General features: G+C 66.5%; 52 protein-coding genes, 2 tRNA genes and 1 riboswitch (2 of these 55 running past the window's edge). Of the genes, 35 read left to right on the top strand and 19 right to left on the bottom strand.

Annotated features, from left to right (window positions below; translation table 11 throughout):
• Window positions 1-907 carry the 3' portion of an ABC transporter ATP-binding protein gene (locus tag DQP56_RS02560; protein ID WP_234825473.1) on the top strand. Its footprint begins 854 nt before the window's first position, so only the last 907 of its 1,761 coding nucleotides appear in the window; its start codon lies off the left edge, out of view; it ends in the stop codon at window positions 905-907.
• A 127-nt stretch (window positions 908-1,034) separates the two neighbouring features.
• Window positions 1,035-1,889 (top strand): EamA family transporter, encoded by an 855-nt coding sequence (locus DQP56_RS02555; protein ID WP_205868781.1) that lies wholly within the window; start codon window positions 1,035-1,037, stop codon window positions 1,887-1,889.
• 5 nt (window positions 1,890-1,894) lie between these two features.
• On the opposite strand, the gene DQP56_RS02550 is transcribed toward DQP56_RS02555, so the two are convergent.
• Entirely contained in the window at window positions 1,895-3,373 is a 1,479-nt protein-coding gene (locus DQP56_RS02550; RefSeq protein WP_112683433.1) for an acetyl-coenzyme A carboxylase carboxyl transferase subunits beta/alpha, read from the bottom strand.
• A 28-nt stretch (window positions 3,374-3,401) separates the two neighbouring features.
• On the opposite strand from DQP56_RS02550, the gene DQP56_RS02545 reads away from it, so the two are divergent.
• The 5 genes from DQP56_RS02545 (at window position 3,402) to DQP56_RS02525 (ending at window position 8,825) form a co-directional block, all read left to right on the top strand.
• Window positions 3,402-4,133: an enoyl-CoA hydratase gene (locus tag DQP56_RS02545; protein WP_112683432.1), complete on the top strand. Its 732-nt coding sequence runs from the start codon at window positions 3,402-3,404 to the stop codon at window positions 4,131-4,133.
• A gap of 69 nt (window positions 4,134-4,202) precedes the next feature.
• Window positions 4,203-5,420 carry an MBL fold metallo-hydrolase gene (locus DQP56_RS02540; protein WP_112683431.1) on the top strand — a complete coding sequence of 406 codons (1,218 nt, stop codon included), beginning with the start codon at window positions 4,203-4,205 and terminating at the stop codon, window positions 5,418-5,420.
• Window positions 5,405-7,840, top strand: coding sequence for an HAD-IC family P-type ATPase (locus DQP56_RS02535; protein ID WP_205868780.1), 2,436 nt, complete (start codon window positions 5,405-5,407; stop codon window positions 7,838-7,840). The genes DQP56_RS02540 and DQP56_RS02535 overlap by 16 nt, the downstream gene beginning before the upstream one ends.
• A gap of 48 nt (window positions 7,841-7,888) precedes the next feature.
• Window positions 7,889-8,326, top strand: a complete 438-nt coding sequence (locus DQP56_RS02530; RefSeq protein WP_112683430.1) for a type II toxin-antitoxin system Rv0910 family toxin — start codon at window positions 7,889-7,891, stop codon at window positions 8,324-8,326.
• 79 nt (window positions 8,327-8,405) lie between these two features.
• Window positions 8,406-8,825 carry a hypothetical protein gene (locus DQP56_RS02525; protein WP_112683429.1) on the top strand — a complete coding sequence of 140 codons (420 nt, stop codon included), beginning with the start codon at window positions 8,406-8,408 and terminating at the stop codon, window positions 8,823-8,825.
• A 16-nt stretch (window positions 8,826-8,841) separates the two neighbouring features.
• Here DQP56_RS02525 and DQP56_RS02520 read toward each other — a convergent pair whose 3' ends face one another.
• Window positions 8,842-9,591: a 3-oxoacyl-ACP reductase family protein gene (locus DQP56_RS02520; protein WP_112683428.1), complete on the bottom strand. Its 750-nt coding sequence runs from the start codon at window positions 9,589-9,591 to the stop codon at window positions 8,842-8,844.
• Window positions 9,592-9,706: 115 nt separating this feature from the next.
• Between DQP56_RS02520 and DQP56_RS02515 the strand changes: the two genes are divergently transcribed.
• Window positions 9,707-10,258 carry a TetR/AcrR family transcriptional regulator gene (locus DQP56_RS02515; RefSeq protein ID WP_112683427.1) on the top strand — a complete coding sequence of 184 codons (552 nt, stop codon included), beginning with the start codon at window positions 9,707-9,709 and terminating at the stop codon, window positions 10,256-10,258.
• A gap of 31 nt (window positions 10,259-10,289) precedes the next feature.
• Here the strand turns inward: DQP56_RS02515 and DQP56_RS02510 are convergent, their stop codons facing one another.
• From DQP56_RS02510 to DQP56_RS02500, 3 genes are all read right to left on the bottom strand, one after another.
• Entirely contained in the window at window positions 10,290-11,114 is an 825-nt protein-coding gene (locus tag DQP56_RS02510; RefSeq protein ID WP_205868779.1) for a TIGR03621 family F420-dependent LLM class oxidoreductase, read from the bottom strand.
• A gap of 10 nt (window positions 11,115-11,124) precedes the next feature.
• Window positions 11,125-12,186 (bottom strand): poly-gamma-glutamate hydrolase family protein, encoded by a 1,062-nt coding sequence (locus DQP56_RS02505; RefSeq protein ID WP_112683426.1) that lies wholly within the window; start codon window positions 12,184-12,186, stop codon window positions 11,125-11,127.
• Window positions 12,187-12,260: 74 nt separating this feature from the next.
• On the bottom strand, window positions 12,261-13,268 hold the full coding sequence (locus DQP56_RS02500; RefSeq protein ID WP_234825478.1) for a DUF1214 domain-containing protein: 1,008 nt from the start codon (window positions 13,266-13,268) through the stop codon (window positions 12,261-12,263).
• Window positions 13,269-13,592: 324 nt separating this feature from the next.
• Here DQP56_RS02500 and DQP56_RS02495 point away from each other — a divergent pair, with 324 nt between their 5' ends.
• Complete coding sequence (locus tag DQP56_RS02495; RefSeq protein WP_234825472.1) at window positions 13,593-15,551, top strand: hypothetical protein; 1,959 nt, start codon at window positions 13,593-13,595, stop codon at window positions 15,549-15,551.
• Between the two features lie 19 nt (window positions 15,552-15,570).
• Here the strand turns inward: DQP56_RS02495 and DQP56_RS24605 are convergent.
• Window positions 15,571-15,664: transfer RNA gene (locus tag DQP56_RS24605), tRNA-Arg, on the bottom strand.
• A 231-nt stretch (window positions 15,665-15,895) separates the two neighbouring features.
• Between DQP56_RS24605 and DQP56_RS24400 the strand changes: the two genes are divergently transcribed.
• The 4 genes from DQP56_RS24400 to DQP56_RS24395 all read left to right on the top strand — a co-directional run bounded on the left by DQP56_RS24400 (window position 15,896) and on the right by DQP56_RS24395 (window position 19,141).
• On the top strand, window positions 15,896-16,429 hold the full coding sequence (locus DQP56_RS24400) for a hypothetical protein (RefSeq protein WP_133258882.1): 534 nt from the start codon (window positions 15,896-15,898) through the stop codon (window positions 16,427-16,429).
• On the top strand, window positions 16,426-17,091 hold the full coding sequence (locus tag DQP56_RS02490; RefSeq protein WP_112683424.1) for a hypothetical protein: 666 nt from the start codon (window positions 16,426-16,428) through the stop codon (window positions 17,089-17,091). Before DQP56_RS24400 ends, DQP56_RS02490 begins: the two co-directional genes overlap by 4 nt.
• Complete coding sequence (locus DQP56_RS02485) at window positions 17,088-17,552, top strand: hypothetical protein (protein WP_112683423.1); 465 nt, start codon at window positions 17,088-17,090, stop codon at window positions 17,550-17,552. The genes DQP56_RS02490 and DQP56_RS02485 overlap by 4 nt, the downstream gene beginning before the upstream one ends.
• Window positions 17,553-18,196: 644 nt before the next feature.
• Complete coding sequence (locus DQP56_RS24395; protein WP_205868778.1) at window positions 18,197-19,141, top strand: hypothetical protein; 945 nt, start codon at window positions 18,197-18,199, stop codon at window positions 19,139-19,141.
• On the opposite strand, the gene DQP56_RS02475 is transcribed toward DQP56_RS24395, so the two are convergent.
• The gene (locus tag DQP56_RS02475) at window positions 19,127-19,627 is read right to left on the bottom strand and encodes a hypothetical protein (RefSeq protein WP_112683421.1); all 501 of its coding nucleotides are present in this window, start codon (window positions 19,625-19,627) and stop codon (window positions 19,127-19,129) included. The two genes, DQP56_RS24395 and DQP56_RS02475, sit on opposite strands and share 15 nt — an antisense overlap.
• Before the next feature lie 225 nt (window positions 19,628-19,852).
• Here DQP56_RS02475 and DQP56_RS24390 point away from each other — a divergent pair, with 225 nt between their 5' ends.
• The 3 genes from DQP56_RS24390 to DQP56_RS02460 all read left to right on the top strand — a co-directional run bounded on the left by DQP56_RS24390 (window position 19,853) and on the right by DQP56_RS02460 (window position 25,946).
• The gene (locus DQP56_RS24390) at window positions 19,853-20,821 is read left to right on the top strand and encodes a hypothetical protein (protein ID WP_133258880.1); all 969 of its coding nucleotides are present in this window, start codon (window positions 19,853-19,855) and stop codon (window positions 20,819-20,821) included.
• A gap of 919 nt (window positions 20,822-21,740) precedes the next feature.
• Window positions 21,741-24,500, top strand: a complete 2,760-nt coding sequence (locus DQP56_RS02465; protein ID WP_112683419.1) for a DNA methyltransferase — start codon at window positions 21,741-21,743, stop codon at window positions 24,498-24,500.
• Between the two features lie 33 nt (window positions 24,501-24,533).
• Complete coding sequence (locus tag DQP56_RS02460) at window positions 24,534-25,946, top strand: hypothetical protein (RefSeq protein WP_112683418.1); 1,413 nt, start codon at window positions 24,534-24,536, stop codon at window positions 25,944-25,946.
• Window positions 25,947-26,657: 711 nt separating this feature from the next.
• Here the strand turns inward: DQP56_RS02460 and DQP56_RS24385 are convergent.
• Window positions 26,658-27,554, bottom strand: coding sequence for a hypothetical protein (locus DQP56_RS24385; protein WP_133258879.1), 897 nt, complete (start codon window positions 27,552-27,554; stop codon window positions 26,658-26,660).
• Between the two features lie 365 nt (window positions 27,555-27,919).
• Between DQP56_RS24385 and DQP56_RS02450 the strand changes: the two genes are divergently transcribed.
• From DQP56_RS02450 to DQP56_RS25800, 4 genes are read left to right on the top strand one after another with little or no spacing between them, the layout of a single operon-like run.
• A complete protein-coding gene (locus DQP56_RS02450; RefSeq protein ID WP_112683416.1) occupies window positions 27,920-28,345 on the top strand; it encodes a hypothetical protein in 426 nt (141 codons plus the stop codon).
• 24 nt (window positions 28,346-28,369) lie between these two features.
• Entirely contained in the window at window positions 28,370-29,617 is a 1,248-nt protein-coding gene (locus DQP56_RS02445) for an FtsK/SpoIIIE domain-containing protein (protein WP_234825471.1), read from the top strand.
• A gap of 25 nt (window positions 29,618-29,642) precedes the next feature.
• On the top strand, window positions 29,643-30,032 hold the full coding sequence (locus tag DQP56_RS25725; protein WP_112683414.1) for a helix-turn-helix transcriptional regulator: 390 nt from the start codon (window positions 29,643-29,645) through the stop codon (window positions 30,030-30,032).
• Window positions 30,029-31,171, top strand: a complete 1,143-nt coding sequence (locus tag DQP56_RS25800) for a tyrosine-type recombinase/integrase (RefSeq protein ID WP_435673809.1) — start codon at window positions 30,029-30,031, stop codon at window positions 31,169-31,171. The genes DQP56_RS25725 and DQP56_RS25800 overlap by 4 nt, the downstream gene beginning before the upstream one ends.
• Before the next feature lie 43 nt (window positions 31,172-31,214).
• Here DQP56_RS25800 and DQP56_RS02430 read toward each other — a convergent pair.
• Window positions 31,215-31,287: transfer RNA gene (locus DQP56_RS02430), tRNA-Arg, on the bottom strand.
• A 140-nt stretch (window positions 31,288-31,427) separates the two neighbouring features.
• The gene (locus DQP56_RS02425; protein WP_112683413.1) at window positions 31,428-31,952 is read right to left on the bottom strand and encodes a CGNR zinc finger domain-containing protein; all 525 of its coding nucleotides are present in this window, start codon (window positions 31,950-31,952) and stop codon (window positions 31,428-31,430) included.
• Window positions 31,953-32,033: 81 nt separating this feature from the next.
• Between DQP56_RS02425 and DQP56_RS02420 the strand changes: the two genes are divergently transcribed.
• Window positions 32,034-32,906, top strand: coding sequence for an alpha/beta fold hydrolase (locus DQP56_RS02420; protein WP_112683412.1), 873 nt, complete (start codon window positions 32,034-32,036; stop codon window positions 32,904-32,906).
• A gap of 170 nt (window positions 32,907-33,076) precedes the next feature.
• Here DQP56_RS02420 and DQP56_RS02410 read toward each other — a convergent pair whose 3' ends face one another.
• Window positions 33,077-33,637, bottom strand: coding sequence for an ester cyclase (locus DQP56_RS02410; RefSeq protein ID WP_112683411.1), 561 nt, complete (start codon window positions 33,635-33,637; stop codon window positions 33,077-33,079).
• A gap of 162 nt (window positions 33,638-33,799) precedes the next feature.
• Here DQP56_RS02410 and DQP56_RS02405 point away from each other — a divergent pair, with 162 nt between their 5' ends.
• The 4 genes from DQP56_RS02405 to DQP56_RS02390 all read left to right on the top strand — a co-directional run bounded on the left by DQP56_RS02405 (window position 33,800) and on the right by DQP56_RS02390 (window position 37,166).
• On the top strand, window positions 33,800-34,552 hold the full coding sequence (locus tag DQP56_RS02405; RefSeq protein WP_112683410.1) for an SDR family oxidoreductase: 753 nt from the start codon (window positions 33,800-33,802) through the stop codon (window positions 34,550-34,552).
• The gene (locus DQP56_RS02400; protein WP_112683409.1) at window positions 34,549-34,965 is read left to right on the top strand and encodes a hypothetical protein; all 417 of its coding nucleotides are present in this window, start codon (window positions 34,549-34,551) and stop codon (window positions 34,963-34,965) included. The genes DQP56_RS02405 and DQP56_RS02400 overlap by 4 nt, the downstream gene beginning before the upstream one ends.
• A 101-nt stretch (window positions 34,966-35,066) precedes the next feature.
• Complete coding sequence (locus DQP56_RS02395) at window positions 35,067-36,749, top strand: GMC oxidoreductase (protein ID WP_112683408.1); 1,683 nt, start codon at window positions 35,067-35,069, stop codon at window positions 36,747-36,749.
• A gap of 24 nt (window positions 36,750-36,773) precedes the next feature.
• Window positions 36,774-37,166, top strand: coding sequence for a PPOX class F420-dependent oxidoreductase (locus DQP56_RS02390; protein ID WP_112683407.1), 393 nt, complete (start codon window positions 36,774-36,776; stop codon window positions 37,164-37,166).
• Here DQP56_RS02390 and DQP56_RS02385 read toward each other — a convergent pair.
• Genes DQP56_RS02385 through DQP56_RS02365 form a run of 5 tightly spaced genes read right to left on the bottom strand, consistent with a single transcriptional unit; the run spans window position 37,163 to window position 43,235 of the window.
• The gene (locus DQP56_RS02385; protein ID WP_112683406.1) at window positions 37,163-38,518 is read right to left on the bottom strand and encodes a TIGR01777 family oxidoreductase; all 1,356 of its coding nucleotides are present in this window, start codon (window positions 38,516-38,518) and stop codon (window positions 37,163-37,165) included. The two genes, DQP56_RS02390 and DQP56_RS02385, sit on opposite strands and share 4 nt — an antisense overlap.
• A 30-nt stretch (window positions 38,519-38,548) precedes the next feature.
• Window positions 38,549-39,688 (bottom strand): acyl-CoA dehydrogenase family protein, encoded by a 1,140-nt coding sequence (locus tag DQP56_RS02380; protein ID WP_112683405.1) that lies wholly within the window; start codon window positions 39,686-39,688, stop codon window positions 38,549-38,551.
• Window positions 39,689-40,918 (bottom strand): acyl-CoA dehydrogenase family protein, encoded by a 1,230-nt coding sequence (locus DQP56_RS02375; RefSeq protein ID WP_112683462.1) that lies wholly within the window; start codon window positions 40,916-40,918, stop codon window positions 39,689-39,691.
• Between the two features lie 8 nt (window positions 40,919-40,926).
• Window positions 40,927-42,465, bottom strand: coding sequence for a fatty-acid--CoA ligase FadD5 (gene fadD5, locus DQP56_RS02370; RefSeq protein WP_112683404.1), 1,539 nt, complete (start codon window positions 42,463-42,465; stop codon window positions 40,927-40,929).
• On the bottom strand, window positions 42,462-43,235 hold the full coding sequence (locus DQP56_RS02365; protein WP_112683403.1) for an enoyl-CoA hydratase: 774 nt from the start codon (window positions 43,233-43,235) through the stop codon (window positions 42,462-42,464). Before DQP56_RS02365 ends, fadD5 begins: the two co-directional genes overlap by 4 nt.
• 82 nt (window positions 43,236-43,317) lie before the next feature.
• On the opposite strand from DQP56_RS02365, the gene DQP56_RS02360 reads away from it, so the two are divergent.
• A complete protein-coding gene (locus DQP56_RS02360; protein WP_112683402.1) occupies window positions 43,318-44,550 on the top strand; it encodes a TetR/AcrR family transcriptional regulator in 1,233 nt (410 codons plus the stop codon).
• A 20-nt stretch (window positions 44,551-44,570) separates the two neighbouring features.
• Here DQP56_RS02360 and DQP56_RS02355 read toward each other — a convergent pair whose 3' ends face one another.
• Window positions 44,571-44,960, bottom strand: a complete 390-nt coding sequence (locus DQP56_RS02355; protein ID WP_112683461.1) for an ArsR/SmtB family transcription factor — start codon at window positions 44,958-44,960, stop codon at window positions 44,571-44,573.
• Between the two features lie 171 nt (window positions 44,961-45,131).
• Here DQP56_RS02355 and DQP56_RS02350 point away from each other — a divergent pair, with 171 nt between their 5' ends.
• The 6 genes from DQP56_RS02350 to DQP56_RS02325 all read left to right on the top strand — a co-directional run bounded on the left by DQP56_RS02350 (window position 45,132) and on the right by DQP56_RS02325 (window position 52,382).
• Window positions 45,132-49,412, top strand: coding sequence for a cation-translocating P-type ATPase (locus tag DQP56_RS02350; RefSeq protein WP_435673811.1), 4,281 nt, complete (start codon window positions 45,132-45,134; stop codon window positions 49,410-49,412).
• A gap of 19 nt (window positions 49,413-49,431) precedes the next feature.
• Window positions 49,432-49,830, top strand: coding sequence for a nuclear transport factor 2 family protein (locus tag DQP56_RS02345; RefSeq protein ID WP_112683401.1), 399 nt, complete (start codon window positions 49,432-49,434; stop codon window positions 49,828-49,830).
• A 39-nt stretch (window positions 49,831-49,869) separates the two neighbouring features.
• Window positions 49,870-49,930, top strand: a riboswitch (Fluoride riboswitch).
• Between the two features lie 93 nt (window positions 49,931-50,023).
• Window positions 50,024-50,407, top strand: a complete 384-nt coding sequence (locus tag DQP56_RS02340) for a fluoride efflux transporter FluC (RefSeq protein WP_234825469.1) — start codon at window positions 50,024-50,026, stop codon at window positions 50,405-50,407.
• On the top strand, window positions 50,404-50,754 hold the full coding sequence (locus DQP56_RS02335; protein WP_112683399.1) for a putative PII-like signaling protein: 351 nt from the start codon (window positions 50,404-50,406) through the stop codon (window positions 50,752-50,754). Before DQP56_RS02340 ends, DQP56_RS02335 begins: the two co-directional genes overlap by 4 nt.
• On the top strand, window positions 50,751-51,101 hold the full coding sequence (gene crcB, locus DQP56_RS02330) for a fluoride efflux transporter CrcB (protein WP_112683398.1): 351 nt from the start codon (window positions 50,751-50,753) through the stop codon (window positions 51,099-51,101). Before DQP56_RS02335 ends, crcB begins: the two co-directional genes overlap by 4 nt.
• A gap of 69 nt (window positions 51,102-51,170) precedes the next feature.
• Window positions 51,171-52,382 (top strand): acyl-CoA dehydrogenase family protein, encoded by a 1,212-nt coding sequence (locus DQP56_RS02325; protein WP_112683397.1) that lies wholly within the window; start codon window positions 51,171-51,173, stop codon window positions 52,380-52,382.
• 5 nt (window positions 52,383-52,387) lie between these two features.
• On the opposite strand, the gene DQP56_RS02320 is transcribed toward DQP56_RS02325, so the two are convergent.
• A complete protein-coding gene (locus tag DQP56_RS02320; RefSeq protein ID WP_112683396.1) occupies window positions 52,388-53,128 on the bottom strand; it encodes an SDR family NAD(P)-dependent oxidoreductase in 741 nt (246 codons plus the stop codon).
• A gap of 60 nt (window positions 53,129-53,188) precedes the next feature.
• Between DQP56_RS02320 and DQP56_RS02315 the strand changes: the two genes are divergently transcribed.
• The 3 genes from DQP56_RS02315 to DQP56_RS02305 all read left to right on the top strand — a co-directional run bounded on the left by DQP56_RS02315 (window position 53,189) and on the right by DQP56_RS02305 (window position 55,639).
• On the top strand, window positions 53,189-54,028 hold the full coding sequence (locus DQP56_RS02315; RefSeq protein WP_112683395.1) for an SDR family oxidoreductase: 840 nt from the start codon (window positions 53,189-53,191) through the stop codon (window positions 54,026-54,028).
• Window positions 54,029-54,114: 86 nt separating this feature from the next.
• Window positions 54,115-54,543, top strand: coding sequence for an SRPBCC family protein (locus tag DQP56_RS02310; protein WP_112683394.1), 429 nt, complete (start codon window positions 54,115-54,117; stop codon window positions 54,541-54,543).
• A 178-nt stretch (window positions 54,544-54,721) separates the two neighbouring features.
• Entirely contained in the window at window positions 54,722-55,639 is a 918-nt protein-coding gene (locus tag DQP56_RS02305) for an acyl-ACP desaturase (RefSeq protein ID WP_112683393.1), read from the top strand.
• A gap of 3 nt (window positions 55,640-55,642) precedes the next feature.
• Here the strand turns inward: DQP56_RS02305 and DQP56_RS02300 are convergent, their stop codons facing one another.
• Window positions 55,643-56,592, bottom strand: partial view of an Nramp family divalent metal transporter gene (locus tag DQP56_RS02300; RefSeq protein WP_112683392.1) — the 3' portion only. It continues 286 nt past the right edge of the window; 950 of the gene's 1,236 nt are visible here — the last part of the coding sequence; the start codon falls outside the window, past its right edge; the stop codon is at window positions 55,643-55,645.

Here is a 56,592-nt window from a genome sequence, read left to right as displayed (position 1 = left end):
GTTCACCGCGTTCCTGCTCTACCTGCGGATGTTCTTCGACCCGATGCAGGAGATCACCCAATTCCTCAACACCTTCCAGTCGGCGACCTCGGCGCTGCAGAAGCTGGCCGCGGTGCTCGCCGAGAAACCCGGAGTAGCCGACCCCGACACTCCGGTCACCCTCGCCGAGGTGCGCGGTGAGATCGCCTTGCGCGGCGTGTGTTTCGGCTACCGGTCCGATGCGCCGGTGCTGGACGGACTGTCGTTGAGCATCCCGGCCGGCCAGACGGTGGCGCTGGTCGGCAGCACCGGTGCGGGCAAGACGACCATCGCCAAGCTGATCGCCCGGTTCCACGACCCGGCATCGGGCTCGGTGACGCTCGACGGTGTCGACCTGCGTGATCTCACGCAGGCGGAGCTGCGCCGGCACGTGGTGATGGTGACTCAGGAGAACTTCCTGTTCTCCGGGACGCTCGCCGACAACATCCGGTTCGGCCGTCCCGAGGCGACCGACGCCGAGGTGGTCGCCGCCGTGGCCGGCGTGGGCGCCGAGGCGTTCATCGCCGCCTTGCCGGACGGCTATGACACCGACGTGGCCAAGCGCGGCGGACGGCTGTCGGCGGGCCAGCGTCAGCTGGTCGCATTCGCGCGGGCGTTCCTCGCCGACCCGGCGGTGCTGATTCTGGACGAGGCGACCTCGGCGCTGGACATTCCGGGCGAGCGGATGGTGCAACAGGCGCTGCGCACGGTGTTGGCCCGGCGGACCGCGCTGGTGATCGCCCACCGGCTCTCCACCGTCGAGATCGCCGACCGGGTGCTGGTGATCGAGGACGGCACCGTCGTCGAAGACGGGCCGCCGGCCGATTTGATCCGCGCCGGGGGGCATTACGCCGCCTTGCATGACGCCTGGCGGCGCTCGTTGGCTTAAGCGCAGCCGAATTCTAATGAAACTGCGTGCAAACGCCCTGTTGGCGGCGGTCAGGGCCGCGGGTCGGACACCGCTGCGCGCTTACACTTCTCGCCGTGATGGACACATCTGACGCCAAGGTTGCGGGGTGATCGGCTCGCCGGCCGCCCAAGGGCTGGCGTTGGCGTCAGCCACCAGTTTCGGGATCAGCGACTTCGTCGGCGGCGTCGCGTCGCGCCGGGTTGCCGCACTGCGGGTGGTGCTGGTGTCCACCCCGGTCTCGATGGTGATGCTGGGAGCGCTCGCGATGATCGGCGGCGGCCACATCACGCTGGGCGCCGTCATGCTCGGCGCGCTCGGCGGGCTCAGCCAGGCCCTGGGTATCTGGTGGTTCTACGCGGCGATGGCGGCCGGCCCGATCTCGGTGGTCTCGCCGCTGGCGGCGGTGGTGGATGCCAGTGTGCCGGTGTGCGTCGGACGGGTGCTGGGGGAGCGGCCCGGCATGCTCGCCAGTGCGGGCATCGCGGTGGCGTTGGGCGCGGTGGTGTTGATCAGCTGGCACTCCGGGGACGACGGCGTCCACCGTCCGGGCCTTACCCGCGCCGTGCTCTGGTTGACGGTCGCCTCGGGGGTGGCCCTGGGTCTGAACTTCGTCTTCTTGGATCGCACTCCGTCGGATTCCGGGCTGTGGCCGTTGTTGTTCGCACGTGGCGCGGCCACCATCTTGGTGATCGTGGTCGCGGCGACCAGCCGCAATCTGCGGGTGCCGACGGGGACACCGCTGCGGCTGGCGTTCCTGATCGCGCTGCTCGACACTGCCGCCAACGTCACCATGCTGTTCGCCTTGAAGCACGCACTGTTGTCATTGGCCAGCGTGCTGATTTCGCTGTACCCGGCTGCCACCGTGATCCTGGCGGTCCTCCTACTGGGGGAGCGGGTGCGGCTCCGACAGGTGATGGGAATGGCGCTGGCGGGAATCGCCGTGGCGATGATCACCGGCTAGTGCCCTCAGCCCGGCAGCCCGATCCGGCGGTAACGCTGCAAGCGGGCTGCCATCCGCTGCTCGGCCGGCACTCGCCGCAACGCGTCGAGCTCCACGGCGATGGCCCGCGACATCCGTTTGGCGAAGTCGATCGGCTCGTCGGCGGCATCTGGGCGCTCGGCCACGATCACGTCGACGATCCCGTGCGCTTTCAGATCCGCCGAGCGGATGCCCTGTGCGGCCGAGAGCTCCGGGGCGTGCTCGGTGTCGCGGAAGACGATGGCGCTGGCGCCCTCCGGGGGTAGCGGTGCCAGCCAGCCGTGCGTCGCCGCCAGCACCCGATCCGCCGGCACCATCGCCAACGCGGGCCCGCCGCTGCCCTGACCGAGCAGCACCGACACCGTCGGCACCCGCAGCGTGACCAGCTCTGCCAGGCACGCCGCGATCTGGCCTGCCAGCCCGCCCTGCTCGGCCTCTACCGACAACGCGGGCCCCGGGGTGTCGATGGCCAGCACCAGCGGCAGTTGCAAGTCCTCGGCCAACGCCATGCCGCGCCGGGCGTCGCGCAGTGCGATCGGGTCGGTGAGCCGGTCCGGGCCCCGCCACTGCCCCAGCACCACGGCGGGCTGACCGCCGAAACGGGCCAGCGCCAGCAGCATGGTGGCGCCCCGCTCGGCGCTTCCCGTGCCCGACAACAACACCTGTTCGGTGGCGCCGTGTCGCAGCAGAAAACCCACGCCGGGCCGATCCGGGCGGCGCGACGCGCACACCGATTCCCAGGCCGGCAGATCGGGTATCGGCTCGCAGGCCGGGCTCGCCGGTGGCGCCGGGGGTTCGTCGAGCATCACCTTCAACGCCCGGGCGCAGGTGCGCCGCAGCCACTTCACCGGGATCACGCCGTCGATCACACCGTGGGCCTGAAGGTTCTCGGCGGTCTGGATGCCAGGCGGGAACGGTGCGCCGTAGAGCTGTTCGTAGACCCGCGGGCCCAGGAAACCCACCAGCGCCCCCGGCTCCGCGAGCGTGATGTGCCCGAGTGATCCCCAGGAGGCGAACACCCCACCGGTGGTGGGGTGGCGCAGGTAGACCAGGTAGGGCAGGTGGGCGCGCTTGTGCAGCTCGATGGCGGCGGCGATCTTGACCATCTGCAGGAAGGCGACGGTGCCCTCCTGCATCCGGGTGCCGCCCGAGCTCGGAGAGGCCAGCAGCGGCAGCCGCTGGGCGGTGGCCCGCTCGATCGCGGTGGTGATCCGCTCGGCGGCCGCCACCCCGATCGAGCCGGCCAGGAAGTCGAAGTCGCTGGCGATCACCGCGACCCGGCGCCCGCCCACCCGGCCCTCGCCGGTGATGACCGCCTCGTCGCGGCCGGTGGCGGCCCGGGCGGCGGCCAGTTCGGCGGCGTAATCGTCGCTGACCGGCAAGGCCAGCGGCTCGTCATCCCAGCTGATGAACGAGCCGTGGTCCAATACCGCGTCCCGCAGTTCATCGGCCCCGATCCTGCTCACACCACGAGCCTAATTAGGCTGGTGCGTCATGATCGGAGTTACCCGCGACGAAGCCGTCACCACCATCGAGCTGCAACGTCCCGAACGGCGCAACGCGCTGAACTCCCAGCTTGTCACCGAACTGCGGGAGGCGATCGTCGACGCCGCCAGCCACGACGTCCGGGCGATCGTGCTGACCGGGCAGGGCAGCGTGTTCTGTGCCGGCGCGGATCTGTCCGGCGATGCGTTCGCCGCCGACTACCCCGACAAGCTGCGCGCCCTGCACCAGAGCATCGGCGACGTCCCGCTGCCGGTGATCGGCGCGATCAACGGCGCCGCGATCGGTGCCGGTCTGCAACTGGCGATGGTCTGCGACCTGCGGGTGGTGGCCCCCGAGGCGTTCTTCCAGTTCCCGGTCGCCAAGTACGGCCTGGCACTGGACAACTGGAGTATCCGTCGGCTGACCTCGTTGGTCGGCTACGGGCGGGCCCGGGCGATGATGCTCACCGCGGAGAAGCTGCCCGCCGACGTGGCGCTGCTGACCGGCATGGCCAACCGGCTGGGCACCGTTGCCGACGCGCAGGCCTGGGCGCAGGAGATCGCCGGGCTGGCGCCGCTCGCCCTGCAGCACGCCAAGCGGGTGCTCAACGATGACGGCGCCTACCAGGAACAGACGCCGGAGCACAAGGAGCTGTTCGACCGGGCCTGGGCCAGCCAGGACGTGATCGAGGCGCAGCTGGCCCGCATCGAGAAGCGGCCGCCGAAGTTCCAGGGCGCCTGACCGGAGCCCGCGGTGAGCGCAAACGCCACGGATCCGGAAACCGCCGGTCACCGCCTTAGACTCGGCAACATGTTGCGCGGTGCGCTTCGGCTGGCCGCCGCCACCGCGTCCTTGGCCGCCGGCGGATGGACGGTTCGTGCGCTGCGCGGCACGCCCGGGGCCCTCGGTGCCGCACCGCACGCCATCGACGCGGTGGCCGCCCGCTCCAGGCATTACCGCGACGGGGTCTTCCACAACATCGAGCGGGCCTCGATGGTCAACATGGATCGCGAACAACAGCGGCTGATGCTGCGGGAGCTGTTCGCCGACCGCGGCGCGAGCCGGCCGGTGGCGCCGGTCCCGCTGGTGGTCCCCGACTTCGCCGGCGCCGCCGAACCACTGACGGTCACCTGGCTGGGCCACGCCACCGCGCTGATCGAGGTCGACGGCTACCGGGTGCTGACCGATCCGGTGTGGAGTGAGCGTTGTTCGCCGTCGGATGCCGTCGGCCCCAAGCGGTTGCATCCGCCGCCGGTGGAGTTGTCGGCGCTGCCCGCGGTCGATGCGATCGTCATCAGCCATGACCACTATGACCATCTCGACATCGACACCGTCACCGCGCTGGCCCGCAGCCAGCGGGCGCCGTTCGTGGTTCCACTGGGCGTCGGTGCGCACCTGCGGGCGTGGGGCATTCCCGCTGACCGGGTTGTCGAACTCGATTGGGATGAGCAGGTTTCGTTGGGCGAACTCACGTTGGTGTGCACGCCGGCCCGCCACTTCTCCGGCCGGTTCTTGACCCGCAACATGACGCTGTGGGCCTCCTGGGTGATCGCCGGGCCCGATCATCGGGTCTACTTCGGCGGCGACTCCGGCTACACCGGGAGCTTCGGGCAGATCGGCGCCGACCACGGTCCGTTCGACATGACCCTGTTGCCGATCGGCGCCTACAACACCGCCTGGCCGGACGTGCACATGAACCCCGAGGAGGCCGTCCGGGCGCACTTGGACGTCGACGGTGCGACGCTGGTGCCGATCCACTGGTGCACGTTCCGGCTTGCGCCGCATCGCTGGGATGAGCCGGTGGAACGGTTGCTGGCCGCTGCCGAGCCGGCCGGGGTGGCGGTGGCCGTCCCGCGTCCCGGCGGTTCAGTGAGGCTCGACGGAGGAGAGGCGAAGCTGGGACCGCCGCATGAACACCGCGGTTCAGTGAGGCTCGACGGAGGAGAGGCGAAGCTGGGACCGCCGCATGGGCCCGGCGAGCGGATCCGGCCGGCGGCCGGCGACATCGAGCCGTGGTGGCGGTCTTGACCGTCGCGCGGGCCGCCGCGGGGCTCAGCGACGACGACGTCGCCCAGCGGGTCGCCGACGGCCAGACCAACGACATTCCGGTGCGTGCCGCGCGCAGTCTGCACGAGATCGTCCGGGCCAACGTCTTCACCCGGATCAATGCGATCCTGGGCGTGCTGTTCGCCATCGTGCTCACCACCGGTTCGCTGATCAACGGGCTGTTCGGACTGCTGATCGTCTTCAACAGTGTCATCGGCATGGTCCAGGAGATCCGCGCCAAGCAGACGCTGGACAAGCTGGCCATTGTCGGGCAGGCGAAACCGGTGGTGCGCAGGCAATCCGGGACGGCAGAGCTGCCGCCAAGGGAGGTGGTGCTCGACGACGTCATCGAACTCGGTCCCGGTGACCAGATCGTCGTCGACGGCGATGTCGTCGAGGCGTCCGATCTGGAGGTCGACGAATCGCTGCTGACCGGTGAAGCCGAGCCGATCGCCAAGAGCATCGGTGCCCACGTGATGTCGGGCAGTTTCGTGATCTCCGGCAGCGGCGCCTACCGGGCTACCCGGGTCGGCGGCGAGGCTTACGCCGCCAAGCTGGCCGAGGAGGCCACCAAGTTCACCCTGGTGAAATCCGAACTGCGCAACGGCATCGACCAGATTCTGAAGTTCATCACCTATCTGCTCATCCCGGCCGGGCTGCTGATCATCTACACGCAGTTGTTCACCACGGACGTGGGCTGGCGGGCCTCGGTGCTGGCGATGGTCGGGGCGCTGGTGCCGATGGTTCCCGAGGGCTTGGTGCTGATGACGTCGCTGGCATTCGCGGTCGGGGTGATCCGGCTGGGACGGCGGCAGTGCCTGGTGCAGGAACTGCCGGCGATCGAGGGGCTGGCCCGCGTCGACGTCGTCTGCACGGACAAAACCGGCACGCTGACCGAGAACGGCATGCAGATCTCGGAGGTCATCGAATTCGACGGTGGCGCAGGTCTTCCAGTGCATCGTGCGCTGGCGGCGCTGGCCGCCGACGACGCCAGGCCCAACGCCAGCATGCAGGCCATTGCCGCGGCGTTCCCGACGTCGCCGGGTTGGGTGGCGAACGCCTTCGAACCGTTCAAGTCGTCTGCCAAGTGGAGCGGTGTCTCATACGGCGAACACGGTAACTGGATCATCGGGGCTCCGGACGTGCTGCTCGAGCCGTCGTCGGCGCCGGCCGAACAGGCCGAGCGGATCGGGGCGAGGGGTTTGCGGGTGCTGTTGCTGGGGGTCGGCGACCTGCCCGTCGATCACCCGGACGCACCGGGGCAGGTCACTCCGGCCGCGCTGGTGGTGCTGGAGCAGAAGATCCGGCCGGATGCCCGGCCCACGTTGGAATATTTTGCCGAGCAGGGGGTCTCGGTGAAGGTGATCTCCGGTGACAACGCCGTCTCGGTAGCCGCGGTGGCCGGCGAGCTGGGATTGAACGGGGATGCGGTGGACGCTCGCAAGCTGCCGCCCGAGCCGGACCGGTTGGCCGACGCGCTGGACGAGCACACCGTGTTCGGCAGGGTTCGCCCGGATCAGAAGCGCGCCATGGTGCGCGCCCTGCAGGCCCATGGCCACACCGTGGCCATGACCGGTGACGGCGTCAACGATGTGCTCGCGCTCAAAGACGCCGATATCGGTGTCGCGATGGGAGCGGGGAGCTCGGCGGCACGCTCGGTGGCGCAGATCGTATTGCTGGACAACAAGTTCGCCACCTTGCCTTACGTGGTGGGCGAGGGCCGCCGAGTGATCGGCAACATCGAACGGGTGGCGAACCTGTTCTTGACCAAGACGGTGTATTCGGTTCTGCTCGCTCTGCTGGTCGGCCTGGTCGGGTTGGCTTCGGCGCTGTTCGGCACCGAGCCGCTGCTGTACCCGTTTCAGCCGATCCACGTCACCGTCGCCGCCTGGTTCACCATCGGCATCCCGGCGTTCATCCTGTCGCTGGCGCCCAACAACGAACGGGCGAACCCCGGATTCGTACAGCGAGTGATGAGCGGGGCGCTGCCGGCCGGCCTGGTGGTCGGCATCGCCACGTTCACCTCATACCTATTGGCCTACCGCGGCAGTGAAGCCACATCGGTGCAACAGATCCAGGCCTCCACCACGGCCCTGATCACCCTGCTGACCACCGCCGGGTGGGTGCTGGCCGTCGTGGCGAGGCCGTATCAGTGGTGGCGGCTGACGCTGGTGATCTGCTGTGGCCTGGCCTATGTGGGCATCTTCGCGATCCCGCTGGCCCGGGAGAAGTTCCTGCTGGATCCCTCCAATGTGGCACTGACGTCGCTGGCACTCGGTGTCGGGGCAGTCGGTGCGGTCGCCATCGAGGCGGTGTGGTGGGCGCGCGGCGCCATGCTCGGCGAGCGACCCAAGTTGTGGCGAGAGTCGGCAACGAACACAATGACCCAGCGATCACACTGACCCAGCGATGAACACGCGATAACCGGGACAAGAAGGGAACAGAATCACATGGCCAAGCTCTCCGGCTCCATCGACGTCCCACTTCCTCCCGAGGAGGCCTGGGGGCACGCCTCGGATTTGTCGCGCTACAAGGAGTGGCTGACCATCCACCGGGTGTGGCGCAGCGTGCTGCCCGAAACCCTGGAGAAGGGCACGACACTCGAGTCGATCGTCGAGGTCAAAGGCATGCCCAACCGGATCAAGTGGACGATCGTGAACTACAAACCGCCGACGGGGATGACCCTCAACGGCGACGGCAAGGGCGGGGTCAAGATCAAGCTGCTCGCCAAGGTCACCCCGGCCGGCGACGGCTCCAAGGTCAGCTTCGATGTCCACCTGGGCGGACCGGCGCTGTTCGGGCCGATCGGCATGCTGGTGGCCGCCGCGCTGAAGAGCGACATCAACGAGTCGCTGCAGAAGTTCGTCACGGTGTTCGCGCCGGCTTGAGCGGTTGGGCGCCATGCCATCCCGTTACCGGGGCAGTCGCGGCCACGGCGAGCGCGTCGATGCGGGCTAGTGTCACAACATGACTCGCGTACACCCGGGCTGGCTCGTCGCACTGTTTGCTGCGATCCTGTCGGTCAGTGCGTGGCTGCCCTGGCTGACCACCTCGGCCCACGGGGGAGGGCGTGCCAGCGCGATCGGCGGCACCGCCGGCAGTATCGCCTTGCCGCCCCGCTTCGGCGTCGGCCAGTTGATCGTGCTGCTGGCCGCCGTGCTGCTGGTGGCCGGTGCGATGATCGGCCGTGGGCTGTTCAGCAGACTGGCATCGGTTGCCGCACTGGTGGTCTCACTGGCCATCGTCGCGTTGGGCGTGGCGTTCTACCGGCTCAACGTCGTCGCGCCGATCACCGCGGGCTACGGGCTGTACATCGGCGCGGTCAGCGTGGTCGGCGCACTGGGCTGCTCGGTGTGGGCGCTGGTGTCGGCGGGGCGTCGAGGCTGAGCTCCGGCCCCGGCGGCTACACGGTGAAACCGCCGTCGACGTTCCAGTTCGCGCCGGTGACGAATCCGGACTCGGGGCCGGCGAGAAAGCTCACGATGGCGGCGACATCGTTGACGTGCCCGTAGCGGCCGAGCGGCATGAGCTTCTTCAAGCCCTCGGGGAAGGCGCCGCCGTTGTCGGGGTTGGCGTCGGTGTCGATCGGGCCCGGTTGCACGTTGTTGACGGTGATGCCGCGTGGTCCGAGTTCGCGTGCCAGGCCCCTGGTGAACGACGCCACCGCGCCCTTGGTCATGCCGTATACCGAGAACCCGGCGGTCGGAATCCGATCGGCGTTGATGCTGCCGATGTTGATGATCCGCGAGCCCTCACCCAGGTGCTTCACCGCGGTGCGTGTCGCCCAGAACATTCCGCCGATGTTGACCGCCACGAGGCGGTCGAACTGCTCGGCCGGAAAGTCATCGACCAGCGCCCCGTGCGCGACGGCGGCGTTGTTCACCAGCACGTCCAGCCCGCCGAGTTCGGTGGCGGCTTGCTCGACCGCGGCCACCACCTGGGCGGGATCGCCGGAGTCGGCCTGGATGGCGACCGTCTTTCCGCCGTTGGCGGTGACCTCGGCGACGACCTTGTCGGCCTCGGCCGCCGATGCCGAATACGTGAACGCCACCGCGGCGCCGTCGGCGGTCAATCGCCGTACGGTCTCCGCACCGATGCCGCGGGAACCTCCGGTGACCAGTGCCCGCCGTCCCGTCAGGGGTGCTGTGCTCATGTCGTGGCCTTTCAGCTAATTACGAACCGACGTGTTACTTAGTACTATGAGCTCAAGGCCGTTCCGAAGCGAATGCATTCCCGGTGTGGTCGGAGTCACAGAGAGGCGGGGCGCGATGGCGGTGGGCCGGCCACGCGAGTTCGACCCCGATCAAGTCGAGCACGAGGCGATGAAGCTGTTCTGGGCCCACGGCTTCGACGGCGTCTCGATCTCCGACATCAGCGCCGCGACCGGGGTCAACCGCCGCAGCATCTACGCGGAGTTCGGCTGCAAGGAGCAGCTGTACGAGCGAGCGATGCAGCGGTACGTCGCGGGGCCGGGCGGCTACCTGGTCGAGGCGCTCGCGCTGCCGACCGCCCGCAGCGTCGCCGCAGCGGTGGTCCACGGGGCGGCCGACGCCGTCAGCGGCAACCCGCGCGGCTGTTTCACCGTCGACGACGGCCCGGGAGTGGCCGAAATGCGGGAGGCGTCGGTGCGCCGGCTCGCGCAGCGATTCGACGCGGCGGTGGCCGACGGCGAGCTGTCCGGCGTCGACACCCTGCTGCTTGCCCGCTGGATCGCCACGGTGTGTCAGGGCATCGCAATCCAGGCACGAGGCGGAGTCAGTCGTGCCGATCTGCACGCGCTGGCCGACGTGGCGTTGGCGGGCTGGCCGGGCTCCTGCTGACGCCGCGGGATCGCTCGGCGGCGACTCCGGGTCACCGCAGCGCGGCGATGACCTTCGCGAAGGCTTCGGCGTGGTGCTGCTGCACGGTGAAGTAGCTCACCCCGTAGCGCCGGCGGTATTCCCGTAGCGTGTCGGCCATCTCGTGCGGTGACCCCGACAGCACGGCGGGCATGGCCAGCAGTTCCTGATCCGACAGGGTCGGGGCGAATCGGCGAGTCAGCGACAGGTCGGGCATCCCGGAGGCATCGGTGGGCACAGCCGTGATGGCGAGATTCAGTTCCAGCGTGTCGAACCGATCGCCGGCGGCGGCGCGGACGAAGGCCACGCGCTCCGCCAGTGCGTCATCCGCGCCGGCCACCCGTGCCCCGGTCAGTCCGATGATGCCGGCGTGCCGTGCCGCCACGGTGAGCAGTCGGTCGCCGCTGCCGGCGATGAGGATGGGCACGTCCGGCTGGTGAGTCGCCACATACGTCGTGAGGTGTTCCAGGTAGGCGATGCGGCGTGCGGCCGTCGGGAACGGTAGTTCGGCGGCTTCGAACTCCGCCCGGACATACCCGGCGCCCAGGCCGACCTCCAGCCGACCGCCGGACAGCAGGTCGGTGTCGGCGATGTCGCGGGTCAACAGGGCCGGCTTGTAAAAACAGGCGTTGAGCACATACGTGCCCAGCCGGATGCTGGTGGTGGCCGCGGCGGCCGCCACCAACGCGGGGAAGGGGGCCGGGGCGCCAAGGTGATCGGGCACGTGGAGAACATCGAACCCGAACCCCTCCAGCCGCCGCGCGGTCTCGGCCAGCGCGGTCGCGGACCTGATCGCGTGCACGCCGACACCGAAGCGAAACCGCCTGTCCACCACCACCACCTACCTCCTAATCCCAGGACTGGGCCGCCAGCACCAAGCCTCGCACCAGCGCCGACGTGACCGGCGACAGGCCGTCCGGGCCGGGCGGTTGGCTGCGCGGACTGATCCCCCGGACCCGCGGCGACAGTTCCAGTTGGGCCCCGCCGCCGCGGACCTGATTGACCGGGTTCGCCGGATGCAGGCCGCGCAACCCCACCGGGATCGCCTCGAGGTCGGTGATCACCTGATAACCGGGCAGCACCAGGCAGCGGGCGAGGTGCTCGGCCAGGCGGCGGTTACGGCCACCGGCCAGCAGCTGGGTACTGCGTGCGATCCGGCCGTAGCCGTGCAGCGACACCACGACGTCGACATGGTCGAGAAATTCGGTGAGCCGCGGGGACTCCGCGGCGAGATAACGCGTCGACGGCAGGTGCCGCCGATACCCGTCGGGGTGCCGCACCAGATACACCGATGCCCCGGCCGCGTCGGCGGCGCGTTCGGCGATCACGTCGGTCATCTGCTCCAAGCCCCCGCCGTGAATGGCCAGGAAGCCGAACCGCGACCGCAGCCGACTGTCCTCGATGACGTCGGGTTCGGCCAGCAACGCCGAAAGCGACTGCGGTCCGGCTTCTTCGGCGGCCGGAAGGCGCAGCGGCCATTGGATCGGATCCCAGCGCCGCAGAAACTCGATCCATGCCGGCGGAAGCCCATGCTGGACGGCCGCGCCGATGATGCGCTCCAGATAACCGTCGCGCGGCGCACCGGTCTGCACCCGATGATCGATATAGACCCACGCCGGCGACGAACCGTCGCTGGTGTCGATGGTCAGCCGGTCGCGGCGGTAGCGCACCGGGACACCTTCGGCGCTGTCCAGCGCGGCCAAGTCGCGATCGGACACCCGCCACACCACCCCGTGCACCCGCGATCCGGGAAACGGCTCGACGGTGGCCACACCGCGCTGATTGATCAGCCAGTCATGGTCGGCCAGCGTCGCCGGCCGGGGATCCGACGCTTCGGGGCAGCGGCGCGCCATCTGCTGTGCGCACAGGTTGGACCCGTACGCGAAGTAGGCGTGCTGTGTCGCCGTCACCTAGCCCGGCGACTGCCTGATGATCACCACAATCTGCAGACTAACGGTGGCGGCGCCGGGCCGCCGCCATGCCGTCAGCGTGGCGGACGCGCCGGCGGTGCGGGGGCGGATGCCGTGGGCGTCGGGGTGGTCCGGTCGCCGGCCGTCTCCGTCGGCTGCGCCTCGGGGAACGCCCACTTCCCGGACAGCATCTCCTGCTCGGGCTGATAGAGCCGGACCAGGTAGTTCCATCCCGGCGTGACCGGCAGGCAGTTGACGACATCAGCCGAGCAGCCGCCGAACTGTATGGTCACCGATCCGTCATCGGCCTTCGTCGCGGTGACGTCGTTGACCGAGTAGGCCTGCTGCGGATTCTCGGTGAAATAGCCGTTCTTGTTGTAGACACTGACCGACCAGAAGGCACTCACCGGGACGTCCTTGACGGTCAGCCGATACACCGTGTTGCCGTCGTTGCGGGCCGGGGTGACGTTCAGGTACAGCGCCTCAGTCTCCGGGCTGCCGCCCCAGGCCGCTGCGGCGCCGATCAAGTGCCGCACCGGGTCGGTGTCGGCCAAGCTGCCGAACATGCCGCGGGTGTCGGGGATGGTCTCGGCCAGCACCAGCAGCGCGTCGCTGACCTTCTTCTGGCTGACCGGATCCCACCGGGGGACCTCGAAGGTTCCGGACTCCTGCTGGGCCACGGTGATCTGGTCCTGCAAGCGGTGTGCTGCCCGCAGGTCATCGGGGTCCTTGGGGTTGGCCAGGATGCGGACGGTGATCATCACGTAGCGGGTGCCGACGTGGTCTTGGTCGAGGGTGTGCTCGCCGCTGCCGTAGAACATGTCGGTGACGTATTCGTCCTGGTTGATCACCTGCGCCGACATGTACCGCTCACCGGGGTCGGGCAGGGTGATCGTCACCGGAGCCGCCTGCAGGTCGAACACCGCCGCCGAATACAGGGTGTCCCGGTTGGATCGCACCACCAGCTGCCGGTCGATCGGGGTGAGCTCACGCATGTGGAAGAACCGACCGAAACCGTTCTCATTGACGACGTTGGTGAACTCCTGGTCGGTGATGGCCCGCACGAAGTTATCCGGCGACACCAACACCATGCCGTTGGGGGTGCTGCGCGGCGCCAGGTGTGCCAGCGGGTCCGGGCCGGCCTTGGTCACGGTCAGCCCGCATCCCGTCAATGTCAGAGCGGTCGTCACCGCGCCGAACGCAGAAACCCATCGCTTGAACATGCAGCGCAACCTACCCGGCGCCACCGGCCGATGGCATATCAAAGGGTTTCGCGACACCAGTAGCGGAATTCGGGTGTGAGCTGTTGCACGCCTTGGGATACCGACGTAGGGTCCCGAATGAGAGTTCGCCATTAATTGGATGTGCAAATAATGAGAGCTCAATCCGAAGGAGTGGCCGTGCAGATGACCGGGAGCACCGAAGGCGACCGTTGCGGCCTAATCCGGCGGTACGGGTTCGCCACAGCAGCAGTGGGCACCGCGCTGTCGATGGTGGTGGGCACCCCGGCGGTCACCGCCCGGACCACGCCGGCGGTGGCGTTGACGTCGACGGCTGGGTTTCAGCCGGCAATCGATGAGCTGATCGCGGAGATGCAGCGGCTCGTCGGCGTCAATATGGAACTCGACTACGCGGTGCCCGGCAGCGAAGACAACCTGATGACGATGCTGCAGAACACCAACTACCAGTTGCTCAGCGCCGGACTGTCCCGCGTCACCCAGTTGTTCAACGGGGTGTTCTTCCAATCACCCGAGGCGATCGCGGGCAATGCCGCCGACCCCCGCCAGTACTTCGATTTCTTCACGCCCGACATCTACTACCGGGTGACCGCCGGTTTGGCACCCGGTGCGACATATGTGCTGAACGGGACCCTGGGCGGGGGGACCGAGCACTTCGTGATCAGCACCCAGGCCATCACCGGCGGGTCGGCGCAGGCCATCGAGAATCTGGAGATGGGTCACGGGCTGGTGGTCAACCCCGACGGCACCTTCACGGTTTACATCGGTCCGGAGGCGCCGGAGGGCGCCGTCAACTTCATGGATTCCACCGACGCCACCGTTGGCGGCGCCGCATCGCTGCTGATCCGGGACATGCTCGGCGACTGGGGCAAGGGCCCCGGTCACGTCACCCTGCAATGTGTGGCCGATTGCCCACCGTTCTTCGCCATCCCCGAGGGCGGGTTCTTCCCCAGCGACGACCCGGTCGGAGCCACGCTGGAGCAACCGGGCGGCATCACCTCGATCGACTCGATGCTCACCACGCTGTTCAGTGCCTTCGCTCAGGTCATCGGCCCGTTCAACACCCGTGCCATCGAGGGCGGGGCGTCGGTGGGGATGAACGTTCCAGCCAACACCATGTTCGACTTGAGTCCGCAGACCAGTTACGGCGCCGGGCTGGAGAGCGCGGTCGTCACCGGCGGCAACTTCGAATTGGATCCCGGTGAGGCACTGGTCGTGAAGGTGCCCACGGTGGATGCGGCCTACAGCGGTATCGAGTTGATGAACGTCTACGGCGGCGCGTTGCCCTACGTGATGGCGCAGACCACGCTCAACCACACCACCACCTACCACGCCGAGGACGGCTACACCTACTACGTCATCAGCGGCACCAACCCGGGTGTGGCCAACTGGCTGGACACCGGCGGCATCAACACCGGGGAGATCTTCGCCCGGTTCGAGAACGTCACCGACCCCGGCAATGCGCTCGGCCTGAGCGTGGAGACGCAGGTGGTGCAGCTCAGCGATCTGGCCGGCGTCCTGCCGGACGACACCCCCACCGTCAGCCCGGAGGAATTCGCCGCCGACATGGCGCAGCGGGTGCTGTCCTACGGCTACGGCCTGGATGTGTCGCGGATGCACGCCCAGCCCGACTGGGTGTTGCAGAACCTGCTGATGAACGGGTTGCAGGGCCTGATGGGTGACGAGAACTACGAGGCCGTGTTCGGCCATGAGCCCTTCACGCCGATCGCGCTGCGGTTCACCGAGGCGCTCAGCCCGAACTGGGATGCGGTGTGGAACAGCATCATGGACCACCCGATGGAAAGCCTGACGGCGGTGTGGAACAACCTGCCGCTGCTGGCCAGCGACATCAACCTGCCGATCACGCTGGCGCTGGCCCAGACCGCGCTGTCGGTGGTGATGCCGCAGCTGCTGATCCCGGCCATCAACGACGCGCTGTTCGATCCCAACACCAGCATCCTGGCCGGGCTGCTCAACGCCCGGGACGACTTCGCGACGGCGATCCTGACCGCCACCGACGCCTGGCCGACTGAACTGGGTGAGCAGGCGACTCAGCAGTGGGCGAACATGGCGGACCTGATCGCGAGCACCCCGAGCTTTGATCTGTCGGATCTGTTCGGGGCCTGATCGGCGCGAGTTCGGAACGTGGTGCCCCCGGGCGGATTCGAACCGCCGACACCGGCTTTAGGAGAGCCTGCAAGCTCTCGTAGTCCAGGTCGCGAAAGCTCTTCGGAGCTGGCGATATAGCACTATTCGGTGCTAACTGAAACCACGGCGTGTCGTAGATTCACCGACCAAGCACCGACCGCAGATCAGCGTTCAACTCCGGGCTTAGTAACGAGCGAAGCCCCCCGGCTGCAACCAGGGGGCCTCACGGAGGCGAATATGGAAACCACCGTTCTTGCGCGCGTGACGAGTGTATCGCGGGCGCTCGATGACAGCACCGTTCTGGCGATCCGGGGTGGTGTGCGATGACCCAACTACCAACGGACTGGGTTGTGGAGGCCTTAGGATCCTGGGTCTATCTTGAACACATCGACCGCAACCAGCCGTTGCTGGAATTTGAGCTGTCTGATGTCGACGCATTTGCGATCGGCATGGCTCTGATTCGTTCATCGGAGCAGGCACGGGCTGTCCGAGCGGCAACTGACGTCGCCGAAGAACGCGTTGGCTCGAACGTCACTCGTGATAGCGGGGTCGACCAACACGGCAAGGGCGTCTCCGTGGAGGGTGCTGGTCGCAAAGAATCGACTGTCGTGATCCGCGAACTGAGCGAAGATCATTCGGTATCGGCAGTAGAGGCGTGGCTGCCCGGTTGGCGATGGCCGGCTGTGCGGGCGGTGCAGCGCGGCACTAGATGGCTCGTGTCCTTGGATCCCGTCGTCAGTACCGCGGCCGGCGTAGAGGACGCCGCTCATAGTGCTTTTGATGCGATCAATGCGGACGATGCCCGAATCTGGGTCAAACTGCTTGCTGCCCTCTACGTGAAGGCGTCGGCGAAATGAGTCCGATGCCGGAGGGATGGTCGGTCGACGTCGACGGTGCCAATATCGTGGTTTCGTTCCCGGAGGGCGATCAGGACGGGCGACGCGTGCTCAGCAGACATGACGCACGCGTGCTGCGGGTCCAACTATATCTCGCGCATCTGTTAGCTGGGCGGAACCGATGGTCCACGGGCGCCGAGCCGGGCGCTACATCCGAGGAAGTTGCGGCCCTTCGAGCTGTCATGCAGGACCACCCCGATCTGCGCGGTGCTGACATCACGTACCAGGTAGCGGCAGAATTGCTCGAACGCTTCAACGCGTACGTCGGTCGCAACCTTGAACGAATTCCGCTCAGCTCAATGAGCGCAGAACCCGTTAGCACTGCTCCGGTAACGGAACCCGAAGGGGCAACGGCGACCGGTGGGCTTCCCCGCGGATGGAGCATCCGTGCCAAAGGGCATGAGGTTGAATTTATCGTGCCGGCGAGCGCCGCGGACGGCTACTTTGACCTCCGAATAGAGGAGGCGCTAGCGGTAGGTGTCGCAGTAACTCAGCAGGCCGAGCGGGCGCGACTGGCCTGGCTGGAAGCGCGTCAAAGAGCCATCGAGGAAACCAGCGGCTCTCTCAGTAGCGCCTTTGAACCGGACGAGCTCCGAGATCTACGGAAGGACTGGTCAGAATGACCGAGCCGTTACCGGACGGATGGTCTGTCGAGGACGCCGACGGCCTCGTTGTCGTCCGAATGCCACACGACTGTGCAACCTTAGCTCATGGATTGTCGCGCAACGAGTTACGGAGCCTGATCGCGGTTTTGGTCGGCGCTGTCCAATCTATTGAGCCACTTGCGAACGAGACGCTGCTCCACGGTTTTGGCTCCGTAGGAGTTGTGCAGTCCCTGGAAGGGTGGGCTGTCTACGTTTTATCGGATCTGCGTATCCACATTGACGTCGATCCGCCAGGGCCGAGCGGCTACTACACGTTGAGTGCTGCGGAAGCGGCCGCGCTCTGGCGGAGCCTGATGTCGGCGTATTGGCTTGCTGACGAGGATATCTCGCGGGCAATCAAAGAAGGCACCTGGCTTCGGAACGACCTTCCGGAAAATGGAGATGAACGGGACGACATAGACGGGGAGACCCCACAGTGACGTCAATGGCGGCACCCGGCGACGACTACGCAGTCGGCGACGCGTCGGCCCGGAGCGCTTGCGCGGAGGGCCAGAGCGTCGACCGCGCGAGCGCAGCGAGCGCCCTTGGTAGTACTCAGAGTTATTGCTTCACACCGGAGTCGGCGGCTGACGGCACCATGTTGAGGGGGGCTGATCCTGCTGAACGCCGCCGGGTCCGGTGGGCCGGTCGTGCGCTGCTTTGGCAAGCATCATCGCTGAAATCCGTGCGATGCTGCGGTCGGATGCTCCATAACGATGCGGTAGGAGATCCCGACGATGGCCAAGGGGTTGTGATCCAACGGCGAAAGGTTGACGGCCGCATGGTCGCGAGCTACCGCGGCCTGATGACGTGCGGATCGGTGTGGGCGTGTCCGAGGTGCTCGGCCGTAATTGCTCACACTCGGGCGGAGGAAGTCGCGGCAGGGGTTCGCGAGTGCTACCGCCGCGGTGGAAAGGTTTACCTGCTCACGCTGACGATGCGCCACTCCAGTCGCGACCAATTGGTGGATTTGTGGGACGCGTTGAGTTCGGGCTGGAGATCGGCTTTCGGCCAGCGGTCTTGGACAGGGCAGAGATCCCGTACCGAGCAGCGCCGCGGCGGCCTTGTAAAGATTGCCAACATCATGGGTGACGCTGAAAGATTCGATGTCGCCGGCTTGACGCGGGTGGTGGAAGCCACCTACGGGGCACCGAAGGATGGCGGTCATGGTTGGCATCTACATATTCACGCGCTGGTGTTTTCGGCGTCGTCTATGGCCGGTGGATTGGCTACCGAGCTTCCTGTTTGGGTTGGTGGTGCTGTCGACCGAGACTGGTTGGCACGCAATGTATTTGCTTCTCGTGTTCATTCACGATGGGCGACAGGGTTGTGCCGTGCGGGGTATCGATTGCCTGGATCGGTGGCGGTGGATGTCCGTGAGGTAGCCGACGAGGGCGCGGAGTACATCGGTCAATACTTGGCAAAGGCGACGTATGACGCTGCTGCAAAGATGGGCGCCGAGATAGCTACAGGGCAAATATCGAAAACTGGCCGTGCCGAACGGAACCGGACGCCATTTGAAGTTTTGGCAGATCTCTCGGTCTCAGTCGATGCTCGTGGGTTCGGGGTCAGGACACCACGTCACTGGTCGGTTATGCCGGCTGCAGATGGGGACTGGGCCGTGATCGATACCGATACAGGCGAGGTGCTATCTGTCACGCCTCCTGGTGAGTGGCGTGTCTGGCATGAATGGGAGCAGGCTTCCAAGGGGCGTCGTCAGATCATGTGGTCAAAAAAACGCCGGAACCCAACGAGCGAGCGTGAGCACATCTGGAACGCTGTGCTGACTGTTCGCGGGCTGACGGCTGACGAGTCAGACGAGGTGGTGGCCGCAGTAGACACGCATGGCGACTGTCTGGGTGAGATCAGTCGGAGTGATTGGTATCGGATTGTCGCCTGGCGACCGGCGCTGATTGTGGAGGTCTTGGAGGCTGCCGAATCTCTAGGGGTGCAAGGGGTCACTCGCGTCCTTGCCGGTTGCGGTGTCGATTTCTTGGAGCATCCCCCACCCAGGTCACGGGCTGCCTAGCATCGGCAGACTCGCTGGCAAGGGCACTGTCTTGGCGCGCCGACTCATAGTTTGCGCTGCGCTGTTGCGGGCCATAACCAGAACGCGCTGCGGATCTCCACCTTTGCGCAGCCCATCGCTGGGGCGGTGCCCGTCGAGCAGATCTGAGCGTGCCTGCATCCAGAGAGCGATCATCCAGGCGTCGTCAGTACCAGCGGTGAGAGTGGATAGGACATCGGCGAGCGCTGGGATGGTCGCGCCGTCGGGGAGAAATTGCCAGGTCGGGTAGACGGTGACACCGTCGGTCGTCGGGCACGCAAGTACCGCGTGCTTGGCCGCCATCTCATGCACGGCTTTGTGCGAGACCCCGAGTCGGGTCTGCGCCCCGCCACTGTCAAAAAATGGGCCAACCAGTGTGTCCCATGGTGACTCCGCGGCTGCGGTGGCGTCCGGGGTCCGTTGGGCATCGAGGCGGTCAGCTTCGGGTTGGTTGGCGTTCGAAGCCATGGGAAAAGGATGTCACATTTCTCTCCCGCCGTGTATCCCTGCGGCGACAGCTATTGGTACGGCTGTAGCTTCGCTGAGTGCCAGAAGCGAAGTCGGGGAGGTATTTCTACTGTCATGCGGCGCTGATCTACGGCGCTCTCGAAGAACTGCTCGACATGATGATGTGTATGGAACCCTGCCATGGATTTTCCCCGTTCTGTCAGTAGGCCTGGGTACGTTCGTGCTATGCCAGCGATACCGGGAACTTTGACTGGAGAGCTTGTACGGCGTCGAACGCCACTTCGCGAATGGCTTGCGACAGAGCTGCCGCACTGCGACGCGGTCTACGAAAGCTTTCGCAAGACGGTGACGCAAGAATGCATTGAACCGCCGAGGGGTGTGCCTGCCGGAACGCTCGGTTCAGCCCTTGACTATCTAATTCGTTACACTGTGGAACCGAATTACGATGCGCCACTCGCTGCGCTTGGAGCTTGTTTTGCTCAACTGGAGAGCCGACCTCATCCCGAAGCGGCTAGAGTCGACTGGCAATCGGCCGTGGTCGACGCGATCGAGTTTTTACAGGCTGCGTCGCGTGGGCTTTCACATGCTCGCTGCTCCGATTCGGATTTATTGACCGCACTAATGCAAAAATGTTGGATACTGGCGCTATTCACTGAGCTCGTGCGTGGTGTGTCCCTCGATCGTTCGCCGCTCGGGCAGATGGGTGACGAATTACGTCCGCGGCGGATGGCCGATTTCGATGAACTTATGCCCGATGAGATAAACGCGGATATCTACTCTCTGTACCGACATGTACAGGGAGTTCTGATGCCATTTATCGAAGTGCGAATGAGTGCTGGCACTAGGGTGATGAGTCCGGATCTAGGATGCCAAGGGCTGGCCGCTGATGCAGATCTTATGGTTGGGACGACTCTCATTGAGATCAAGGCAGTCGTCGGCCGACGAACCCGCGCCGGTGTACCGCGTTACGGCCTCGATGCGCGAATGCTGTATCAGCTAGTTAGTTATGCGCTGTTGGCGAACTGCGCGGGCTACGAAGTTGACGAGATTGCCATCTTCAACGCCCGTTACGCACATCTAGAAAGTTGGCATCTCGCAACGCTCCTTTCGGAGCTTGCCGGCCATTCGGTGACGACTAAAGACATCGCGGCAAAATTCCGCGCATTTATCGGAACTAAGTACGGGAAAGTGTGACGGATCAAGGAAGCCTTACTGCCAAAGGAAATCCGACTCGAGGACTGATAGATGATGTTTAGTGGTCGACGCTTAGCTGAACCATTTCGGCTTTCACCATTTGCTCGTGTACGTGTCACGTGGTCGTGGTTCCAAGGCCCAGTCATACTGCGTCGTTGGATGATACCTGCGTTCGCTGTTCTGCTGACTTTTGCTTGTGCGGCTGGTGCAACAGCAGTGATGGTCTTTGACCGTTCCGCCACCACCATCCCTGGCTCGTCGGAGGGAATTCAGCGAACGACCGTGCCTGGTGTCGCGGCGCCGATTGATTTCCCCGGAGCCGAATGTCACGCCATGCAGCAGATTACCCGAGGGGGGCCGGCTTCGTCCGCTCCGATCGTTGTCGTCATGGATCCGTCCGGAATCCCCTACGGTCCGGCGTGTTTGGTCTCGGGCGGCACAACTGGCAGGTCGTGATTTGGGTGGCGACTCGCTTGTTATGTCGACTGACTCCGAATCCGTCGTGTCCAGATGCTTCAAGGTCGCGCCCCGGACTCGGTCTTGATCAGGATGGCCGGTCTGTTCGACGACGAATAGTTAGCAAAGCTCCGGCCACTCGCCATCACCTTCATGGGTCGACAACCCGCGAACGTCACTCCGGCCCAAGCCACTCCACCGCTGCCCGTTCCGCCGGCGTCGGCGGGTACGCCCGGAGATGCGCCCCGCCGAATCAGCAGGCCAGCACTGCGGCGCTGCCGGCTGCCAGCTGGGCGTCGAACGCCGCAGCTGCGACGGGTGTGAGGACGAGGAACCGTTAGGGCGATGGCGGCGTCTAACCCGGGCATGGATGACTACGCAGAAAGACTGCTGGCTTTGTGCCGACTACGGCATGTCGGGGGAATACCGGAGACCGTTGTGGCTGGGCGCTATGGTTCAGCCCATGCCGAAGGCTCTTTCTCTGAACGAGATACGCCACCGCTGCGCACAGTTCGCCTCGGAATGGCAGAACAGCGAGGGTTACGAACGCGGAGAAGGTCAGCAGTTCGTTCAGCAGTTGTTGCAGGCCTACGGCATGCCCAGAACTCGTACTGCCCTTTACGAGAAGCGAGCGCAACGCAGCAGCACCGGAGGCCGCGGCTTCATCGACGCGCTGATCCCCGGCCTTGCGGTGGTCGAGATGAAGTCCGCGGGGGAAGACCTCGTCGCTGCCGAGCGACAGGCACTCGATTACCTCGACAGTCTCAGCGAGGCCGAGTACCCGCGCTACGTGATCACCAGCGACTTCACCAAGTTCCGGGTTCTGGATCTGGAGCTTTCCGCTGATGGCGCCGTCGACGACGTCACTGAATTCGCGCTCGGCGACTTGCCAGCGAACGCCGAGGTGATGGGATTCCTCGCGGGATACGAGGTCCGCGGCTTCGGCTCTCGCCAGCAGGAGACGGCGTCAATCAAAGCTGCGCAACTGATGGCTGCCCTCTATGAGGAAGCCGAATCTGCGGGGCTGCACGGCCAGCAGGTATCAGTGTTCCTGACGCGCACCTTGTTCTGCCTGTACGCCGACGACGCCGCCATCTGGGAACGCGACCTATTCTACGAATTCATCGAATCGCGCACCAGTGAAGACGGAAGCGACCTCGGGGCGCAGCTCAGCGTGCTGTTCCAGGCGATGAACACGGAAGTGGTCAACCGGTCGCCATCGCTCGATGAACTGGTAGCGCGATTCCCGTACGTCAATGGCGGGGTTTTCGCCGATCCGCTGCCGATCCCGGCCTTTCGCAAGGAAGTTCGAGATGCCCTGCTGGTGTGCTGCGCCTTCAATTGGGACGCCATCTCGCCGGCGATCTTCGGATCACTTTTCCAGGCCGTCAAGGACAAGGAAGCCCGCGATAAACTCGGTGAGCACTACACGACCGAGACGAACATCCTCAAGGTAATCCACCCGCTGTTCCTGGACGAACTTACCCAGCGGTTCACCGACGGCTACCACAACAAGGTGTCCCTACGGCGGCTGCTCACCACCCTAGGAAAGCTCCGCATCTTCGACCCCGCTTGCGGGTGCGGAAACTTCTTGGTCGTCACTCTGCGCGAGCTGCGGGCTCTGGAATTACGCATCTTGATCCGCCTACAGGAACTAGGCGAGGATTACCAGCACGAGTTGTACGCCGAGAACCTCATCCGCGTCAAAATCGACCATTTTTTCGGCATTGAGATCGACGACTGGCCGGCGCGCATCGCCGGACTGGCGCTGCATCTGGTAAATCATCAGGCGAACAAAGCGATGGAGTTGGCGATCGCACTGGCCCCTGAGCCGCTGCCGCTGATCGAATCCGGACACATCACGGTCGACAACGCATTGAAGTTGCCGTGGGAGGAAGTCATCGCTCCAAGCAGCGATGTGTACACGCTCGGCAATCCGCCATTTCTGGGCGACCACTCCCGGGACGCTGAGCAGCTCGCCGAGCTACAGGCGGTCTGGGGAACCAGCCAAACCAGCCGCATGGACTACGTGACCGGTTGGTACAAGAAGGCGATCGACTACTACGGCCAAATCGCAGGTAGGTTCGCGTTCGTCTCGACCAACTCGATCGCGCAGGGCGATCAGACGCATCGCGTGTTCGGCCCGATCTTCGAAGCTGGCTGGCGCATCCGTTTCGCCCATCGCACCTTCGCGTGGACGTCAGAAGCGCCCAACGCCGCTGTCGTTCACTGCATCATCATCGGTTTCGACCGCGGCGGACGTAACACCCCTGCCCCTGTGATCTATACCTACAAAGATCTCAGGGGCGCCCCGGAAGCGATGCCCGCCAAGAACATCAACGGCTACCTGCTTGACGGTCCAGACTTCCTCGTCGGGAAATCGACACAGCCGATTTCGCCGTCGCTCCCCGAGGTTTGTTACGGTTCAAAACCCACCGACGGCGGCTTCCTCATCGTTACGGCGGAGGACTATCCGGCTGCGGTCGCGGACGAAAACATGAGCCCGTACCTACGGCCCTACCCGGGCACCACTGAGATGCTCTATGACAAGCCGCGCTGGTGTTTGTGGTTGGTCGACATGAAGCCCATGCACCTGAAAGCATCAGCGGAGCTTCGCCGTCGGCTCAGAGGAGTCCGACAGTCACGGCTGGAGTCGAAGGCTGCTACTACCCGCGACTGGGCCGACAGGCCACGGCTGTTTCGCCAGATCGGTTTCCAATCCGACAAGCAGTTCGTCGGTATCCCCGAAGTCTCCTCGGGCACACGCCACTACCTGCCCGTCGGCTTGCTGCAACCTGACACGATCGTGTCGAACAAGATCTACGCGGCCGATGACCCGGACGGATTCCTATTCGCCGTCGCGAGCTCAGCAATGCTTATTACCTGGATGAAAGCCGTGGGCGGCCGGATGAAATCCGATCCGTCGTTCTCCAGCACCATCATGTGGAACAACTTCCCGCTACCTAAGGTCACCGCAGCACAACGGGTCGCGATCTGCGCCGGCGGCAAGGCCGTGTTGGCAGCACGTGCACTGCACCCGGACCGGACCCTCGCTGAAGCGTACGACCCGCAGAACATGACTAGCGAGTTGCTGAAGGCGCACGCCCAGCTCGATCGTGCTGTGGATGCCGTATTTGGCCTCAAGGGCCACGTCGACGAAGATGCCCGGCTCAAAGCTCTCTACGCGGCGTTCAAGGCGCTAACTTCCGCGAAGAAGAAGTAGCCGCCATGGGAGCTGAGACGACAGGATGGAGCGGTGGCCAAGGACGATAGCGCGCTTCCGTCGGGGGCAGTGGAGTCGGGTGAGTACAACTGCATCTGGAAACTTGACGGGCAGGACGTCCTGGGGACGATCGAGCTCGCTGGCGGCAAATTCCCGCGTGGTACTGCGGCGTACACGCTGCCGGCGTGCGCGAGACCGTTTGGAGGGGCGTTCCCTGCGAGCGAAAGGCGAGATCGGGTCACCGGATACATAGACGCGGTGGGCCGGACCGCAGTTCTGATCGATGTGAAGGTATCGACGCAGTGGCGGAATCGGACCTACCTGGATGCCGCCTATGCACTCGTCGGTCGCGGACTCGGCGGGGAGGACACTCCGACGTTCCATGAGGTCCGATTCCAGACGACGGGTCTGGAGTTGCTCTGCGGATTCGTTCCGTTGACGCACACCGCATATCCGCCGTCGCTCGACGGAACTCCGCAGTGGTCGGCGAGGAGCGAGGGCGGAATATTCCGCGAGTGGAGCGACGAAGATGCCTCGGTGAAGTTGGACTTTGCGTCGTCAGCAACGATCGCTGATCCCTATCGTTTCAGGGTCAGGTTTGCCCCCTGGGCGACCATCAAGTCGCGTGAAGCGCTCGGTGGGAGGGCGTGGTTCCGGGGATGGTGTACAGACCTGCTCACGCTGGTGAGTGCCGCCACCGGGCGGGCAGAGACCTTGACGCACATGCAGTTTGAGACAGGTCAAGGCACAGTCACCGTGTTCACAGCGCGCGTGTCCCAGACCCCGTACTACGCGGCCCAAGACTTCCGCACACACGTCAGCTACAGAGTCGGCGGTGAAGACGGTGAGTCACTACTCGATGTGCTGCGCAGTGTGCAGGCGAGGCGGGTGGTGCGACACCCCCTGATCGAAGGGTATGACCCGGCGATCCTCGATCGTGCTCAGCACCCGCGCTCGCGAGTTCTGCAACTGGTGCAGTGGATCGAGGCCGCTTACGGTTTCGAGACCCGTGACAGTTGGGAACGTCGCGTCACTGATCACACCACGAAGCGCGAGGACCTGGTCGAGGCGTTGACAAGAGCTCGCGACAATGGGGCGCTAACCACCCAGCAGCTCAGCTTCGCCAAGCGGGCGCTGAGCAAGAAGCCGTACGCGTCGTTGGACGAAGCGCTGCGGGCGGTATTCGATCGCCATCCGGGACTGGACATCCGGCGGAGGCTCGGCGATCTTCCAATCGTGCAAGACCAGCTTGCAGTTGATGATTGCGACACCGTCGAAAGCTCCATTCGCGAGATCCGCAACGGGTTATCTCACGGGAGTGCCGACTACGATGCCTGGAAACTGGATGCCCTCGCCGAGGTACTCCGCCAGTTGGTCCGCGCCGACTATTTGCAGTTGCTCGGATGTGCTTATGACCCCGAGGCGATCTTCCCGCTGGGGGAGTGAGCTGGGGCAACCTGCGTTTCCACAGCGCGCGCGAGGTGAAGCACCACCAGCGCGCCCCTCCGTCAATCGGTGGCCCTGCCTAGGCTTTCCGGTTGCAGGTGATGATCTGAGCAATTGTGTTGAGTGATACAGGTGCCAGATCCCAAGCGTCCAAACCCACATGGACGGTTCGGCCCGGGCCGCGGCGCTGTGTGCTGTGAATGTGGCCGTGCAGCAACCATGCGCCGAGGTCGGGCAATCGCCACTGCTCATGACGGGCACCTCGATCCTCGGGACTCGGGCTGCCTAGATACGGAAAGTGCGACAACAACAGATCGTGGCCGGCCAATGTCCTCCGCGCTGACTGCTGCACTGATGCAAACACCTCCAGATACTGCGGAAATAACTTGTGGGCGTCGGGGTGGCGCGGGTGCACTCCGTCGTGATTTCCGGCGATCAAGTGCTTGATCCCGGGGCGTTGCGCAACCCACTGTAGGGCCCGCTGCTGGCTGGAGCGTCCGCCCCCTGAAATGTCGCCTAGGACCCAAACGACATCGGTCTCAGCGATCAGAGCATCCCATCGTCGACTTAGTTCCAAGTCATGGTCAGTTGTCTCATCGAAACCGCGGAGGCTCGCCACCAGGTCATGGCCGACGTGGAGGTCTGCTGTGTACCAAGTTTCAGTGCGGCCGGCCCGCCGGTTGAAGGTATCCACGGGCTCGATTTCTGGATTTACTGTGCCGTGCAATGGATGGAACTGTCGGGCAGGAGGTTTAGCCAGTACGGGGCAGGCCACGAGTACGCTGCGGCAGAGTCTGGTGCTGGGAGGGTTGTCTGGCCTGGCGGTCGCTGAAGGGTTTCAAGGTCACGCCTTATTGAATGGCGAAGGACGGCTGTCCGTTCTTCGTAATGCGATACTCGTTCTAGTAACGCTTTGCAGTCGGTTAGTATTTGGTCGGTTTTTTTGTGTGGCTGACTATGGCTGAGGCGGGCCGTTCTCTTGTATATTGCGCGAAGTGTTCTCGATGTGCCGCCGGCTGAATGTATCTCTGATACGTCGCATCCAGCCAGAAAAAGGAATCGGTCGACAATTTCGGTTACCTGAATGAGAATTCGACTCCGGAGTTTTGTTAGGGCGAGAAGATCAAGAAAAGCGGTCCGCATATCTTGGATTAGATCGTTGTGTGCGCGGCTTAGTGATTTCAATGGTGCAGTGCCCAGCATCTTCGATGAGGTTGCTCGGTTCAGGCGCTGGTTGGTTTCTGCTAGATGGATGCGCATGGTGGACTGCTGGCGGCAAAGTAAGCCAATTTCGCGCTTGTTGTCGGCAAGGCCGATGCGAAGCGAGCGGAGGCGGGTGCCCTCTGCTTCGGAGAATCGCGTGGAAGGTGACATGGCGAGAATTGCCAGGGCCTGACTGCGCAGATCGTCGTGAGGCTGGTGCAACTGGCTGATTACGGCCTGCCGCAATCGGGGCAGATACGTCTTGGCGCGCGCTTGCGCTTGGCCTGAAAGTGACGCTGCCAGCAGGAGATCACGTGATGACGCCCCCATTTGAATGGCCCTGATGACCACCCGCGGCGGTAGGCCAGGGAGGGTTTTCGCGATCTGCGTTTCCAGATCCGTCATGCGGCGAGTGTAGAGCTAGGCGCTGACAACGCTAGCGGTTTCGTGCATCTATCTGCGGCTTTGAACTTTGCGTTGCTATGTGGTGCTGAGTCGTGCTGGGCGGCGAGCATGGATACATGACCGGACCCGCACACCGCCGCGCAGCTACCGGGGCACGCCGCTTCTGCAGCGAGCCGCTTGCTGTGGAGCTGAGGCTGCTTGCGTCGGTGTCGCCGTCGGCTGACTTGCGGCACCACCGCCGCGTGGCCGCTGACTTTGGCCGGTTTTCGTAAGGGAGAGGCAGGGGCTGCGATCGGTATCGAATCAATTCAGATGGTCATGAACGAGCGGTTTTGATGAATCACAGCAGATGAAAGGAAATAGATATGTCTGACATGTCGCGATTGGTGCTGAATGTTGACCCAGGATCGGTCCTGCTGATTGGTACCGGGGGAACGTCACGGACCAGAGCAGCATACGAGAACGGAGTCAAGACTGATGCGAATATTCAGCGTGCCGGAGTGGACGTGCACCGCCTGACCGGCGTAGCGGTCTCGGTCAACGGCATGGGCCTGGATGGCGCGGTCGTCGAGACTGCTACGCCCCTTGAGAACGTTCCGGCCGGCGGTATTTTCCGTGCGGAAGGAATTGCGGAGGTTGCGGTGCGGGCTGAGGGGCGTCAGGGATTTGGCGGTGGTAGTCCTCGCGGTGTTCTTTCGGTGACGGTGTTTGTTGAACGGCTGGTTCCTGCCGGTAATGCGACCGATGTGCTTCGGGCACCGGCGGCAAAGCGCGCTGCGTCGGGGGACTAGACGATGTACGTGCAAACTGGGTACATGCCAGCGGTCGCCACGGCAGTCGGCCGGCTGGTAGACAGCAAATGGACGGTTGCCACGCTCGAGCTCGTCGGCCTCAATAGAGTTCTTCCTGTCCGACGACCCATGTGGTCTATGTTGGCTGAGGGCGCGGTTAGTAAGCGCGTGCCGACACGTCGCACGTATGCCAAATCGTTTGTGCCGGAATTGATATCGGTGATTCCTGCTCCGTATGGCGCCTGCGCGAGATTCGCTGGGCTGCCCGGCCAGGATCTCAGGCAGTGGCAGTCCACCTCCGGGAAGCTGGCCTCGGCGATTGGGGTACCCGTCGTGGTCGTGGAGGAGCCGGAGCCTGGGGTATTCGAGCTACAGCTGAGAGCAGTTGATCCGCTGCGGCAGCCATACAAGCTGCCGTCCGTGCCGAGTGCCAGGAGTTGGGCGGTGGGCTTGGGGGTTGATGAGATCGGCGTCCACCGCGCGCTCGCGCTGAGCAATGTTTCGGGCGTCGTGGTGGGTGGCGTCCCGGGATCTGGAAAGTCCGCGTGGCTCACGAGCACGTTGGCCACGTTCAGCGCTTCACCGGCTGTTCAGTTTGTTGTCATCGATGGGAAGGGCGGACATGACCTAGGTTGTCTGCGGCATCGGAGTTGTCGGTTCCTGAATGATGACCTTGATTTGGAGGGTATCGCAGCGATTCTCAAGGGCACGACATGTCTTGTGCGTGAGCGGATTCGACATGCCCACGAGTTGTTCGGGTCGTCGAATTTCTGGGACAGAGGCCCGACGCCCTGGGCGCCGTTGGTGTTCGTCGTTGTGGATGAGTGTCAGACGTTCCTCGATCCCCGTCAACTGGTGACCAAGGAAAAGAAGGCTATCGGGGCGGAGATACATGCCGCAGTCAGCTATCTGGTTCGGAAGGGTCGCTCGGCCGGCGTCGTGACGATTCTGTCGACACAGAAGCCCACGGCCGAATCGTTGCCTACCGATATCAGGGACAACGCATCGCTAAGGGTGTGCTTCGGGGTTCAGTCGACCTACGCGGCGACGGCGGTGTTGGGTGACGATTGGCGGGGCGATACCGATGCTTCGCCCCTGGGAGCAACGTCTGGCTTGGGCGTCGCGTATGTCGACGGGCAGTTTCGACGGTTCCGTGCTCCATTCGTTACTGAGTCCGTGGTGGCCGCCTACACGCATCACTATTCAGGGCTGGTGAGTGACCCATGGCAGCTGCTCCCGGCGCTGCCGGCGCCGAGCGTCCCTACGAGTTGACGGGGCGCCACGGTGATGACTTTGGATGCGCAGCCGGCAGAACGTCCTCCGGTGGGCCGGGCCGAGGTGGATGTGCACAAAGAGCGGCTCGGTGCTGAGGTACGAACGCATCAGCAACCACAACAGTCGGCCACAAGCCGCCGGATGGCGGCGCGTGAGATCGTTGGCGGCTCAGGAGATGTCCCCGATGGCTACTGAGGTCCGGGCAGGGGCGAGCGTTCATCGGCCAGCTGGGCTGTTGACGATTGATGAGCTGGCCGAGCGCTTGACGGTAAGTGTTGGCTGTATCCGGTCGTGGCGGCTGAGGGGCGAGGGGCCGCCGGCGATCCGTATTGGTAGTGCGCTCCGGTGGGACGTTGCGGAAGTGGATGACTGGCTAGATCGGCGACGCGAATCACGGTTGGAAGCAATGTGATTGAGGCTAGAAGCGGCCCGAAAGGCGCGCGTGTATACCGTGCTCGCGTCTACTATCGGGGCCGCTACGTTGCCTCGCGGACATTCGATCGCAAGCGTGACGCGCAGGAATGGGAACGGCGCCAGGTTGAGACTCTGAAGACGGGGTCCTGGGCGGACCCCAAAGCTGGCGAGCGGCCGGTCCGTGAGTGGTGTGAAACGTGGATGCGGGCGCAGCCGGCCAGGCAACCGGCGACAGAACGGAAGATCCGCGGTGTTATCGGGAGGCAGATTGCGAGCACCTTTGGCCGGCGTCCACTGGTGTCAGTGAGGCCGTCAGAAGTTCAGGCGTGGGCGGCTGATATTTCCCGCAAGCAATCGCCGGCGACCGCTCGGCATTCGCTTGGTGTCCTGAGGCGGGTGTTCGACTACGCGGTTCGCGACGGGGCAATTCACCGCAACCCTGCTGCTGGGATCCGCCTGCCCAGGGTCCGCGGGAACGATCCGCGGCCCCTGAGCCATGAGGACCTGTGGCGGCTGGCCGACCATCTGAAAGTACCTCGAGATCGGCTGCTGGTACTGGTTGCGGGCTACTGCGGTCTCCGGTGGGGCGAGCTCGCTGCGCTGCGTTGGGCTGACGTTGATTTGGCGGCTAAGACGTTGCGCGTCGCACGTGCGTACTCGGAGGAAGCGCCGAAGGGTGAGAGCTCGCCGGTGAAGGACCATCAGGCCCGCACGGTGCCAATCCCGGCTGTGGTGTCAGAGGAGCTCAGTAAGTTTGGGGCAGATCACAGACAAGACTGCCTCGTGTTTCCCTCAGCAAACGAGACACCATTACGTAACCGGAACTTCCGCCGTGATGTCTTCGATGATGCTGTTGATGCGCTGGACTTGAACATCACGCCGCACAACTTGCGGGACACGGCTGCATCGCTGGCCATTCAAGCCGGGGCCTCAGTGGTTGCCGTGGCTCGCCTACTTGGCCATGAGTCGGCTGCGACCACCCTTAACCACTACGCGGGCCTCTTCCCGAGTGATCTCGACGATGTTGCTGAGCGCCTCGATACCGCGGCGCGGCGCGCAATCGCGAACCAGGCGGTGCCGCCTGATACCGAACAATCACCGACCAAACACCGACCAGAAGGGAGTGAAGGGACGTAGGGCAATGTCTCGGAAAGGTTCGCTGACGTGCAGATATGGTGAGTGCCCCCGGGCAGATTCGAACTGCCGACACCGGCTTTAGGAGAGCCGTGCTCTATCCCCTGAGCTACGGGGGCGCGGGGCTTGTCGAAGCCTCTTGGCAACAGGCCCAATGGGACAGCTCATGGTAGTCGGCCATCCGGTGCTCGCGGTACCCGGGCTTGCGGTGATTCGCGGGCGGGCCAGGAGGCGGCACGGGTCATCGGCGTGCCGGGCCTCAGTCGGTGGCTGTCGCCTTACGCCGCTGGTAGTGCCGGCGTGCCTTCATGCGATTGCCGCAGATCGCCATCGAACACCAGCGCGCGGTGTTGGGTTTGCTGCGATCGATCAGGAACAGCTGGCAGTCGGCATTAGCGCATGCCCGCAGCCGTCCCGGGCTGGAGATCCGTAACGCATCCCAGGCCAGGATCGCCCGGGCGGCGACCTCGGAGGCCTCGGCGGTGGACAGCGCCCAGGAGATGCCGTCGTCAGATACAGCCGGGCGCAACGCGACTCCGGTGAGGAAGGGCGCCAACGCCGCAGGATCGTCGTCTCCGCGGACCACCGCTTGCAGCGCCGTGCGTACCTCGATCAATTCCTCCAGCTGCGCCTGGGTGAGGGCGGCGCCGTGTGCGCTCAGCCAGGCCTGCGCCGTGGCGGGGTCCTCGAGTTCGTCGTGAGCCGCACCGTCGATGACGGGGGTGGTGTTGAGCAAGTCCAGGAGCAGCAGCTCGTCGTCGGGGCCCGCCGCCACGATATCCATATAACCTCCAAAAATCTATTGACAGGTTACACCCTCGGGTGTTTGACTTCTAACTATCAAAAACTACTTAAGGAGTTAGTCATGGTTGCTTCGGTACGGCACCAGTACGCCGACGTCGACGGGCGACGATTGTTCTACCGGCAGGCCGGAAGCGCCGATGCGCCTGCGATCGTGCTGCTACACGGCTTCCCGACCAGCTCTTTCATGTTCCGGGAGCTGATCACCCGGTTGTCCGGCGAGTACCACGTCATCGCCCCCGATCACCTCGGCTTCGGCTACTCCGACGCACCGTCGGCGGCCGAGTTCGACTACACCTTCGACGCCCTCGCCGAACTCACCGAGGGGCTGCTCGACCAGCTCGGACTGACCCGGTATGCGATCTACGTCCAGGACTACGGCGCGCCGATCGGCTGGCGGCTGGCGCTGTCCCGGCCCGAATCCATCAGCGCGATCGTCACGCAGAACGGCAACGGCTATGACGATGGCTTCATCGAGAGCTTTTGGACCACCGTCTGGGACTACCAGCGTGAGCAGACCGCCGAGACCGAAGCGGCCATCCGCACCGCGCTCGATGCCGAGTCGGTCAAATGGCAGTATCTGACCGGCGTGCCGGATGAGTCACTGGTCAGCCCCGACACCTGGACTCTGGACAACGCACTGCTGTCGCGGCCGGGCAACGACGAGATTCAGCTCCGGCTGTTCCGGGACTACGCGACCAACGCGCCGATGTACCCCGCGCTGCACGAGTATCTGCGCACCAGCGGGGTCCCGGTGCTGGCAGTCTGGGGGAAGTCGGACCCGATCTTCGGCCCCGACGGCGCCCGGGCATTCGGCCGGGACGCACGCGACGCGGAGATCCATCTGCTCGACGGCGGTCACTTCCTGCTCGAGACCGCTGTCGACGAAGTAGCCGACCTGATCAAGGACTTCTTGGGCCGGGTGAGCGGGCGGTGACTCCGGCGAGTGAATTCGCGAAAAATAGCACGCCCCAACGATATTCAGGCTACGGCGAAACTGGCCGTGGAAGCCGGCGCCCGGGTGATCGTGACGACGCGCATCGGGTCATGGAGGCTGGAGAGGCGACCGGCAAGATGGTCGTCGTGGTCGCCGACTGAGGCCCGTGATCAGTCGGTCAAATCGGCCGCCACGGTGTTGACCAGCAGCGGGTCCGGCTCGGCCGCCATCGCCAGCAGCCCGCGCACCCCGCGGAACACCAACGGCCAGTTGCGCGGGTCGCGCAGCTTGAGTCCGCCGATGAGTTGCTTGAGCATCGACAGCGTGTCGAAGTAGATCCGTTCGGCGACCAGCGTCTCGTGCTCGTCGAAGACGAAGTAGGCCGTCATCCGGGTGCGGTGCCGCGACCCGGTGGCCGGTATCGCTCCCAGCGGACCCAGATGCGTTCCCAGCAGCCAGAATTCGACGATCACCGCGTCGGCGCTGTGGCGCAGCGCGATGATCTCGTGGTCCTGGTCGGGGAAGGCGATGCGGGTGTCGCGGTAGTAGTCGCGGACCTCGGCATCGCCGTCGTGCACGGTCAGCGTGGGAATGATCTCGTAGTGCGGGTGGGGAAACGTGGCCAGCACCTCGTCCCAGTCCTGGCGCACCTCGTCGTGGAAGTGGTCGAGGACAAGTTTCTCCCGCGCCCGCAACACCTCGGCGGGCGGGATGGTGAAGCGATCAGCCATGAAACCTCCAGACAGATGCACCCTGCTGTGCACAGATCCTGCCGGTGCGCGCCGCCGTTGTCGGCGAGAATGGGCTGATCGCCGCGCCAGCAGGCTCACCGCGTCACATTCGGCCGGGCTACCTCGTCAGTACTCGTAGCCCGACCGGGAAGGAGACCATTCATGAAGATCGCGGTTGCCGGCGGAACCGGCAAGACCGGACGCCACGTCGTCGACCAACTTCGCGGCCAGGGGCACCAACCGGTGATTCTCGCCCGCGCGCACGGCGTCGACCTGATCGCGAACACCGGCATTGACGCCGCGCTCGACGGCGTCGACGCCGTCATCGATGTCACGGACTTCGCGACCATGAACGCCAGAAAAGCGCAGGCCTCCTTCGGCAGCGCCACGGCCAACCTGCTGGCCGCTGCGCAACGCAACGGAGTTCGCCACCACGTCGCCTTGTCGATCATCGGCATCGACCGAGCGCCCACCGGCTACTACCAGGGCAAGCTGCGTCAAGAGGAGGTGGTGCAGGCCGGAGCCGTGCCGTGGACGATCCTGCGGGCCGCCCAATTCCATGAATTCGCGGCCCAAGTCCTCGCACAGCTGCCCGGCCCGATCGCGCCGGTCCCGAAGATGCGCTCGCAACCCATCGCCGTCCGCGAAGTCGCCGCCCACCTGGTGGACCTCGCCACCGGGGAACCCCGGCAGATGGCGCCGGAGCTGGCCGGCCCGCGGGTGGAATCGGTGGTCGACATGGCCCGGCAGTTGATCCGGCGGCGTGGTGAGCACCGGCTCGTCCTTCCGCTTCGGGTGCCCGGCGCGGCCGGAAAGGCGATGGCCACCGGCGCCCTGCTGCCCACCGGGCCCGGGCCACGCGGCCGCCAGACCTATGCCGAGTGGCTGGCCGCGCTCACCGAGGAGGAGAAGTGAAACGCATCGTGCATCGCCTGTGCCTGATCGTCTTGACCATCATGGGGCTCGGTGTCGGGGGGTGGGCATATGTCGCTCCGCTGCATTGGTATGACACCTTTCCCGGTCTCGGGATGAGGTGGCTGCCGGTGCTCGGCCCCTATAACGAGCATTTCGCCAAAGACGTCGGTGGCATGTATCTGGCGCTGGCGGTGCTGAGCGCCCTGGCGCTGTACCACCTGGGCAACCGCGCCGTCATCGTGATCACGGCGGTCAGCTGGTCGGTGTTCAACCTGCTGCACCTGATCTACCACCTCGGCATGCTGCACCTGTACGGCCCGCGTGATGCCACACTCAACGCCGTGGCCCTCAGCCTGGCCTTGGTGGTGTCGCTGCTGCTGCTCGTCCCCGTCCGCGGCCGCGCAACGGGGTAACCGGACAGCGCGGCACCATCAAAGCGTCATCACCCCGGTCGGCATCGTGATTCACTACCGGCATACGACCGTGCCCGCGCGAACGCAGCAAGGATCCTGCAATGGCATACGACTACGACGTGGTGGTGATCGGCTCGGGTTTCGGCGGCAGTGTGGCGGCACTGCGCCTTACCGAGAAGGGTTACCGCGTCGCGGTGTTGGACATGGGCCGGCGCTGGGCCCCCACCGACTTCCCGCCCAACAACTGGCACGTCCGCAAGGCCATGTGGGCGCCGAAACTGGGCTGCTTCGGCCCGCAACGGCTGACCGTGCTGGGCAAGACGTTCATCGCCAGCGCGGTCGGGGTCGGCGGGGGATCGTTGATCTACGGCAACACCCTCTACGAGCCGTTGGAGCGGTTCTACTCCGATCCGCAGTGGGCGCACATCACCGACTGGAAAGCCGAACTCGCGCCGTACTACGAGCAGGCCCGGCGCATGCTCGGGGTGACGCCCACCCCGCACACCACCCCCGCCGATGAAGTGTTGCTGGCGGTGGCCCGTGAGCTCGGGGTCGAAGACACCTACCACCCCACCAACGTCGGGGTGTTCTTCGGTGACGTACCCGGAAAGACGGTCGCGGACCCGTACTTCGGCGGCGCCGGACCGGAGCGCGCCGGCTGCATCGGCTGCGCACAATGCTTCACCGGCTGCCCGCACAACGCCAAGAACACCACCGAGACCAACTACCTGTATCTGGCCGAACATGCCGGCGCGCAGATCCATCCGCTGACCATGGTCACCGATGTGCGCCCGGACGGCGACGGCGGTTACCTCGTCAGCACGGTGCGCACCGGCCGGTGGCTGCGCAAGCACAAGCGGGATTTCACCGCGCGCCAAGTGGTGTTCGCCGCCGCATCACTGGGCACCCAGCGGCTGCTGCACCAGTTGCGCGACACCGGATCACTGCCGGAGCTGTCCCCGCGGCTGGGGGAGCTGACACGCACCAATTCCGAAGAGGTGCCGGTGGTGTTCGCGCCCGACCGCGACGACTTCGCCCAGGGCGTGGCAATCACCTCGTCGATCCACCCGGAGGCCAACACCCACGTCGAGGTGTGCCGCTACGGCAAGGGATCCAACCTGCTGTCGATGATGGGCACCCATCTGGTCGACGGCGGCCCCTGGCGTTTCGCCCGGCTGATGCTGACCATCGCACGGCACCCGACGATGATGTTGCACAGCATGTTCCCGCGCGGCGCCTCCGAACATTCGATCATCATCCTGGTGATGCAGTCGCTGGACAACTCGCTGACCACCTACCGCAAACGTGGCCTGTTCGGCACTCGCATGACCGCGAAACAAGGTGTGGGCGAACCTAATCCGGACTGGATCCCGATCGCGCACGACGTGGCGCGACGCATGGCCGATCACGTCGGCGGGTTCGCCGGCGGCACCTACCTCGACGCCCTCAACATCCCGCTGACGGCGCACTTCATCGGCGGCTGCCCGATCGGTGACTCCGCGCAAACGGGTGTCATCGACCCCTATCAACGGGTCTTCGGCCACCCCGGCCTGCATGTCGTCGACGGTTCGGCCATCACCGCCAACCTGGGGGTCAACCCGTCATTCACCATCACCGCGCAGGCCGAACGGGCCATGGCGTTGTGGCCCAACCATGGTGAACCGGACCCCCGTCCACCGCTCGGGGCGCCGTATCGCCGCATTGCGCCGGTGTTCCCACAGCACCCGACGGTGCCCGACAGCGCCCCGGGCGCGTTGCGCTTGCCGCTGACGCCGTCGGGGTAGGACGCACGGCGCTATCCTGGCGCGATGCCGACGTTCGCTGACGTGTACCGCGAGAAGTACCTGCTGTTGACCACCTTCACCAAGGACGGCAGGGCCAAGCCGACGGCGGTGTGGGCCGCGCCTGACGACGGCAAACTATTGGTGATCACCGATGACGGCTCATGGAAGACCAGGCGCATCCGCCACACGCCACGCGTGACCATCCAGAAGTGCGGCGTGCTCGGTGCGCCGAAGGGCGAGCCGGTCGAGGCGGTGGCCCGGGTGCTGCCCAAGAGTGAGACCAGGCGCGTCTACGGCGCGGTCGTCAAGCGCTACTGGTGGCACGCGTGGTGGTTCGTTCCGCACTCGGTCGTGCGCGGTGGGATCGACAAGGTTCACATCGGTTTGGAGATCGCGCCTACCGGGGTGGCCTCCTAGCCGGTGCGGCCCAGCAGATGCCGCAGCACCTGTTCGAGTTCGGGCATCCGGAACCGGTGATCGGCATCGCGTAACCGCGCGGGCAGCACCCGCTGGCTCGCCAGCGCCAGCTCACGCGCACCCTGGTCGCCGAGCAGCACACGTGGCCCCAGCCGCGGGACCGGCAGCATCGTGGGCCGGTGTAGTACGCGGCCGAGGGTGTCGGTGTAGTCGCTGTTGCGCACCGGATTCGGGGCGACGGCGTTGACGGCTCCCGACAGGCCGGTGTCCCACAGCGCGCGGTGATAGATGTCGATCAAATCGTCGATCCCGATCCACGACAGCCACTGCCGGCCGTCGCCGAGTCGCCCGCCCAGCCCCGCGGAGAACAGCGGCCGCAGCAGCCGCAGCGTCCCGCCGCGCGGCGATTGCACAATACCGGTGCGGATCCGTACCACCCGCTTGCCGGACTGCGCTGCCGGGGCGAGCGCGTCCTCCCAGTCGGCGACGACATCGGCGAGAAACCCGTCCCCGCGTTGACTGTCCTCGGTCAGCACCTCGTCGCCGCGGTCATAACCGTAGTAGCCGACCGCAGAAGCGCAGACCAGTGTGGTCGGCCCGTCGGTGCCCCGGGCGACCAACTCGGCGAGCCGGCGGGTCGGCCCGATCCGGCTGTCACGGATCGCCCGCCGGTGCCCGGCGGTGAAGCGGCCCGCGATCGAGGCCCCGGCCAGATGAATCACCGCATCCACACCGGCCAACAGCTCCGGGTCGGGATCATCGGGGTTCCATTGCCGCTCATCGGAACTGCCCGCGGCACGTCGCACCAACCGGATAACCCGATGGCCACCGGTGCTCAAGAACGCGGTCAGGGCCGAGCCGACGAGACCGGATGACCCGGTGACGGCCACCGTGATGGGCCCCAGCCCGTGCTGTCCGGCGCGGCGATGGGCGGCGATGTCGTCAGCCAGTTGCCGATGCCGATAGACGAACATCGGTCGCAGCATCGACCCGGGTATCGGGGTGTCGATCACGTCGGTCATCCGCGTGACACCCTCGCCGAGATCGTCGAACTCATGGGTGTGCCGCCACCGCATCGCCAACCTGGTCGGCAGCGACGCCAAGCCATGACCACCGAGCTCATCGACGAACCGCCGAGGCGGGTCATAGCCGGCCGCCTGGTGTTCGGCGATCCAGCGAAGCCCGCCCGGAAGGGCCAGTACGGCTGTGCCGTCGCGCACCGAGTCGGCCTCGGCGATCAGCCGCATCTGCTGCCACGGCGTGCTCAACCGGGTGAACGCTCCCGGCCGCTCATGCCAGGCGAACACTTCCGCTTGCGGCGCCGCCACCGTGCTGGAGAAAACCAGACCCATGTCTCGACGCTACCGGCAGCGACGGCGCGGTTAGCGGATCGCGGTCAGGCCCGCATACCGGGCCAGGTGCCGGTCGCGGGAACCGAATTGGTATTCGATCGCGGTCAGCCGCTTGAAGTAGTGGCCGAGCGCCAACTCCTCGGTCATGCCCATCGCACCGTGGGTCTGCACCGCGCTCTGCCCGACGAACCGGGCGGCGCGAGCCACGGTGGCTTTGGCCGCCGACACCGCCCGGGCCCGCTCCGCCGGTTCGGCGTCGAGCTTCATGATCGCCAGGTACTGCGCGGCGACGGCCTGTTCGACCTCCAAGTACATGTCCACCATGCGGTGCTGCAACACCTGGAACGACGAGATGGGCTGGCCGAACTGCTGACGCTGTTTGGTGTAGTCGATGGTGTCGGCCAGCACCCGTCGCAGGCAACCCACCGCCTCGGACACGATCGCCGCGGTGGCCTCGTCGGCGGTCTGCTCCAGCGCCGGCCACGCGTCGCCCTCGGCGCCCAACAGCGCGTCGGCGGGCAGTCGCAGACCGTCGAAGGTCAGATCGGCGGCCCGGCGGTCGTCGATGGTGCGCAACGGCTCCATGGCCACACTCGTCTGGTTCAAGTCGAGCAAAAACAGCGAGATGCCGGCGGTGTCCCGCTGTGCACCCGACGTCCGGGCGGTCACCAGCAGCTGGCTGGCCAGCGGCGCCGACGACACCGCGATCTTGGCGCCGTCGAGCACCCAGTGATCGCCGTCGCGGCGCGCCGTGGTGGTCACGTCATGCCAGGTCCCGGCCGAGGCGGGTTCCTCCACGGCCACCGCGACGACCGCGTTCCCGGCCGCGATCCGCGCCAGCAATTCTTCGGCGTGCGGTCCGCCGGCGCGCTGCAACAACCCGCCGGCCAGCACGACGGTCTCGACGAACGGCTCGATGACCAGCGCATGCCCGAGCGCCTCGGTGATGATCATCAGCTCGATGGGCCCGCCGCCCAGGCCGCCGGTGCTCTCGGGCAGGGTCGCCCCGAGGATGCCCAGATCGTCGGCGAAGGCGCGCCAGATGTTCGGCTGCCAGCCGGTGCCCGTCTTGGCCGCAGCGCGGCTGCGCTCCAAGTCGTAGCGGTCGGCGAGGAACTTGTCGACCGTGGTGCGCAGCAGTTCCTGTTCGTCGGTGAACGAGAAGTCCATCTATAACCCCAATGCTGCCTTGGCCAGAATGTTGCGTTGAATCTCGTTGCTGCCCGCGTAGATCGAGCCGGCGCGGTCGTTGAAGTAGCGCAGCGGGGCAACCGCCTGCCACGGCTGGCCGCTGACGTAGCCGCTGTCCGGTGCGACGAAGTCGGGGACCGGCCCGCCGGGCATGGTGGCGTGCGGCTGATAGATGCGGCCACGCGGACCGGCGGCCTCCAGCGCCAGTTCGGTGATTGTCTGACTCAGTTCGGTGCCCAGGATCTTCAGCATCGAGGCCGCAGGCCCCGGGTCGTGGCCCTTGGCCAGCGCGGCGATGGTGCGGAATTCCAGGATCTCCAAGATGTCGGTGCGGATCCGGACATCGGCCAGCCGCAGCCGAAACGCCGGATCGTCGGTGAGCGGGGTGCCGTCCGGACCGGGCTGCCCGGCCGCCTGGTCGGCCACCGCGTCGGCCCACACCTGCAGCATCGGGGCCATCGCCCCGCCCCGCTCGAAGTTGAGCAGGTACTTCGCGACGGTCCAGCCGTCGTCGATCCGCCCCAGCACGTTGGCCTTCGGCACCCGCACCTCGTCGAAGAACACCTGGTTCTGCACCTCCTCACCGGAGGTCATCACCAGCGGCCGGATCTCGATACCCGGTGTGGTCATGTCGATCAGCACGAAGGTGATGCCTTCCTGCTTCTTGCCGGTGCGCGACGTGCGGACCAGGCAGAAGATCCAGTTCGCTTGCGCGGCGTGGGTCGTCCAGATCTTGCTGCCGGTACACACCAGATGATCGCCGTCATCGACTGCCGCCATGGACAGCGAGGCCAGGTCCGAGCCGGACTCCGGCTCGGAGTAGCCCTGGCAGAAGAACACCTCGCCGGTGAGGATCCGCGGCAGGAACCAGTCCTTCTGCTCGGCGGTGCCGAAGCCGATGATCGCGTGGGCCACCATCTTGATACCCATCGGCGACAGCATCGGCGCGCCGGCCAGCGCGCATTCGCGACTGAAGATGTAGTGCTGCAACGGTGTCCAGTCGCAGCCGCCGTACTCGACCGGCCACGCCGGTGCGGCCCAGCCGCGTTCGTGCAGGATCGCCTGCCAGCGCATGCTCGCCTCGTGATCGGCGTACACACTCGTCATCAGGGTTCCGGCGCGACGCAGCTCCGGGGTCAGGTGTTCGGCGAGGAACGTGCGAACCTCGTCGCGGAATGCCGCTTCCTCGGCCGACCAATTGAGATCCACTGTCACTCCTAGCCGTAGGTCTTACGCAGCTGGTGTTTGACCACCTTGCCGCTGGCGTTGCGGGGCAACTCGTCGACCAGCACGAGTTCCTTGGGGTGCTTGTAGCGGGCGAGCCGCTCGTTGAGAAAGGGTTCCAGATCGCGCAACGTCAGCGGGGCGTCGCCGGCAGCTTCGGCCACTACGGCGACCACGGCCACCGGGACCTCGCCCCATTTGTCGTCGGCTCGCCCGATCACGGCCGCCTCCCGGATCTGTGCGTGCTCGAACAGCGCGTTCTCCACCTCGGCGCAGTAGATGTTCTCGCCGCCGGAGATGATCATGTCCTTCTTGCGGTCGACGACGTAGACGAAGCCCTCGTCGTCGACACGTACCAGGTCACCGGAGTGGAACCACTCGCCGGCGAACGCCTCGGCGGTCGCCTCCGGCTTGTTCCAGTAGCCCTGCATCAATGTCGGTCCGCGGTAGACGATCTCGCCGATCTCGCCGGGGGCCACATCATTCATGTTCTCGTCGACTACCCGGGCAGCGATGGTCGGGATCACCTTGCCCACCGAGCCGAGCTTGCGGATGGCGTCTTTCCCGTCGAGGACGCAGGTGATCGGCGACATCTCGGTCTGGCCGAACACCGCGACGTTGAGCGCGTCCGGAAAGGTCTCCGCCATCGCCCGCAGCACCGTGTCCGATGCGGGAGCGGCGCCCCAGCTGATCACCTCCAGAGCCAGGTCCCGTTGCCGCACCGTCGGATCCGCGCAGATGAGCTGCCACTGTGCCGGTACCAGGAACACCGATGTGGCGCGCTCGCGCTCCCAGGCGTCGAGGGTCTCGGCGGCGTTGAACGCGCCCAGCGGGTGGATCACCGTCTTGGTGCCCAGCACCAGGTTGGGGGCGATGCTGCCCAGGCCGGCGATGTGGAACATCGGTGCGGCGCAGAAATAGACGCTGTCCGGGCTGGTCTGCAGGGCCTGGATACAGGTCAGCGATTGGGCCTGCAGATTCGAATGGGACAGGATGGCGCCCTTGGGGCTTCCCGTGGTGCCCGAGGTGTACATGATCAGCGCCGGGGTGTCTTCGGGCACATCGGCGCCGGGATGCGGTTCGCCCGGCTCGCTGATGAGCGATTCGTAATCATCGCCCAGGACGACGGCCACCTCGAGCCCGGTGGTGTTCCGCCGGACCGCATCGATCAGCGGCGCCAGCAACTGATCGGTGATGACGCCCTTGGCCCCACTGTCGGAGACGATGTAGCGGATCTCGGGATCGGTGAGACGGAAATTCACCGGCACCGCGATGGCGCCCAGGGCGTTGATCGCCAACACCGACTCGACGTACTCGGTGTGGTTGAGCATCACGATCAGAACGCGGTCACCGAAGCCGATGCCGCGCCGGAACAGTGCTGCCGCGAGGCGTTCCGATCGGTCATGCAGTTGGCGCCAGGTGGTGTCGGTGCCCCGGCAGCGGAAAGCGACGGCGTCCGGACGCATCTCGGCGTGAATCGCGACCTGGTTCATCCAGTGGTTGCGCCGGGAACGCAACGGCTGTGCGGTCATTCGGCGAACACCGCCTTTCTTTTCTGCAGCATCGCGGTGGCGCCTTCGATGAAGTCCGGTGAGCCCAGCAGCTCCACCTGACCGGCCTTCTCGCGGGCCAGCGCGGCCTCGAGTGATGCGAGGTTGGTGGCGTTGAGTGCTTGTTTGGTCAATTCCAGCGCGCGACGCGGCCCGTGGGCCAGCTTTTCGGCGGCCTGCTGGACCCGCTCGTCGAGTTCCGCGTCGGTGAGCACCGCGTTGATCAGTCCGGCGTCCCTGGCCGCGGTCGCGGGCAGTCGCTCGCCGAGCAGGGCCATCTCGTTGGCCAGGGCCCGTCCGCCGGCGGCGGCGACCAGGGCGGTGGTGCCGCCGTCGGGCATCAGACCGATGTTGGTGAACGACAGCAGGAAATAGGCCTGCTCGGTGGCGTAGATCAGGTCGGCGGCCAGCGCGATGCCCACCCCGACGCCGGCGGTAGGTCCGTTGATCCGCGCGATCACCGGCACCGGGGTTTCGGCGATCGAGGTGACCAGCCGGCCGGCGCAATCCATCACCTCGTCGGGCGTGACGCCACCGGCCGTGGCCGACAGGTCGGCGCCGGTGCAGAACGCCTTGCCTTCACCGGTGATGACGATGACCCGCACCTCGGGGTCGGCGGCCGCTCCGGCGAACACGTCGCCGAGGGCGGCCATCGTCGCGTAGTCGACCGCGTTGAGCCGCTCCGGGTTGGTCAGCGTCACGCGCAGAATCCGGCCGTCGCGGGTGGCGGTGAGTTTCGGGGCCTGCAACACGTCACTTCCTCTGTGGACGAAAATGTAAATTGGGGTTAACTTATGGGGATCGTACGGGACTGTCAACACGAGGGGGCGATCAGTGACCACCGGCGGGGGATCCGCGGCCACCACCGCGGTGCGGCGTCGCCCCAGGGACCGCAAGGTGCAGATCGTTCGGGCCGCGGCGCGCGCCTTCAGTGACCGCGGCTATCACGCGGTCGGCGTCGACGAGATCGCCGCCGAGGTCGGTATCTCCGGACCGGCGCTGTACCGGCATTTCACCAACAAGTACGCGCTGTTCGTTGCAACCGCCGAGTACACCGCGCAGGCGCTGGTGACTGCGGCGCAGACCGCCGACGATCCGGACCAGTCGCCGCAGGACCGGTTGCGCGCGATCATCGGCGCGCTGATCGAGGCCACTATCGGGATGCGGCGCGAGGGCGCGTTCTACCGGTGGGAACGGCGCTACCTGCAACCGGCGGATCGCGGGCGCATCCGGGGCAGCTACGACGCGCTGAACTCCGCGCTGGCCGAACCGCTGGCCGCGCTGCGTCCGGGGCTCACCGCCGCCGACACCGTGACGCTGGCCGCCGCGGCGTTGAGCGTCATCGGCAGCATCGCGGCGCACCGGACCCGGCTGGCCGCCGCGCCGCTGCAGTCGTTGCTGGCTGAGTTGTGCTGGTCGGTGCTGACCGTCGACTTGCCCGCTGCGCCGGCCGGTCCCGTGCCGCGGCGATCCGAGCGGGGACTGCCGAGCACGTCCAAACGCGAACGACTGCTCACCGAAGCCATTCGGGTGTTCGGGCAGCGTGGCTTCTACGAGGCCAGCATCGAGGAGATCGGCACCGCCGCCGGTTTGCAGGGTTCCAGTGCCTACCGCTATTACCCGGGCAAGGCCGCACTGCTGGTCGCCGCGTTACAGCGTGCCAGTGACCGGTTGCTGCTGGCCATCACCGATGCGCTGGCCGAGTCGAGCGATCCGCGCGAGGCGGCCACCCGCATCGCCGAGCGCTACACCGCGCTGGCGTTCGCCGCACCCGACCTGATCAACATCTACTTCGCCGAGTTCGCCAACCTGCCCGAGCGCGACCAGACCCATCTTCGGGCGTTGCAACGGCAGAACGTCAACGAGTGGGCCCACCTGCTCGGGCAGGTCGGGGCAGCACAGACCGAAGCGGTGTTTCGTGTCCATGCGGCGCTGGCCCTCGTCGTCGATATCGGCCGCCTGGTCAACTTCGACGACACCGATGAGCAACGGGCCCGGGTCCACACCCTGATGGAGGCTGTGCTTTTCGGCGCTGAGCCCAGCCGACTCGCTACTTTCGCACCGTGACCGCCTCATTCAGGCCTGGGTCACCGATCCTCGCGTGGTCCTAACGGCGGGTCCGGCGCGAGGGTGCCGTCCGGTGCGATGTGGGCGAAGATCTGCTGGAGCAGCGTCAGGATGTGCGGATCGTCGACGGTGTAGATGTGGTGGCGTCCTTCGCGCCTGGCGCGAATCAATCCGGCCAGTCGCAGCTTGGTCAGATGCTGGCTCATGGTGGCGACGTTGATGCCGGCCCGTCCCGCCAAGGTGGTGACGTCATAGGCGCCCTGCGCTGCCAGCCAGAGCACGTGTAGCCGCGCCGGGCTGCTGAGCAGCGCGAACGTGCTGGCCGCCGAGGCGAGCTGCGGACTGGTCGGCTCTTCGGATCGGCTGGGGGAAGTCATGTCTTCGGGTGGCCGTTCTTGATGTTTTGCCATGGCGGCATTCATTTTGGCCCAACACCCATGGCGGGCTTCGGTGAACGACACATTCGCATAGTTGCGTAACCATCAAAGTGTCGACAGAATTGGGCGGTTGCTGCCGCGGGTTACCTGCCCGGGCCGCTCAGCGCCCACCGTCAGATCACACGATTGGTTGTTGTCGACTTGATCCGGACATCCTTGTTGCTACGCCCGGTCACCTTGGGGATCCAGGCGACCACCACACTCGTCGACGCGACGGTTCGCGGCGCCTCGGCCGCCACCGAAGCGGTCGGCGTCATCGCGTCGGCCGGCCTGCAGGTCGCCTCGGTGCCGGTTCGCGAAGCCGGCCGGCTGCGGTCCGGCGAGATGGCATCGCTGACCCGACGCTGCTGGAGCGGCGAGGACCGCGCCTGGATCGAGGTGCGCGGACTGCCCGGTGGCGGAGAACTCGGGCGCCACGTTCTCGACGCGCTGGGCGCCCAGCCGGGTGTGCTGTCGGCGAGGCTGAACCTGCCGCTGTCGCGGGTCGTGGTGGAGCTTTCGGCCGACGGCGACCGGGCCTCGCTGAATGACCTGTGCCGCGTAGTCGCAGAGACCGAACGGCGGTGCCGCCGGGACGACGGTTCTGCCGCCGATATCCCGGCTGCCCCCGCGCCGGCCGCCTTACCCGGCGATGGTCTGCTGCTGGCAGCCCGGGGAGTGATGGTCGGGGTCAACGCCGCCGGGCTGGCCATCGCGCTCGCCGGATGGGCGCTGCGGCTACCGCAGGCTCCCGTCGCCGTCGACGCCGCAGCGGCCCTGGTGAACTACCAGCCGTGGCTGCGCCGCCAACTGGTCGACCGGATCGGTACCGGCCCGGCCCACACGGTGCTGTCGCTGATCTCGACCGGTTCGCGCATCGCCACGCTGTCGCCGGCCGCGCTGGCGGTGGATCTGGCGTTGCAGGGCATCAAAGCCGCTGAGAACCAGGCCGGAGCACAGGCCTGGGGCCGCCACGAGCCGCAGCTGGCCAGGCACGCCGAGCAGGCCGAGGTCCAGCTGCCCGCCCGCCCCGTGCCCCTGCCGGAGGGGGCCGCCGACCGCTACGGCAACCGGATGGCGTTCGTGCAGTTGATCGGCGCCGGTGTGGCGGGCGTCTTCAGTCGCAGCCTCACGGTGGCCGCGACCGCAGCGGTGGTGACGGGGCCGAAAGCCCTGCGCACCACCACCGAAGCGTTTGCGGCGACCCTGAGCCGAGCGTTGGTCGAGCAGCATGCGGCACTGCCGCTGCGCCCGGAGGGGCTGCGCCGACTCGACCGGGTCGACGCGGTGCTCATCGATCCCCGGGTGCTCTTCGCCGGCGGCACCCGCCACCCGCTGACGACGGCGCTGCTGGCCGAGGCGCGGGCCTCCGGAGCGCAGTTGGTCACCCTCGACGTGGCCGAGCTGGGCGAGCTGCGACCGGTGTTCGACGAGCTGGCCCCGGACCGCGGCGGGGCCTTCGACGAGGCTCTCGCGGCCGCGTTGGCCGGTCTGCAGCAGGACGGGCGCACCGTGGCGGTGTTGTCGTCGACCGCCGCGCAGGCGTTGGCGTGCGCCGATGTCGGCCTCGGAGTCATGCCTGATTCCGCCTCCACTGCACCGCCGTTCGCCGCCGACCTGCTGCTGGCGGATCTGACCGGCGCCTGGCGGGTGCTGCATGCGCTGCCGGCGGCACGGGCGGCCACCGAACGGGGCATTTCGTTGTCCACCGGCGCCACCGCACTCGGTGCGGTGCTCATGGTTCCGGGTGTGCGGGCCGGCCGGGGCAGGGGCCCCGGGCCGGTCACCGCCGGGGCGGCGGCCGGGCTGGTTTCGGGATACCTGCTGGCCCGCGGGGTGGCCCGGACAGCAGCGCCGCGACCCGCGCCGGCCTATGAATGGCACACGATGTCCATCGACGAGGTTCGCGACATCCTGCCGCCGCCCGACCTGGGCAGGGCCGCAACCGAACTCGCTGAGCAGCCGCCCGCCATGGTGTGGCAGTTCGTCAAGGCGGTGCGCGCCGAGCTGTCCGATCCGTTGATGCCGGTGCTGGCGCTGTCGTCGGCGGCCACCGCGATGCTCGGCTCGCCGGTAGACGCGATGCTGGTCAGCACGGTGTTGATCGGCAACTGCATGCTGGCGGCCGCGCAGCAGCTCCAGGCCGAGAACCGGCTGAATCGCCTGCTGGCGCAACAGGCCCCGCCCGCCCGGATCCTCGACGACGGCGGAGGCTACGGCGAGATCGACGCGGATCGGCTGCTGCCCGGCGCCCTTATCGAGGTCCGCAGCAATGAGGTCGTGCCCGCCGACGCCCGCCTGATCCAGACCACCGACCTCGAGGTCGACGAATCCTCGCTCACCGGCGAGTCACTGTCGGTGGACAAGCAGACCGCGGCCACCCCGGGTGCGGAACTCGCGGATCGGCGCTGCATGCTCTACGCCGGTACGACGGTCGTCGCAGGCACCGCGGTCGCCCTGGTCACCGCGGTCGGCGCCGACACCCAAGCGCGCCGCGCCGCCGAACTGGCCGCCGGACAACTGCCCGTCGTCGGCCTGCAACACCAGCTCAGTCAGCTCATGAGCCGCGCCTTCCCCGCCAGCGCCGCCGGCGGGCTGCTGGTGGGCGTGCTCGGCCTGCTGCGCGGCGGGGGGCTTCGCCAGGCACTGGGCAACGCGATCGCGGTGGCGGTGGCGGCGGTGCCCGAGGGGATGCCGCTGATGGCGACCCTGGCTCAACACGCCTCGGCGCAGCGGCTGAGCGAATCCGGTGCGCTGGTACGCATTCCCCGCTCTGTGGAGGCACTCGGGCGCCTCGAGGTGGTCTGCTTCGACAAGACCGGAACGCTGAGCGAGAACCGGCTTCGGGTCACGGCGGTGCACCCGGTGGCGGGGCACAGCGACGACGACGTGCTGCGTTGCGCGGCCAATGCCGCACCGGCCCCCGAGGGCGCCCTGCACGCCCACGCCACCGACCAGGCCGTCATCGAAGCGGCCGCCGACATCGCCGGCCCACGGTGGTCGACCCCGGACGCCCACCTGCCGTTCCGTTCCGGGCGCGCGTTCTCGGCGTCGGTGTCCGGCCGGGAGTTGGTGGTCAAAGGCGCCCCGGAAGTGGTGCTGGCCGCCTGCCGCGGGCTCGGGCCGGATGTCGGCGACCCGGTGGCGCAGTTGGCCGCCGGGGGACTGCGGGTGATCGCGGTGGCGCACCGGCGGCTGACCGCTGGGCAGGTGCAGTCGCTTCGCAATGATCCCGACGCCATCACCGGACTGTGCCGCAGCGGGTTGAGCCTGACCGGTTTCCTCGGTATCTCCGACGCCCCGCGCGCCGCCGCACCGCAACTGCTGGCCGACCTGGCCGAGCGGGGCGTGGGCATTCGACTCATCACCGGTGATCACCCCATCACCGCAACCGCGATCGCCGCGGAACTCGGGGTGCCGGTCGGCGCTGCGCAGGTCATCACGGGATCGGAATGGAATGCGTTGTCGCGCAAGGGCCAGGAACGCGCCGTGGCAGAGCGGGTGATCTTCGCCCGGATGTCCCCGGAGAACAAGGTGCAAGTCGTCCAGACCCTGGAACGCAGCGGACGGGTCTGCGCCATGGTCGGTGACGGCGCCAACGACGCGGCGGCGATCCGGGCTGCCAGCGTCGGACTCGGCGTGGTGGCCCGCGGTAGCGACGCGGCGCACGCCGGTGCCGACATCGTGTTGACCGACGGGCGTATCGACGCGCTGGTGGACGCCATCGACGAAGGCCGGCGACTGTGGCGCGGGGTGCAGTTGGCGGTGACCGGCCTGCTCGGCGGCAACGTCGGGGAGGTGATTTTCGGTGTCGTCGGCAGTGCCCTGACCGGAACCTCGCCGCTGAACAACCGCCAGCTGCTGCTGATGAACATGCTGACCGACGCGTTGCCGGCCACCTCCGTGGCGGTGAGCACGCCCGCCGGATCGGCGCAGCGCGTCGTGCATGGTATCGACGAACGCAAGCTGATGCGTGCCGTCGCAGTCCGCGGCGCGATCACCGGGGCGGCCGCCAGCGCGGCCTGGGCGATGGCCTCGGTGACGGGACGTCCGCAGCGTGCCGCCACCGTCGCATTGATCACGCTGGTCACCACCGAGCTGGCTCAGACCCTGGTCGATTCCCGCGCGCCGTTGGTGTTGCTCACCGCCGCCGGTTCGTTCGCGACCTTCGCGGCGATGATCAGCATCCCCGGCATCAGCCAGCTGCTGGGTTGCACCCCGGTGGGCCCGCTGGGCTGGTCGCAGGCGTTGGGGTCGACCGGCGCGGCGGTGCTGGCGATCGCAGCGGCACCCCACCTGCTGCGCTCCCGCCGGGACGGCTCGCGGGCGCCGGACAGCGGCACCGAGGCGACTCGCTCGACGGCCAGTGTGCAGCCGCTGCGCCCCGGGGTTGCCCGGGATGTCGCAACGGCGGTTGATGCCGCTACCGTGTGGGCCACCGTGTAAAAACGCAGAGAGGCCTCGCATGCACCCGTTCCGGCAAGCCGTCGAGGCCCGCGACGCCGCGGCCATGGAGGCGCAGTTGGCCGACGATGTCGTGTTCACCAGTCCGGTGGCGTTCAAGCCCTACCCGGGTAAGCCGATCACCGCGGCGATCCTGCGCGCGGTGATGCGGGTCTTCGAAGACTTCCGGTACGTCCGCGAGATCGGCGACCCGGCGGGCCGTGACCATGCCCTGCTGTTTGAGGCGTCGGTGGCCGGGAAGCGGCTCACCGGTTGCGATTTCCTGCATGTGGACGACGACGGCAAGATCGTCGACTTCATGGTGATGGTGCGGCCGCTATCGGCGGCCACCGCGCTGGCCGAGGCCATGGCAGACCAGTTCGAGCAGATCACCCGGGAGGCCGCTGAGCACGGCGGATAGCCCGAATCAGGGCCGCGCACCGTTCGACCGGTGGTTATAGTTGATCGCGGCGATGGAGCTCGCCATAACCGCCGCCCCGGCTGATGGCTTCTACCACGTGAATTGCGCGCGGGGTTGGAGGTGTGACATGACCGCCGGTCCGGATTTGTTCGTGCGACGCCGACGGTCTCACGCAGTCCGCGAGCAAATACCGGTGGTCGCGGCCGTCGCCGTCGGCGGCGCCATCGGAGCCTGCGCCCGCTACGGGCTTGAACTGACGTGGCCCACCCCGGCTGGCGGGTTCCCTTGGGCAACATTGGTTGTCAATGTCACCGGGTGCGCGTTGATGGGTGCGTTGATGGTGGCGATCACCGAGCTGTGGGTGGGGCATCGGCTACTGCGCCCGCTGCTGGGTACCGGGGTGCTGGGGGGCTACACCACGTTCTCCACGTTCGCCGGGGATGTCGACACCCTCGCCGCAGCCGGCCATCCGGTGCGGGCCCTGGTTTATCTGATCACCACCCCGGTGCTGGCGCTGATCACTGCCTGGACCGCGGCGGCCCTGATCCGTCGTCTGATCATCAGGAGGACATCATGACCCAGCTGAACGGAACTGCGCTGCGCCTGACGGTGTTCGTCGGCGAAAGCGACACCTGGCATCGCAAGCCGTTGTTCAGTGAGATCGTGCACCGTGCTCGCCGGGCGGGTCTGGCCGGTGCGACGGTGTTTCGCGGAGTAGAGGGTTACGGAGCATCCTCGGCGATCCACACCACCCGGCTGCTGTCGCTGTCGGAGGATCTGCCGGTATCGGTCATCATCGTCGACACCGAGGAGCGCATCCGCGCCTTCTTGCCGCAACTCGACGAGCTGGTCACCGAGGGCCTGATTCTGCTCGACGAAGTCGAGGTCGTCCGGCACGTCGGTCGACCCGCCGACCGCACGTGACCTGGCTGCTGGTCATCGCGGGCGCCTCGGTGGGAGCGCCCCTGCGGTACCTGACCGACCGATTCGTCCAAGTCCGCCACAACACCGTATTCCCGTGGGGCACGTTCACGGCCAACGTGTTGGGCAGCCTGGTCCTGGGTGTACTCACCGGTGCGGTCGGCGACGAGCGACTGCACCTGTTGATCGGCACCGGCCTGTGCGGGGCGCTGACCACGTATTCGACCTTCTCCTACGAAACCCTGCAGCTGGCAGGCGCCGGCGCACGGCTTTACGGGCTGGCCAACCTGGTGCTGACGTTGAGCTGTGGGCTCGGCGCCTACTACGTCGGTAGCGTTGTGGCGCGCTGATCGAGGGCGATCGAGGTGCCAGAATCAACCCGGCGGTCCGCGCCGTCCCACGACCTCCCAGGAGAAACCATGACGTTCTCGATAGAGCTCAGCGATGACGTGATCGAGGTCCGCGACTGGGTGCACCAGTTCGCCGCCGACGTCGTCCGCCCGGCCGCCGCCGAATGGGACGAGCGCGAGGAGACGCCGTGGCCGGTCATCGCCGAGGCGGCCAAGATCGGGCTGTACTCACCGGAGCTGTTCGCCACCCAGGCCGCCGAGCCGAGCGGGATCGGCATGCTGACGGTGTTCGAGGAACTGTTCTGGGGCGACGCCGGCATCGCACTGTCGATTCTGGGAACCGGACTGGCTGCGGCCGCCCTGGCGGGCAACGGAACTCCCGAACAGCTGGGCCGCTGGCTGCCGGAGATGTTCGGCACCGCCGACGAGCCCAAGCTGGGGGCGTTCTGTTCGTCCGAACCCGACGCCGGCTCCGACGTCGGCGCGATCCGCACCCGCGCCCGCTTCGACGAAGCAACCCGTGAGTGGGTGCTCAACGGCACCAAGACCTGGGCCACCAACGGCGGCATCGCCAACGTGCACATCGTGGTCGCCTCGGTCTACCCCGAGCTCGGTTCGCGTGGCCAGGCCACGTTCGTGATCGGACCCGACACGCCGGGGTTGAGCCAGGGGCAGAAGTTCAAGAAGCACGGCATCCGGGCCTCGCACACCGCCGAGATCGTGCTGGACAACGTCCGGCTGCCCGAGGACATGATCCTGGGCGGCCGGGAGAAGTTCGAGGACCGCGTTGCGCGCGTCAAGTCCGGTGCGTCGGCCGGGGGCCAGGCCGCGATGAAGACCTTCGAGCGCACCCGCCCGACGGTCGGGGCGATGGCCGTCGGGGTGGCACGTGCCGCCTACGAATACGCCCTCGACTACGCCTGCCAGCGCGAGCAGTTCGGCCGCAAGATCGGCGAGTTCCAGGCCGTCGCCTTCAAGCTGGCCGACATGAAGAGCCGCATCGACGCCGCCCGGCTGCTGGTCTGGCGGGCCGGCTGGATGGCCCGCAATAACAAGGCCTTCGACAACGCGGAGGGCTCGATGGCCAAGCTGGTCGCCAGCGAGACCGCGGTCTATGTCACCGACGAGGCGATCCAGATCCTGGGCGGCAACGGCTACACCCGCGACTACCCGGTGGAGCGGATGCACCGCGACGCCAAGATCTTCACCATCTTCGAGGGCACCAGTGAGATCCAGCGGCTGGTCATCGCCCGGGCCCTGACCGGGCTGCCGTTGCGCTGAGCCTGCTACCCGGCCGTCTTGCCGTTGTCGGTCAGGTACACCGCGCCGTGTACCGCCGCCGCGGCGTCGCTGGCCAGAAACGCGATCACCTCGGCGACATCGCTCGGCGCACTCATCCCGCGCGGCGAAGCCACCCGCATCACCAGATTGACGTCCGCGCCCTCGGGAAGCTGGAAGTTCGTCACCTGCGGGGTCAGCATGCCGCCCGGGCACACGGCGTTGACCCGCAGCTTCTCCGCGGTGAACTCCACGGCCAACGACCGGGTGAGCCCCACGAGGCCGTGCTTGGCCGCGCAGTAGCCGGCCGAGTACGCCTGTCCTTCGACTCCGGCGATCGAGGCGACGTTGACGATGTTGCCGGCCGCCTCCAGCAGGTGCGGCAGCGCCGCGCGACACAGATAGAACGGCCCGCTGAGGTTGACCGCCAGGTCATGGGCCCAGTCGTCGTCGGTGACGTCGCGGGTGTGGCGCATCTGGTGGGCGCCGGCGACGTTGACCAGCACGTCGAGCCGGCCGAACTGCTCGACGCACTGGCCTACCGCCGCCGCGCAGGCAGGCGCGGTGCTGATGTCGGTGCTGGCGAACCGTCCACCGGGCACATCGGCGAAGACCGCGGCCAGCCGTTCGGCATCGCGCGCCACCCCGAACACCGATGCGCCGCGCCGCGCGAACAGCTGCGCCGCGGCCGCACCGAGCCCGGAAGAGGCACCGGTCACCAGTGCGACTTTGCCTGACAGATCGGTCATTTCGGCTCCTCGTATCACCCAGTCGACCGGCACCGGGGTGCAGCCGTCTACCGTCCGGTTATGGCTTCAGTATCAGTGATCACCGGCGGTGCCGGCGGCATGGGTGTGGCGACGGCCAAGATCCTCGGCCGAGAACACGCGGTGGTGCTGTGCGACGTCAGCCGGGAACGGCTCGAATCGGCACAGGCCGCGCTCGACGAACTCGGCATCGCGGCGGCCACCGTCAATTGCGATGTCACCGATCGTGACGCGGTCACGCGCCTGTTCGAAACAGCATCCGGTCTCGGTCCCGTGGCATCGGTGATCCACACCGCCGGGGTAAGCCCGAGCATGGGCGACGCCGAGCACGTGATGCGGACCAACGCGTTCGGCACCGTCGTCGTCAACGAGGTCTTCTACGAGGCCGCCGAGCCCGGTGCGGTGATCGTCAACGTGGCCTCGATGGCCGCACAACTCGTGCCCGACCAGTTGATACCCACGGCCCAATTCCCGCTGGCGCTGCGCGACGGCGATGCTTTCGTGGCCGCGCTGACGGCGTTCTGCGACAACGCGCCCGAGCAGGCCCGCTCGGGTTTCTCCTACACCGTCAGCAAGGCGTTCGTGAAGTGGTACTGCGCGTCGCAGGCCGAGCGCTTCGGAGGTCGCGGGCTGCGCATCGTCTCGGTGTCACCGGGCAACATCGATACCGAGATGGGCCGGCTCGAGGAAAAGGCCGGGGTCGGGGCGATGATGCCCGACGCATTGGTCCCGCGGTGGGGTACGCCCGAAGAGATGGCCGAGCTGTTCGCCTTCTGTGCCGGCGACAAGTGCGGCTATCTCACCGGGACCGACATCCTGGCCGACGGGGGAGTGGTCGCTTCGATGCGGGAACGCGCGCGGGTAGCCGCCGAACGCAGTTGATCACGACCCTGGGCGCAATCTCGCCAATGGACCCTTCGCATTGCCGGACTTGAGTAGCGTGCCGGTGAGCGGAAGGAGGCAGCAGCTTGCGTTACGCCCGCACCGTCGACATCGCCGCCGGGCCCGCCGACGTGTGGGCCGTCCTGGCCGATATCGAACGCTGGCCGGACTGGACGGCGTCGATGCGCGAGATCACCCGACTCGACTCCGGTCCACTGCGAGTGGGCAGCACCGCGCGCGTCCAGCAACCCGCCGGCCGGCCGTTGGTCTTCACCATTAGCGAGCTGATAGCCGAGCGGTCCTTCACCTGGACGGCATCGGCGGCGGGCATGCGGTCCACCGGCTACCACGAGCTGACACCGACCGAATCCGGTGTTCGGGCGGTCCTGACCTTCGCGCTGACCGGTCCGATGGCCTGGCTGGGCAGGTTGGCCGCGGCCGGACGCATCCGGCGATACGTCGATATGGAGGCCGACGGGCTCAAGCGGGAATCGGAGAATCGCGCCAGCAGCTAGCGGCATCCGCTTGGAAGGCCGTGCGCACGTATTCAGTCGCTGAATGCGGCGAAAGTGCGAAATTCGGAGGTTGACATGTGCCAAGCTCCATGTTTACCGTGGGGCCAAACCTACGGAACCGTAGGTTAGGCCGGGGGGCCAATCGACTGCCCACATGTCGATCCGGGATGGAGCAAACATGACGAACGTCCAGACGGCGCTACTGCACGAGCTGGAGCCGATTGTCGAGCAGAATCTCAACCGCCACCTCAAGGCAGCCAAACCGTGGCTGCCCCACGACTACGTGCCGTGGAGCAAGGGACGCGACTTCGCGTTCCTCGGTGGCGAGGACTGGGTTCCCGAAGACTCGCCGCTGGACCCGGTCGCCAAGGCCGCGCTGCTGGTCAACCTGCTGACCGAGGACAACCTGCCCTCCTATCACCGGGAGATCGCCACCCGCTTCGGCCGGGACGGCGCCTGGGGTTCCTGGGTCGGGCAGTGGACCGCCGAGGAGGGCCGCCACAGCATCGCGCTGCGCGACTACCTCGTGGTCACCCGGGGCATCGACCCGGTGAACCTCGAGAACATGCGGATGCAGCACACCATCGCCGGGTATGACTCCGGCGACAAGACCCCGCTGCAGGCGTTGGCCTACGTGTCGTTCCAGGAACTCGCCACCCGGGTGTCGCACCGCAACACCGGCAAGGCCTCGGGCTGCCCGGTCGCCGACCAGTTGCTGGCCCGCGTCGCTCTGGACGAGAACCTGCACATGGTGTTCTACCGCAACCTGATGGACGCGGCGCTGGACATCGCACCGGATGAGGCCATGTGCGCCATCCGCGACGAGGTGCTCGGCTTCTCGATGCCCGGCATGAACATGCCCGGCTTCCAGGAGAACGCCCTGCTCATCGCCAAGGCCGGCATCTACGACCTGCGGATCCACCACGACGACGTGGTCCAGCCGGTGCTGCGGTTCTGGAAGGTCTTCGAGCGCGACGGCTTTGGCCCCGACGGTGAGCAGGCCCGCGAACAGATCGACGGGTTCCTCAAGATGGTCGACGAGCGGGCCACGCACTACGAGGAGAAGGCCAAGGCGCGCGAAAGCGTCTCCGCCTGACGCTCAGCCCGGCCCGGCGACGGTCAGATAGATCAGCGCCATGTTGAGCACGCCGATCACCACCGTGACGGCCCACCCGAGCGCCGTCGTCAGCCGCCGGTTCGCGTCCGCGCCCATCAGTGCGCGGTCGCTGGTGAGCCGGATCAGCGGCACCAGCGCGAACGGGATGCCGAACGAGAGCACCACCTGGGAGATCACCAATGCCCGAGTGGGATCGATGCCCCCTGCCAGGATCGCCAGCGCCGGGATCAGCGTGACCAGGCGGCGCAGCAGCAGCGGCACCGACACCCGCAATAGGCCCTGCATGATCATCGCGCCGGCGTAGGCGCCCACCGACGTCGAGGCCAGGCCGGAGGCCAACAGCCCGACCGCGAAGAACAGCGCGACCGTCGGGCCGAGCGCATCGCGTACCGCGGCGTGCGCACCCTCGATCGAGTCGGTGCCCTCGCGCCCGGCCAGGTTCGCGGCGGCCACCAACAGCATGGCCAGGTTCACCGCGCCGGCAAGCAGCATTGCCAGGCCGACGTCCCAGCGGGTCACCCGCAGCAAACGTTGCCGCGCTCGCCCGGCTTCCGGGCGCCCGTGCCGGTCGCGGGCCAGGCCGGAGTGCAGATACACCGCATGCGGCATGACCGTGGCCCCCAGGATCGCGGTCGCCAACAACACGCTCTCGGTTCCGTCGAAGCGGGGCACCAGGCCGCCGGCGACGTCGGTCACCGGCGGCGGACCGACCACCAGGCTGGCCAGGAACCCGATCGCGATGACGGCCAACAGCCCGCTGAAGATCTGCTCGAAGGCCCGCGGTCCGCGCCGGTCACCGACGACCAGCAAGGCCATCGACACCGCTCCGGTGATGAGCCCGCCCAACATCAACGGCAGGCCGAAGATGAGGTTCAGTGCGATCGCGCCGCCCACCACCTCGGCGAGATCGGTTGCCATGGCGACCAACTCGG

Source organism: Mycolicibacter senuensis (assembly GCF_003284925.1).
In the GTDB taxonomy this organism is placed as follows: domain Bacteria; phylum Actinomycetota; class Actinomycetes; order Mycobacteriales; family Mycobacteriaceae; genus Mycobacterium; species Mycobacterium algericum_A.
This window is presented reverse-complemented; position numbering and strand designations above follow the sequence as displayed.

What these genes read in the sequence shown, in the direction of transcription:
- DQP56_RS02405 (WP_112683410.1), top strand. Translation starts at nt 33,800, where the DNA reads ATGAAGATCGCGGTTGCCGGCGGAACCGGCAAGACCGGACGCCACGTC.
- DQP56_RS02490 (WP_112683424.1), top strand. Translation starts at nt 16,426, where the DNA reads ATGAGTCCGATGCCGGAGGGATGGTCGGTCGACGTCGACGGTGCCAAT.
- DQP56_RS02355 (WP_112683461.1), bottom strand. Translation starts at nt 44,960, where the DNA reads ATGGCAAAACATCAAGAACGGCCACCCGAAGACATGACTTCCCCCAGC.
- DQP56_RS02410 (WP_112683411.1), bottom strand. Translation starts at nt 33,637, where the DNA reads ATGGCTGATCGCTTCACCATCCCGCCCGCCGAGGTGTTGCGGGCGCGG.
- DQP56_RS02380 (WP_112683405.1), bottom strand. Translation starts at nt 39,688, where the DNA reads ATGGACTTCTCGTTCACCGACGAACAGGAACTGCTGCGCACCACGGTC.
- DQP56_RS02540 (WP_112683431.1), top strand. Translation starts at nt 4,203, where the DNA reads ATGTTGCGCGGTGCGCTTCGGCTGGCCGCCGCCACCGCGTCCTTGGCC.
- DQP56_RS02425 (WP_112683413.1), bottom strand. Translation starts at nt 31,952, where the DNA reads ATGGATATCGTGGCGGCGGGCCCCGACGACGAGCTGCTGCTCCTGGAC.
- DQP56_RS02420 (WP_112683412.1), top strand. Translation starts at nt 32,034, where the DNA reads ATGGTTGCTTCGGTACGGCACCAGTACGCCGACGTCGACGGGCGACGA.
- DQP56_RS02525 (WP_112683429.1), top strand. Translation starts at nt 8,406, where the DNA reads ATGACTCGCGTACACCCGGGCTGGCTCGTCGCACTGTTTGCTGCGATC.
- DQP56_RS24385 (WP_133258879.1), bottom strand. Translation starts at nt 27,554, where the DNA reads ATGACGGATCTGGAAACGCAGATCGCGAAAACCCTCCCTGGCCTACCG.
- DQP56_RS02445 (WP_234825471.1), top strand. Translation starts at nt 28,370, where the DNA reads ATGCCAGCGGTCGCCACGGCAGTCGGCCGGCTGGTAGACAGCAAATGG.
- DQP56_RS02320 (WP_112683396.1), bottom strand. Translation starts at nt 53,128, where the DNA reads ATGACCGATCTGTCAGGCAAAGTCGCACTGGTGACCGGTGCCTCTTCC.
- DQP56_RS02545 (WP_112683432.1), top strand. Translation starts at nt 3,402, where the DNA reads ATGATCGGAGTTACCCGCGACGAAGCCGTCACCACCATCGAGCTGCAA.
- DQP56_RS02325 (WP_112683397.1), top strand. Translation starts at nt 51,171, where the DNA reads ATGACGTTCTCGATAGAGCTCAGCGATGACGTGATCGAGGTCCGCGAC.
- DQP56_RS02450 (WP_112683416.1), top strand. Translation starts at nt 27,920, where the DNA reads ATGTCTGACATGTCGCGATTGGTGCTGAATGTTGACCCAGGATCGGTC.
- DQP56_RS24395 (WP_205868778.1), top strand. Translation starts at nt 18,197, where the DNA reads ATGGGTGACGCTGAAAGATTCGATGTCGCCGGCTTGACGCGGGTGGTG.
- DQP56_RS02395 (WP_112683408.1), top strand. Translation starts at nt 35,067, where the DNA reads ATGGCATACGACTACGACGTGGTGGTGATCGGCTCGGGTTTCGGCGGC.
- DQP56_RS02385 (WP_112683406.1), bottom strand. Translation starts at nt 38,518, where the DNA reads ATGGGTCTGGTTTTCTCCAGCACGGTGGCGGCGCCGCAAGCGGAAGTG.
- DQP56_RS02390 (WP_112683407.1), top strand. Translation starts at nt 36,774, where the DNA reads ATGCCGACGTTCGCTGACGTGTACCGCGAGAAGTACCTGCTGTTGACC.
- DQP56_RS24390 (WP_133258880.1), top strand. Translation starts at nt 19,853, where the DNA reads ATGCCAGCGATACCGGGAACTTTGACTGGAGAGCTTGTACGGCGTCGA.
- DQP56_RS02530 (WP_112683430.1), top strand. Translation starts at nt 7,889, where the DNA reads ATGGCCAAGCTCTCCGGCTCCATCGACGTCCCACTTCCTCCCGAGGAG.
- fadD5 (WP_112683404.1), bottom strand. Translation starts at nt 42,465, where the DNA reads ATGACCGCACAGCCGTTGCGTTCCCGGCGCAACCACTGGATGAACCAG.
- DQP56_RS02315 (WP_112683395.1), top strand. Translation starts at nt 53,189, where the DNA reads ATGGCTTCAGTATCAGTGATCACCGGCGGTGCCGGCGGCATGGGTGTG.
- DQP56_RS02495 (WP_234825472.1), top strand. Translation starts at nt 13,593, where the DNA reads ATGACCGGGAGCACCGAAGGCGACCGTTGCGGCCTAATCCGGCGGTAC.
- DQP56_RS02485 (WP_112683423.1), top strand. Translation starts at nt 17,088, where the DNA reads ATGACCGAGCCGTTACCGGACGGATGGTCTGTCGAGGACGCCGACGGC.
- DQP56_RS24400 (WP_133258882.1), top strand. Translation starts at nt 15,896, where the DNA reads ATGACCCAACTACCAACGGACTGGGTTGTGGAGGCCTTAGGATCCTGG.
- DQP56_RS02475 (WP_112683421.1), bottom strand. Translation starts at nt 19,627, where the DNA reads ATGGCTTCGAACGCCAACCAACCCGAAGCTGACCGCCTCGATGCCCAA.
- DQP56_RS02465 (WP_112683419.1), top strand. Translation starts at nt 21,741, where the DNA reads ATGCCGAAGGCTCTTTCTCTGAACGAGATACGCCACCGCTGCGCACAG.
- DQP56_RS02520 (WP_112683428.1), bottom strand. Translation starts at nt 9,591, where the DNA reads ATGAGCACAGCACCCCTGACGGGACGGCGGGCACTGGTCACCGGAGGT.
- DQP56_RS02345 (WP_112683401.1), top strand. Translation starts at nt 49,432, where the DNA reads ATGCACCCGTTCCGGCAAGCCGTCGAGGCCCGCGACGCCGCGGCCATG.
- DQP56_RS02515 (WP_112683427.1), top strand. Translation starts at nt 9,707, where the DNA reads ATGGCGGTGGGCCGGCCACGCGAGTTCGACCCCGATCAAGTCGAGCAC.
- DQP56_RS02305 (WP_112683393.1), top strand. Translation starts at nt 54,722, where the DNA reads ATGACGAACGTCCAGACGGCGCTACTGCACGAGCTGGAGCCGATTGTC.
- DQP56_RS25725 (WP_112683414.1), top strand. Translation starts at nt 29,643, where the DNA reads ATGCGCAGCCGGCAGAACGTCCTCCGGTGGGCCGGGCCGAGGTGGATG.
- DQP56_RS02335 (WP_112683399.1), top strand. Translation starts at nt 50,404, where the DNA reads ATGACCCAGCTGAACGGAACTGCGCTGCGCCTGACGGTGTTCGTCGGC.